The organism is Bacillus sp. ABR (assembly GCF_056172715.1).
This window is the reverse complement of the sequence record NZ_JAOYSL010000007.1, coordinates 1-56253: the sequence shown is the minus strand read 5'-3', so window position 1 is coordinate 56253 and position 56253 is coordinate 1. Positions and strand designations below refer to the sequence as shown.

Sequence of the window (56253 nt, the reverse complement as noted above, 5' to 3'; positions counted from 1 at the left end):
ACAAATATTTCAAATAAAGGCGCAAAAAAGGCAGAGGCTCTTGAATCCTCCGCTTCTTGATATCCTTATTCATGGGGCAAATGCAGCTTCATTCCTTCATGAGTGGCTTCAAACCCTAATTTCTCATAAAAATGGCGTGCTTCTGGCCTCTGTTTATCTGTTGTCAGCTGAATCATATGACAGCCGCGGTCGCTTGCGCGTTGAATGGCCCACTTGATAAGCAGCGAACCGACTCCTTTTCCTCTATGACTCGAAGCCGTACGAACTCCTTCAATGGATGCTCTCCATCCCCCTTGATGTGTAAGAAATGGCGTCATGGTTAACTGAAGAACACCAACTGCTTCTTCCTGGTCACACGCAACAATGAGTTCAATATTTGGATCAGCATCGATTGAATGAAAGGCTTTGATATAGCTTTCTAATAATGGGCGAGTGTAACGCTCTCTCTTTTGACCTAACTTATCATCTGAAAGCATGAAGACGATTTTGTCGAGGTCTTCTTGCACGGCTTCTCTCAATGTCAATTGATTTAAATTCAATGAAAGCACCTCCTATGATGGATGGAAGACTGTTTTCACTTACCAAAATACCATTCTCATATAAGATTTGTTCAGCTGCTTTTTCATCAAAATACTTCATATCATGAAAACTGATCAAGCCCTCTTCACGAACCATTCCTCTTGTAAGATGGCATAGTAAAACTCATCCCACCACTCATTTCCTTGTGGTATACATTTTTTAAAATCCCCCTCTCTCCTCATCCCCATTTTCTCCATCACTCTCCAAGATGGCACATTTTCAGGCTAACAAGTGGCAATGATTCGATGTAAATTCATTGTGTGAAAACCATGATGCAGAACGGCATAAGCCGCTTCTGATGCATAGCCTTTGTTTTGATAGGCAGAATTGAAGACCCACCCAATTTCATATGTGTGCTCACCAAAGGTTGGATGGAACACGATATGCCCGATGCAAATCTGACCTTCCCTTAATAGAACAGCAAAATTTTTGGCTGTTTTAAGACGATTATTTTTGACAAATTCCTTCGCATTTTCTTTAGAAAAAACACCTTCCGGAATATACTTCATCACCGCCGGATCAGATGTATATGCATAGACATCATGCCAATCATCCTCAGCAAATGGTCGAATGATACACCTTTCTGTTGTTAGATTCATATGACACCCTCCATAGACTTCGTTTTTTAAACAGAAACCTTGCTATGCTCCTATTTTATATGTTTCCATACAATATAAAATTGATTAACGAAGTGCGAGACGCGCTAATTTAACGGGCTATTTTTGCATCAGCAAAAAAAAGAATGTCGTACTGTATATTTGGCGTCAAAATGTGATCAAAATTAACCTGTGCCAATTGGTTCAAATTTTGATTTTTTCCACTTCTACGCACTTTAACACTTTCTCTTGAAGTTTTCTTACGTCCTCTTCCAGATCTAAAATATGCATTTTATCATGGCAATTAGGACAAAGAGCAATAGTGTTGTATATTGAATCATCTCCACCACGTGATAGCCATTTAATATGATGGGTATGTAAATGAGGCTCCCCATTCATATTTAAATATGGGGCCGGTTGATCACATAACTGACAAACTCCCTTTGCCCAGCGTTTTGCAAACTCTGTAACATATGGGTCACGTTCATATGTAGTTGAGATAGTCTTACGTTTACTACTTTTTCTTCTGGCGGTTCTAGCTCTGTTTTCTAAAACGCTCTCACCCAGTTTTCTTACCTTCTTTTCCCTCAACACTTGTTTCATTTTTATCAACTCATCTGGAATGATTATCTTTTGATCGTCTGCCAACACAAGAGGGAAGACCCATACTTGTCGCAGTTGGTCATTATCATCTAGCTGCTCTTCTTGATATGGTTCATCAGCTAGTTTCACTACCCCACGATACACATATTTCTTCGCTTCAAACACTTCAAACAAATGCATCCCCACTTTATTACTTAATGATTCAGCCACAGTTTTATTTTGAGATGTCAAGGTCTGATCTCCCGTTCTTCCCATACCAGTATAATGAAAAACATTTCCATCCCATCGGTCTTCATACAATGCTTTTGTATGATCCGATACTAAAACTAAGGTATTCGTTTTAAGCGAGCGCCTCATACCTCCTTGAGGAGCACATTTAAAAATTTCAGTTATCTGACTATTATTAAGTGTACTTATGGGTTCTATTTTCACTAAACTCACTATTGCACCTACCTATAATTTAATAACGTCACGTAATACGTAATAATAAATATTCCTAGACCGTATCTACAGTTCAACATAGTGGTCAATAAAAGTGATTAAAGACCTTTAGGCAAAGTATATAGCAAAAATACTTTATTTTCCCTATTTTCCTCTTACCAAACATCATAAATTGACTAACAAAAATTGGCGAGTTTTGCTACACGAGAACTCATCAAACCATGGAATAAATGCTTTCTCAATAGTGAGGAGTTTGTCTCTGCTGATTACGGAAAATACAACCGCTCTGAGGCAATAGCAGTAATGACCTATTTTCATATTATAAGTTTATTTGAAGCGGGATCAGGCATTAAAGATGTACAGGCTCGATTAGGCATCCAATGACTATGAACATTTATAAACACGTAACAGAAACTCTAAAAGATCAAACCGCTAAAAAGTTTCAAAGGTATAGAGTTATAACCAGCAATAAATTTCTCGTGGTCCTATTATTTTAGAGCCTAAAAAAAGACCCCCAAGCATAAGCTTGAGAGCCTTTGAGAAACGTAATAGAATTAACGTTTTGAGAACTGAGGTGCGCGACGTGCGCCTTTAAGACCGTATTTCTTACGCTCTTTCATACGTGGGTCACGAGTAAGAAGTCCAGCACGTTTAAGTGATGTACGGTACTCAGGATCTACTTCTAGAAGAGCACGAGAGATACCGTGACGAATTGCTCCAGCTTGACCAGAGAATCCACCACCGTGAACATTTACAAGAACATCGTAGCTGTTAGCTGTTTCTGTGATGTTCAAAGGCTGTTTCACGTCTTCGATTAAAGCAGCGAATGGAATGTATTCAGTAATTTCACGATTATTAACGACGATACGGCCTTCACCTGGAACTAAGCGAACGCGCGCTACAGAACTTTTACGACGACCTGTACCGTAATATTGAACCTGTGCCAAATTGTTAACCTCCCTTATAATTAACCGCGAAGTTCGTAAACTTCAGGTTGTTGTGCTTGATGTGGATGCTCAGAACCACGGTACACATTTAATTTTTTGAACATTTGACGACCTAGTGGACCCTTTGGAAGCATACCTTTGATAGCAAGCTCCAACATTTTTTCAGGGTAGTTTGTACGCATCTCAAGAGCAGTTCTTTGTTTCAAACCACCTGGGTGCATCGTGTGACGGTAGTAAATTTTGTCCGTCAATTTCTTACCAGTTAATTCGATTTTCTCAGCATTGATGATGATGACATGATCACCTGTATCAACGTGTGGTGTATAAGTTGGTTTGTGCTTACCGCGCAAAAGTGATGCTACTTCAGTAGAAAGACGACCTAGAGTCTTGCCTGCCGCATCAACAACTAGCCATTTGCGCTCAATTGTGCTTGCGTTCGCCATTGGTGTTGTACGCATGAGTTTCCCTCCTAAATAAATCAATGAATTTTCCTTGAATCAAATGCTACGTTCTATTTCAAAACACAGATAAGTCTTCCGGGGCTTATTTGTGGGGTTGAAATACATACCATATGATATCTTATAACTTTCTGCTTCCTGTGTCAAGAACATGTTACACCTGGTTTAGTTGTCATAGAAAACTTCCCATAAATACAGTCCGTGACTAGGCGCAGTCTTGCCTGCCGCTTCGCGATTTCGGGCGGCAAGCATGGCTTTTATCTCCTCAGGGTGAAATTTACCAGAACCGATTTCAAGCAACGTTCCAGCGATAATCCGCACCATGTTGTATAAAAAACCATTCCCTCTCACACGCATTTCAAGCCTGTCTGAGACGTTTTTCCACTCGAGGGCATAAATATCCCTCACCTTGTCCTGAACCTCTGTATTGGCCGCACAAAAGCTTGTAAAGTCATGTGTCCCAATCAGGAGCTCAGCAGCTTCTCTCATTTTATCGATATCCAGCCGGTAAGGATAGTGGCAGGCATACTGTCTCGTGAACACATTTTGGTGCGTTTCCGTTGAGACCTTATAACGGTACTCCTTCGAAACAACACCAAATCTGGCATGAAACGAGTCATCGACTTCCTCAGCCTTTAAAACACGGATATCATCCGGCAGCAGGCTGTTGAGGGCAAAAGGCCATCTCTCCATCGGAATCGAGAGCGGGGTCTCAAAATGGATGACCTGTCCCTTTGCATGAACACCGCTGTCTGTTCGGCCGGAAGCTACAATCGGAATCAGTTCATCCTGTTTATGCATTCTTGCCAGGGCAGACTCTATCTCCGTCTGAACGGTACGCTGCCCTGGCTGCACCTGATAGCCTTTAAAATGTGTCCCATCGTAGGATACGGTACATTTGACCTTCATCTAGGAATCACCTAATTTCTAAGCAGCACAAGGAGTGCTGTTAACAGGATGAATAGAAGCAGCGTGAACGTGTCCTTCATACCCCAGACAAGCTGACGGTATTTCGTCCGTCCTTCTCCCCCGCGGTAGCCCCTCGCTTCCATCGCGGTCGCCAGTTCCTCTGCACGCTTAAACGCACTGACGAAAAGGGGAACAAGCAAAGGAACGATGGCTTTCATGCGATCCTTTAAAGGTCCGCTTGTAAAATCAACGCCTCGAGCCATTTGTGCCTTCATGATTTTGTCCGTCTCTTCTAATAAAGTCGGAATAAACCGAAGAGAGATGGACATCATGAGAGCAAGCTCATGAACAGGCAGTTTGATTTTACGGAATGGGTGCAGCAGTTTCTCCATTCCGTCTGTCACTTCTATAGGCGTTGTGGTTAACGTAAGAAGTGTCGTCATCATAATGAGATAGACAAAACGGAGTGAAATGAAGATCCCCTGCTTTAAACCTTCTTCATAAATATTCAGAAAACCAAAGTGGAATAGCAAGGCGCCATCCTTTGTCATGAAAATATGCAGAATAAAGGTAAACAGGACAATCCATAGGATCGGCTTCATTCCCTTGAGAATAAAGTATAGCGGCACCTGAGAAACCATCACCACAAGAATGGTAAAGACACCTAAAAGCCCGTAAGTGATGTAATTATTAGCAAAAAAGACAATAAAGACAAAAAAGAAAATTGATAACAGCTTTGTCCTTGGATCAAGACGATGGACAAAGGATGAACCTGGCACATATTTGCCGATAATCATACTATCCATCATGATGTCGTGTCCTCCTGATAAAGAGCTGTTAAGGCTTCTGCCATTTCATCCATGGTCAGAAGCGGCCTAGGAAACGTAATACCTAGCTTTTCTTCTACAGTCTGCTGGAATTTAATCGTTTCCGGGAGGTCGAGACCAAACGAAGACATGTCTGTACGATTGGCAAACAACTCTCTCGGTGTGCCTGTCGCCTTCACTGTCCCTTTATGCATCACAATCATTTGATCCGCATAATGAGCGGCGTCCTCCATACTGTGTGTGACTAGGATCGTGGTGAGGTTTGCCTTTTGATGAAGGTCATAGAACATGTCCATAATTTCCTTCCGCCCGCGTGGATCCAGTCCAGCAGTCGGCTCATCAAGCACAAGCACTTCTGGCTCCATCGCTAAAACGCCAGCAATCGCCACACGTCTCATTTGACCACCGCTTAGTTCAAAGGGAGATCGAGATAATAGGGATTCAGGAAGACCCACCAGTTTCAGCATCTCCTTCGCCTTCGCTTCTGCTTTCTCTTGAGGAACACCGAAGTTCATCGGGCCGAAGCAGATATCCTTGAGGATGGTTTCCTCAAAGAGCTGATGCTCAGGAAACTGAAACACGATGCCTACCTTTTTCCGGAGGGGTTTCATATCCTTCTGCTTTTTATTGGCTTGTAAAACTGTCTCTCCAAGCGCAATGCTCCCCTTCGTTGGTTTGAGCAATCCATTTAAATGCTGCAGCAATGTAGACTTGCCAGAGCCCGTATGACCAATGACAGCGACATAGCTGCCCTCTTTGATGGAAGCATTGACATCATACAAAGCGAGACGCTCAAACGGCGTTTTCATTTGATAACGATGCTCTAATTCTTTGATCGTAATGTCCATAGCTCTTTCACCAATCCTTCTTGTGTCAAATGGGCATTTGCAAGCGGCACACCTTGCTGCTTCAATTGCTTGCTCAATCGATAGGAGAATGGCAGATCAAGTCCAATCTGAACCAGCTGTTCATCTAGTTCAAATACTTCCTCTGGCGTTCCCTCGGCAAATTTCTTCCCGCCATTCATCACAATGACGCGGTCTGCCTTGGCAGCCTCGTCTAAATCATGTGTGATGGAAATGACTGTGACTGTTCCTTGTTCCTTCAGTAGTCTAACAGTCTCTAACACTTCTTCACGGCCAATCGGATCAAGCATTGATGTTGCTTCATCCAAGATCATGATGTCAGGGCTTGCGGCAAGCACACCTGCAATAGCGACTCTCTGCTTCTGCCCGCCTGATAGATGGTGCGGCTCTTGATCAAGAAACTCCTGCATATTGACCTGTTTGACAGCCCAATCTACACGTTCTATCATCAATTCCCGCTCAACCCCGTTATTTTCTAAACCAAAAGCCACATCATCACGAACCGTTGAGCCCACAAATTGGTTATCTGGGTTTTGAAAGACCATTCCGACCTTTTTGCGAATATCCCAGACACTTTCTTCTTTGAGCTCAATCTCTCCAACCTTGACCGTACCAGCATCCGGTAAAATGAGCCCATTCAGCACACGGGCAAGTGTGGATTTACCTGAACCGTTATGACCAACAATGGCGAGCCATTCATTTTGATTCACATGCAGTGACACTTGATCTAAAGCGGGCTTGTCCGCATCCTTGTGATAACGAAATACAATGTCCTTTACGTCAATTAATGTCTTCCCCATCTCTACCGGACCTCCTCTCAGCTCAACCTCTTCTTTGCTTATTCCTAAAAAAAGCCGTAGTACCTAAAAAAGGGCATAGATCCAGTTATGAACTGTCCCGCCCTTTCTTAGATACACGATATGTGATTAAACTAATTCAATGACAGCCATTGGTGCGCCATCGCCGCGACGAGGTCCAAGCTTCATGATACGAGTGTATCCACCTTGGCGATCTTCGTAGCGAGTTGCAACGTCAGCGAATAATTTTTGAAGTGCATCTTGGTTTGTTTCAGCGTTAGCTACTTCATTACGAATGTAAGCTGCAGCTTGACGGCGAGCATGAAGATCTCCGCGTTTGCCAAGAGTGATCATTTTTTCAACTACAGAGCGAAGTTCTTTCGCACGTGTTTCAGTTGTTTCGATGCGTTCGTTGATGATCAAATCAGTCGTTAGGTCACGAAGCATTGCTTTACGTTGTGCACTAGTGCGTCCTAGCTTTCTGTATGCCATGTGATGTCCCCTCCTTAATTAGAGATGCTGTATGAATAAAAAACACACGAAAATCCTAGTTCACAATGAAACTAGTCAATCGTCTTTACGAAGACCCAGTCCAAGTTCTTCTAGTTTCGCTTTCACTTCTTCAAGAGATTTACGTCCAAGGTTACGAACTTTCATCATATCCTCTTCTGTCTTGTTAGCAAGCTCTTGAACAGTGTTAATACCCGCACGCTTCAAACAGTTGTAAGAACGAACAGAAAGATCAAGCTCTTCAATTGTCATTTCAAGCACTTTTTCTTTTTGGTCTTCTTCTTTCTCAACCATGATTTCAGCATGCTGAGCTTCGTCAGTTAACCCAACGAAAATATTCAGGTGTTCAGTTAAAATCTTAGAACCTAGAGCGATCGCTTCTTTCGGTCCTGTGCTTCCATCAGTCCATACATCTAGTGTTAATTTATCATAGTTTGTGATTTGCCCAACACGGGTGTTCTCCACTTGATAAGTCACACGAGATACAGGTGTATAGATTGAGTCGATCGGAATCACACCGATTGGCTGATCGTCTCTTTTGTTTGCATCAGCAGGATTATACCCGCGACCTCTTTGTGCAGTTAAGCGAACACGGAAGCTCGCATTCTTGCCAAGAGTTGCGATGTGAAGATCTGGATTTAAGATTTCAATATCGCTGTCGTGTGTAATATCAGCAGCTGTTACAGTACCTTCATCTTGTACATCAATTTCAAGCGTCTTCTCTTCTTCAGAGTAGATTTTGAGTGCAAGCTTTTTAATGTTTAAGATAATCGTTGTAACATCTTCAACCACGCCTTCGATCGTTGAGAATTCGTGTAAGACACCATCTATCTGGATCGATGTTACAGCTGCACCAGGAAGTGAGGATAAAAGGATACGACGAAGGGAGTTCCCTAAAGTGGTACCATATCCACGCTCAAGTGGCTCTACGACAAACTTGCCATACTTGGCATCGTCGCTGATTTCAACCGTTTCGATTTTTGGTTTTTCAATTTCGATCATCTAATAAAACCCTCCTTCAAAACGTCGAAACCTCGAATAGAATCATATGAGATTCCATCCGAAATTCCTCATTGTTTAGTCCCGTATGTGCTCAGGCAACGAGTCGTGTATTCGTCTCATAAATAACTGTATCATAACCCATTATTGACAGGGACACAAAATCTATACAAACAAATTACACGCGGCGACGTTTTGGTGGACGGCATCCGTTATGAGGAACTGGAGTTACGTCTCTAATTGCAGTAACTTCAAGACCAGCAGCTTGAAGCGCACGAATTGCAGCTTCACGACCAGAACCAGGACCTTTAACAGTTACTTCAAGTGTTTTAAGACCATGTTCGATAGAACCTTTAGCAGCAGTTTCAGCAGCCATTTGTGCAGCGAAAGGAGTAGATTTACGAGAACCTCTGAATCCTAATGCACCAGCACTTGACCAAGAAATTGCGTTTCCATGAACATCAGTAATCGTTACAATCGTGTTGTTGAAAGTGGAACGAATATGAGCAATTCCAGCTTCAATATTCTTTTTCACGCGACGTTTACGCGTATTTTGTTTACGAGCAGCAGCCATTCTTTAACTACCTCCTTTACTTATTTTTTCTTGTTAGCTACAGTACGACGCGGACCTTTACGAGTACGCGCGTTGTTTTTTGTGTTTTGTCCACGAACAGGAAGTCCTCTACGATGACGGATTCCGCGGTAGCTTCCGATTTCAATTAGACGCTTAATGTTAAGTGAAACTTCACGACGAAGGTCACCTTCTACTTTAAGTTTGTCAATGATATCACGGATTTTACCAAGTTCGTCTTCAGTTAGATCGCGAACGCGAGTGTCTTCAGAAACACCTGCTTCTTTAAGGACTTGTTGCGCAGTCGTACGACCAATTCCAAAAACATATGTTAAAGAAATGACAACACGCTTATCACGTGGAATATCTACACCAGCAATACGAGCCATGATTTGGGCACCTCCTTGTTATTAGCCTTGTTTTTGTTTATGTTTTGGGTTTTCACAGATCACCATTACTTTTCCTTTTCTGCGAATCACTTTACATTTTTCACAGATAGGTTTAACAGATGGTCTCACTTTCATGTGTTTCCAACCTCCTTCTTCCGGAGTTGCTTTATTTGTAACGGTACGTAATTCTACCACGAGTTAAGTCATATGGAGATAATTCTACCGTAACTTTGTCTCCAGGTAAAATGCGAATGAAGTGCATACGGATTTTTCCTGATACATGAGCCAAAACTGTATGACCATTCTCTAGTTCAACTTTGAACATTGCGTTTGGCAAAGTTTCTGCTACAGTACCTTCCACTTCAATTACATCGTCTTTCGCCATTCAAGTGTTCTCCCTTCTTCAAATCAGTAACTTGCTCTCTGACAAATGTACAAATGAGAATCTCTCAATTGTTCATCTATCACCCGACCTGTTTTGAATATACTGTTCTGAACTTCCGGAGATACGCAATCATAAAAGGTTATATGATTGATATTTTTTCTTAGGAGAATGAAATTTACGCTTTTCTCCGTCTGCGATTAGTACATGGCAGCCAACGAACATGCCGATGACACCTGTATACTGATCTTGTTCTTTCTTTGGACTATACAGACAACCTGCCCGATTTGGGCCTGAAAGGCTTCAGTGAAGACCTAAATCTTAGTCAGTATATCAAAACCTGTATCTGTAATCGCAATCGTATGCTCAAAATGAGCACACTTTTTCCCATCAACCGTTACAACCGTCCAGTTATCAGCCAATGTTTTCACATATCGGCTGCCTGCGTTCACCATCGGTTCGATGGCCAACACCATCCCAGGTTTTAGCCGCGGGCCTTTGTTGGGCGGACCATAATGAGGAATTTGAGGGTCCTCATGAAGATCCTGTCCGACCCCATGTCCAACATATTCTCTAACAACTGAAAAATTCTCATTTTCAACATACGTTTGTATGGCATGGGAAATGTTCGACAGACGTTCGCCTGGCTTTGCTTCCTGTAAGCCTTTATATAGAGATTCCTCTGTGACTTCCAGTAGTTTGCGGTCTTCATCACTGATTACCCCAACTGGATAAGTCCAAGCAGAGTCACCATGATAGCCATTTAACTTTGCGCCAATATCGATACTAATGATGTCACCATCACGTAAAACCCGTTTACCAGGAATACCGTGAACGAGTTCTTCATTCACCGAAACGCAAATGCTCCCGCGAAAACCATTATACCCTTTAAAAGATGGGATTGCACCCTGCTTTGTAATAAAACGTTCGGCAATTTGATCCAATTCTTTTGTCGAAATACCTGGTTTTATGTGTTTCTTCAGCTCTTCATGAGTCAGTGCGACAATACGTCCAGCTTCTCTCATAATCTCAAGCTCGCGAGGAGTTTTACAGATAATCATTTATTTAATCCTCCAAGCAGGTCCTTGATATCTGCATATACATCGTTAATGTGCTTCGCACCATCAATGTTTGCAAGATATCCTTTTTCTGAATAGAAGTTCAGTAAAGGTTCAGTCTGCTTTAAGTTCACTTCAAGTCTAGTCGAAACGGTTTCTGCATTATCATCTGCACGTTGATAAAGCTCGCCTCCACACTTGTCACAAACATTTTCTTTCGCAGGTGGATTAAATACTAAATGATATGTTGCTCCGCAATTTTTGCAAATTCTTCGGCCAGTCAGACGCTCCATCAAAGCATCTTTATCGACTTTAATATTAATGACATAATCAATCGTTCTGCCAAGGTCCTTTAGAATTTCTTCTAAAGCTTCAGCCTGAGCGACTGTTCGCGGAAATCCGTCCAGAAGAAAACCTTGTTCACAATCATTTTTGCCAAGTCTTTCTCTAACAATACCGATTGTGACCTCATCAGGAACAAGCTCTCCTTTATCGATAAAGGATTTTGCTTCGAGCCCAAGTTGTGTCTCCTCTTTCATAGCAGCGCGGAACATATCTCCTGTTGAGATATGAGGGATCCCATAATCATCAACAATTCGTTCTGCCTGAGTGCCTTTACCAGCACCCGGAAGCCCCATTAAGACTAAGTTCATTTCGGATTTCCCCTTCCTTACTTAGAGAGGTTGGGCAGCTGCCCAGCCCTCTGTTTTATTTCATAAATCCACGGTAATTTCGTTTCACTAATTGGCTTTCAAGCTGTTTCATTGTTTCAAGTGCAACACCTACAACAATGAGAAGACTTGTGCCGCCAATTTGTGCAGCGGAAGGTAATCCAGCGAATTGAATGAAAAAGATAGGAAGTATTGAAATCACGGCTAAGAAAATGGCGCCCACAAACGTGAGTCGGTACAAAATGCTCGTAATTCTATCTTGAGTCATTTTCCCTGGACGAACTCCCGGGATATAGCCACCCTGCTTTTGCAGATTTTCAGCCATTTGTTCAGGATTGACTTGGACAAAGGCATAAAAATATGTGAAAGCAACAATCAGTGCTACATAAATCGTCATACCGATTGGCTTAGTATAGTCAAAGTTGTTGGTTATCCAAGTTGTCACATTATTGGTTCCGAAGAACGATGCGATCGTCTGCGGAGTAATAATGAAAGAAACGGCAAAGATGACTGGAATCACCCCTGCTGGATTCACTTTCAATGGAAGGTGCGTAGCTTGACTAGCAGACATTTGTGCACGACCAGTACCTTTTGAATATTGAATTGCAATCTTTCTCACTGCCATTTGAATGTAAATAACACCGATAACAATGACAAGAATGGCAATTACAATAAGGGCAATTTTAAGGATTTGCATGAACAGCTGTCCATCTCCACCTACAAATTGTTGAGCGTACACTTGTTTTAATGTTTGAGGGATACCAGCGATGATACCGGCAAAGATAATAATCGAAATACCGTTACCAACACCGTGAGCAGTAATCTGCTCGCCCAGCCACATTAAAAATGCTGTTCCCGCAGTGAGTACGACCGCAATTAAGAGATACGTTGATACACCAGGGTTTTCAATCAGCATGCCTCCTGCCATATTGTTGAATCCATATGACATTCCTAACGCCTGGATAAATCCTAGAACAATTGTAAAATACCTTGTGAATTGTGCTAATTTTCGGCGGCCAACCTCTCCTTGCTTTGACCACTCAGTAAACTTCGGAACAACATCCATCTGCAAGAGCTGAATGATGATCGAAGCAGTGATATACGGCATAATCCCCATTGCAAGAATGGAGAATTGGAAAAGTGCCCCGCCCCCAAACGTGTTGAGGATTCCGAAAACACTCATTTGATCCTGTGCCTGGAGAACTTCGGCGTTCACATTAGGCACAGGGATGAAAGCACCTATACGAAAGACGACTAACATTAAAAGTGTGAATATAATCTTATTCCGTATATCTTTCACGCGCATAAAATTGGAGATTGTCTTAAACAAGTTAGATCACCTCGGCTGTACCGCCAGCAGCTTCAATCGCTTCTTTCGCAGAAGCAGAGAATTTATTGGCTTTTACAGTTAATTTTTTTTCTAATTTACCGTTGCCAAGAATTTTTACTCCTGCTTTTAACTTGCTTATTGCACCAGTCTCTAGAAGAAGTTCAGGAGTTACTTCCGTTCCTTCGTCAAAACTGTTTAATCTGTCTAAGTTGATTACCGCGTAATCTTTACGGTTGATGTTTGTAAAACCACGTTTTGGAAGGCGTTGGAATAAAGGCATCTGACCACCTTCGAAACCAGGGCGTACACCGCCGCCAGAACGAGCGTTTTGACCTTTATGACCTTTACCAGAAGTTTTACCGTTACCTGATCCAATACCACGACCAACACGGTTGCGTACTTTACGTGAACCTTCTGAAGGCTTCAATTCATGAAGTTTCATTTGGGCACCTCCTTATCGATTAAAAATGTTTTATTGTTCTTTAACAGAAACTAAATGAGACACCTTGTTAATCATGCCGCGGATCGCTGCATTGTCTTCATGTACGACTGTTTGGTTTGTTTTCTTAAGACCAAGAGTACGAACAGTGACACGCTGATCTTCAGGGCGACCGATTACACTGCGTTTGAGGGTAATTTCTAATTTATTTGCCATTATTGTTCCCTCCTTATCCTAACAGGTCTTCTACAGATTTTCCACGAAGCTTCGCTACATCTTCAGCACGTTTAAGCTCACTTAAACCTTGAAGTGTTGCGCGGATCATGTTGATCGGTGTATTAGAACCTAGAGATTTAGAAAGGATATCAGCTAGACCAGCAAGCTCAAGTACCGCACGCACTGGGCCTCCAGCGATAACTCCTGTACCTTCTGAAGCAGGCTTCAATAGAACGTTTCCTGCACCGAATCGACCGATGATTTCATGTGGAATTGTAGTTCCAACCATTGGTACTTCAATTAAATTCTTTTTCGCATCTTCAACAGCTTTGCGGATCGCTTCTGGTACTTCTTGTGCTTTACCAGTACCGAAACCTACATGACCGTTTTTGTCACCGACAACAACTAAAGCTGCAAAACGGAAACGACGTCCACCTTTAACAACTTTCGCTACGCGGTTAACCGTAACTAAGCGTTCTTCTAACTCTAATTTGCTTGGGTCAATACGACTCATTCGGATGTGTCCCTCCTTCTTTTATTAAAATTTAAGTCCAGCCTCACGAGCAGCTTCAGCTAGAGCTTTTACACGTCCATGATATAGGTATCCTCCGCGGTCAAATACCACGTTAGAGATTCCTTTTTCAACAGCACGTTTTGCAACAAGTTCGCCAACTTTCGTAGCAGCTGCAGTGTCAGAACTATTCTCGATCTTTAACTCTTTATCAAGAGTAGAAGCACTTACAAGTGTTACACCGTTAACATCATCAATTACTTGAGCGTAGATATTCTTGTTAGAACGGAAAACGTTAAGGCGAGGTCTTTCAGCAGTACCTGAAAGTTTCGCACGAACACGAGCATGTCTTTTAAGACGAGTAGCGTTTTTGCTAGTTTTCGTAATCATCCGAGTCACTCCTTTCTTCACTTTAAGCGATCTTACTTACCAGTTTTTCCTTCTTTACGGCGAACGAATTCACCTTCGTAACGAATTCCTTTACCTTTGTAAGGCTCTGGAGCACGGACAGCGCGGATGTTAGAAGCTAGAGCTCCTACACGCTCTTTATCGATACCTTTAACGATTACTTTCGTTTGAGATGGAACTTCTACTTCAACTCCAGCCTCAGGAACGATTTCAACTGGGTGAGAGTATCCAACGTTAAGAACAAGTTTGTTTCCAGATTTAGCTGCACGGTAACCGACACCGATAAGTTCTAAACCTCTTTCGAAACCTTTAGATACACCTTCAACCATGTTAGCAATCAAGCTACGTGTTGTACCATGTAATGCACGGTGTTCTTTATTTTCAGACGGACGGCTTACAGTTAAGACGTTGTCCTCAATTTTAATTTCCATATCAGGGTGAAATGCACGAGTTAGTTCACCTTTTGGTCCCTTTACTGTCACTGTGTTATCGTTGTTTGTCACAGTTACTCCTGAAGGGATCTCGATTAGTTTTTTACCTATACGAGACATACCAAGCACCTCCATTCATCTTAAACTTTTTTTACCATACGTAAGCAAGTACTTCTCCACCAGCTTGTTTAGCACGGGCTTCTTTGTCCGATAAAACACCTTGTGATGTTGAAATAATTGCGATTCCAAGTCCGTTAAGTACACGTGGTACTTCATTTGATTTCGCATATACGCGTAAACCAGGTTTACTGATTCTTTTAAGACCAGTGATAACACGTTCGTTGTTTTGGCCGTATTTAAGGAACAAACGGATAATTCCTTGTTTGCTGTCTTCGACGTACTCAACGTCACGGATAAAACCTTCACGCTTTAAGATTTCAGCAATTTCTCTTTTGATTTTTGAAGCCGGTACTTCTAGCTTCTCATGACGTACCATGTTCGCATTGCGAATACGAGTCAGCAAATCTGCAATCGGATCTGTCATAACCATTATTTAATAACCTCCTTCCCATTTATGGGGATTACCAGCTGGCTTTTTTAACGCCAGGAATTTGTCCTTTATATGCAAGTTCGCGGAAACAAATACGGCAAAGTTTAAACTTACGAATAACTGAATGTGGACGTCCACAACGTTCGCAGCGCGTATACTCTTGAACTTTAAACTTTTGTTTGCGTTGTTGTTTCGCAATCATAGACTTTTTAGCCACGATTTCGCCTCCCTTTCATTGATTATTTCTGGAACGGCATACCTACTTGAGTTAATAACTCACGTGCTTCTTCGTCCGTATTGGCAGTAGTAACGATAACGATATCCATACCGCGGACCTTTGTTACTTTATCGTAATCAATTTCTGGGAAGATTAACTGTTCTTTAATACCAAGCGTGTAGTTTCCACGACCGTCGAAAGATTTCTTAGAAATCCCGCGGAAGTCACGTACACGTGGTAAAGACACAGAAATAAGTTTATCAAGGAAATCATACATGCGCTCTCCGCGAAGTGTTACTTTCGCACCGATTGGCATTCCTTCACGTAGACGGAATCCAGCAATAGACTTCTTCGCACGAGTAACGACAGGTTTTTGACCAGCGATAAACGTTAATTCTTCAACAGCAGTATCGATTGCTTTAGCGTTTTGAACGGCGTCACCAACACCCATGTTGATCACGATTTTTTCGATTTTTGGCACTTGCATTACTGAAGTGTATTCAAACTTAGAAACTAATGCAGGTGTAATTTCTTTTACATACTTTTCTTTAAGGCGGTTCATGAGAAAGACCTCCCTTCCTTATTTACTATTTATCTAGAACTTGCCCAGACTTTTTCGCTACACGGACTTTCTTTCCGTCCTCAACTTTATACCCAACACGTGTCACTTCACCCGTTTTAGGATCAAGCGGCATTACGTTTGATACGTGGATCGGCGCTTCTTGTTCAGAAATCCCGCCTTGAGGGTTAGCTTGAGTTGGTTTAGAGTGTTTTTTCACAAGGTTAATACCTTCTACTAAAACACGTTCCTTTTTAGGGAAAGCAGCAAGGATGACACCTTGTTTACCTTTATCTTTACCAGAGATAACCACTACTTTATCGCCCTTTTTAACATGCATTTAATCGCACCTCCTTGAGTCGCGGATTGTATTCATTAAAGTACTTCTGGTGCTAGAGAAACAATTTTCATATAGTTGTTTTCACGAAGTTCACGTGCTACTGGTCCGAAGATACGAGTTCCACGTGGGCTCTTGTCGTCACGGATGATGACACAAGCATTTTCGTCGAAACTGATGTAAGATCCATCGTTTCTGCGAGCTCCGCTCTTAGTACGAACGATAACTGCTTTCACAACTTCACCTTTTTTGACAACGCCTCCAGGTGTTGCTTGTTTAACCGTACAAACAATGACATCACCGATGTTAGCCGTTTTACGTCCAGAGCCACCAAGAACTTTAATCGTTAGTACTTCGCGTGCGCCAGAGTTGTCAGCTACTTTTAAACGAGTCTCCTGTTGAATCATTAATGTTACCTCCTTTCGGAAAAAGAAATCCGAACTTTATTAGATAATAACGGCTTCTTCGACAACTTCAACTAGACGAAAGCGTTTAGTCGCAGATAAAGGACGAGTTTCCATGACCTTTACGATGTCTCCGATTTTTGCTTGGTTGTTTTCATCATGTGCTTTGAACTTTTTAGAGTATCTTACACGTTTGCCATAAAGTGAATGCTTTTTGTATGTTTCAACTACAACAGTGATGGTTTTATCCATTTTGTCAGAAACAACACGACCTTGATACACTTTACGTTGGTTACGTTCGCTCATGTTTGCGGGGCCTCCCCTCTAATTATTATTTATTAGCAGCGATTTCTCTTTGACGAATCACAGTTTTCATGCGTGCGATTGATTTACGCACTTCACGAATGCGAGCAGTATTTTCAAGCTGCCCAGTCGCTAATTGGAAACGAAGATTGAAAAGTTCTTCTTTAAGAGACTTTACTTTTTGTTCAATTTCAGCAGTGGTAAGGTCACGAATTTCATTAGCTTTCATTTGATTCACCACCAATTTCTTCACGTTTTACGAACTTCGTTTTAATTGGCAATTTGTGAGATGCAAGACGAAGAGCTTCACGAGCCACTTCTTCAGACACACCAGAAATTTCAAATAAAACTTTGCCCGGTTTTACTACAGCTACCCATCCTTCTGGAGCACCTTTACCGGAACCCATGCGGACCTCTAGAGGTTTAGCTGTGTATGGCTTAGAAGGGAAAATTTTAATCCAAACTTTACCGCCACGTTTCATGTAACGAGTCATAGCAATACGAGCAGCTTCGATTTGACGGTTTGTGATCCAAGAAGCTTCAAGAGCTTGGATACCGTACTCACCGAAATGTACTTCAGTACCGCCTTTTGCACGACCACGCATTTTTCCACGATGTTCTCTGCGATACTTCACGCGTTTTGGCAATAACATATTATTTTCCTCCTTCCGCAGTATTCTTCTTAGTTGGAAGGACTTCTCCACGATAGATCCATACTTTTACGCCAAGCTTACCATAAGTAGTATCAGCTTCAGCAGTAGCATAGTCGATGTCAGCACGAAGTGTGTGCAATGGAACAGTACCTTCACTGTAATATTCAGAACGAGCAATATCTGCACCGCCAAGACGACCAGAAACCATTGTTTTGATTCCTTGTGCTCCAGCACGCATTGTGCGTTGGATTGTTTGTTTTTGTGCACGACGGAATGAAATACGGTTTTCAAGTTGACGAGCGATGTTTTCAGCAACTAGCTGAGCATCAAGATCTGCTCTCTTGATTTCAAGAATGTTGATGTGTACACGTTTGCCAGTTAGGCTGTTAAGAGCTTTACGAAGTGCTTCAACTTCAGATCCGCCTTTACCAATTACCATACCTGGTTTAGCCGTGTGGATTGTGATATTTACGCGGTTTGCAGCACGTTCGATTTCTACTTTAGAAACAGACGCGTCAGACAAACGCTTGCTGATGAATTCACGGATTTTCAAGTCTTCATGTAAGAAGTCAGCGTAATCTTTTCCTGCGAACCATTTAGATTCCCAATCACGAATGACGCCAATACGAAGACCTACTGGATTTACCTTTTGACCCACGGATTATCCCTCCTTCTTTTCTGATACAACGATTGTAATGTGGCTAGTACGTTTGTTAATTGCGCTCGCACGACCCATAGCACGTGGACGGAATCTCTTAAGTGTTGGACCTTCGTCAACGAATGCTTGAGTAATCACTAGGCTGTTAGCGTCCAACTCGTAGTTGTGCTCAGCGTTTGCGATAGCAGATTTTAATACTTTTTCAATAATTGGTGAAGCAGCCTTAGGTGTAAGGTTTAAGATAGAAACTGCTTCTCCTACTTGCTTACCTCGGATCAGGTCCATTACTAGACGTGCTTTACGAGGAGCAATACGGACTGTTCTTGCGACAGCTTTAGCTTGCATTTAAAAGCCTCCTCTCATTAGCGTCTTGTTTTTTTATCGTCACTAGCATGACCTTTGTAAGTACGGCTTGGTGCGAATTCGCCCAATTTGTGACCTACCATATCTTCAGAAATGAAAACAGGTACATGTTTGCGTCCGTCATAGACAGCGATTGTGTGACCGATGAATTGTGGGAAAATTGTAGAACGACGAGACCAAGTTTTTACGACTTGCTTTTTGTCAGTTTCATTCAATTTCTCGACTTTAGCCATCAAATGATCATCAACAAATGGTCCTTTTTTTAAGCTGCGAGCCATTGTGGAACCTCCCTTCGTGATTGAACTACGGTCCTAAATGAACCGTAGACAACCCCGTTACTTGTTTTTACGACGACGTACAATGAATTTATCAGACTTGTTGGTTTTCTTACGAGTCTTGAATCCAAGAGTCGGTTTACCCCATGGAGACATTGGTGATTTACGTCCGATTGGAGCGCGTCCTTCACCACCACCGTGTGGGTGATCGTTAGGGTTCATTACAGAACCACGAACTGTTGGGCGTACGCCTTTCCAGCGAGAACGTCCAGCTTTACCGATGTTAATTAATTCGTGTTGCTCGTTTCCAACTTGACCGATAGTCGCACGGCAAGCAGAAAGAATCATGCGAACTTCTCCTGAGTTCAAACGTACAAGAACGTATTTACCTTCTTTACCTAGAACTTGAGCAGAAGTACCAGCAGAACGAACTAATTGTCCACCTTTACCTGGTTTTAATTCAATGTTATGCACAACTGTACCAACTGGGATGTTGATAAGTGGAAGAGCATTACCTGGTTTGATGTCAGCTTCTGGTCCAGAAGTAACTTCAGTACCAACTTGGATTCCTTTCGGAGCAAGAATGTAACGTTTCTCACCATCTGCATAGTTTACAAGAGCGATGTTCGCTGAACGGTTTGGATCATACTCGATTGTAGCAACGCGTCCAGGTATACCGTCTTTATCACGCTTAAAGTCGATGATACGGTATTGACGTTTGTGACCGCCACCTTGATGACGAACAGTCAATCTACCTTGGTTGTTACGTCCGCCTTTTTTGTGTAGCGGTGCAAGCAACGATTTTTCTGGTTTGTCAGTCGTGATTTCAGCAAAATCTGAAGTAGTCATGCCACGACGACCATTACTGGTTGGTTTATACTTTTTAATCGCCATTTTGAATTTCCCTCCTTCTTTTTAAGATTTACGCTTCAAAAATTTCGATTTCTTTGCTGTCAGCAGTTAATTTCACGATCGCTTTTCTGCGACGGCTAGTCATACCAGTGTAGCGTCCAACGCGTTTTGATTTTCCTTTGTAGTTTTGAACGTTGACTTTCTCAACTTTCACTCCAAAGATTTCTTCAACAGCGTCTTTCACTTCTGTTTTGTTAGCTCTGACATCAACTTCGAACGTGTACTTCTTCTCTGTCATTAGATCAGCAGAACGTTCAGTAATGATAGGGCGCTTTAGAACATCACGAGGATCTTTCATTATGCAAGTCCCTCCTCTACTTTTTCAACCGCTGCTTTAGTGATCAGAAGTTTGTCGTGGTTGACAACGTCAAGAACGTTGATACCGTTAGCTTCAACAACTGTTACTCCAGGGATGTTACGAGCAGATAAAGCAACTGTTTCGTTTGCATCCGCAGTGACGATCAACGCTTTCTTCTCAACAGATAATCCTTTAAGGATGCCTGCGAATTCTTTCGTTTTCACTGCATCAAGAGTCAGATCTTCAAGAACGATGATGTTGTTGTCGATTACTTTAGAAGACAATACTGACTTGATAGCCAAGCGGCGAACTTTTTTAGGTAATTTATAAGAATAGCTGCGTGGTGTTGGACCGAATACGATACCGCCTCCGCGCCATTGTGGTGAACGGATAGAACCTTGACGAGCACGACCTGTACCCTTCTGTCTCCAAGGCTTACGACCTCCGCCACGTACTTCAGAACGAGTTTTTACTTTGTGAGTTCCTTGACGTAAGGAAGCTCTTTGCATAAGAATAGCATCGAATACTACGCTTTCGTTTGGCTCAATTCCAAACACAGAAGCGTTTAATTCGATTTCACCGTTAGTAGAACCGTTTTGGTTAAATAATGCTACTTTTGGCATGACTTGTTTCCTCCTTTCCTAAGAGAGTTATTTAGATTTAACTGCACTCTTTACAGTTACTAGAGATTTTTTAGCTCCTGGTACGTTTCCTTTGATCAATAGAAGATTGCGTTCTGCATCAACTTTAACGATCTCAAGGTTTTGGACAGTGATTTGCTCTCCGCCCATACGACCTGGAAGAAGTTTACCTTTGAATACACGGTTTGGATCAACAGGTCCCATTGAACCAGGACGACGGTGGTAACGTGAACCGTGAGTCATTGGTCCGCGTGATTGTCCGTGGCGTTTGATAGCCCCTTGGAATCCTTTACCTTTTGATGTTCCTGTTACATCTACGATATCTCCATTTGCGAAAATATCAACTTTGACTTCCTGACCAACTTCATACGCATCTAACTCCGCACCGCGTAATTCTTTTACGAAGCGCTTAGGAGCAGTTTCCGCTTTAGCAACGTGGCCTTTCTCTGGTTTGTTAGAAAGCTTTTCACGTTTGTCATCAAAACCGATTTGGATTGCTTCATAGCCATCCGTGTCAACAGTCTTCTTTTGAAGAACAACGTTAGCAGCAGCCTCAACAACAGTTACAGGGATAAGATCACCGTTTTCTGCGAATACTTGCGTCATACCAATTTTTCTACCTAAGATTCCTTTGGTCATTAGTCACACCTCCTATAATATGTGTTTTCTATTTGAATTAAAGTTTGATTTCGATATCTACACCAGATGGTAAATCTAAACGCATAAGTGCATCAACTGTTTGTGGAGTTGGATTCACGATGTCGATTAGACGTTTGTGAGTACGCATCTCAAATTGCTCACGAGAATCTTTGTACTTATGCACCGCACGAAGGATTGTGTAAACTGATTTTTCAGTTGGAAGCGGGATTGGACCAGATACACTAGCACCAGAACGCTTAGCCGTTTCAACAATCTTCTCAGCAGATTGATCAAGAATTCTATGATCATATGCTTTTAAACGAATACGAATTTTTTGTTTTGCCATTATTTTCCCTCCTTTTCGCCTACTTACGTTAGACAGTTCTCCGTGAGAAAAACCTGATCACCTCGCCATGGCAAAGCGGCCGGGTGTGTCAGCAACCTCTCACTTCATCGCAGTCAAAGACCAACATGCACTATTGTACCAAATTGGCCTGCGTGTTGCAATAATAAATCGGATAAATTTATGATTTGCACACTTTTCATATTATACAGGGATTCAGCCTATAAATCAAGCTTTCCCTGAAGATGATGTATAGCAGTCTTTCTGATGATACGTATAAATTCATCTGGCTCCTCGATGTGCGGGGAATGGGCAGAGTCTTTAAAGGTAAACCATTCTTTGATGGGTGCTTTTAATTGATCAACATATGGTTTTGATACAGCAGCTGGGGTAATCATGTCGTGATCGCCAATGAGAAAGTAGCACGGTATTAATATAGTAGAAACTCGGTATTGAATACTCTCATTCATTAACTGATCCCATAGCTTGTCTTGACTAAATTTCTGCCCTTTCACGAACTTCCATTTATCTTTCAGCCGATATTGCTTACTAAAAAGAAACCCTTTTAGCATTTGAAAAACCGGCTTCCATCTATGTGTGAGACCTACGCTTGCAAACTCTTTATATAGAGAGAACAAGGCATGAGCTGATGTCCGTTTCCAAGGAGGCGGCGTCAGTAATCGCAGACAGCTAGTAAACAGCCGATTGCGATGGTATTTCTTCATAAGAAGCTCATACGAAACGATATCTTCCTTAAACACATCTACTACCTGACTAATCCCGTAATAAGCATGATAAAGATCTGGACGCTTATGTACTGCTTGTATGGCAATTAACGATCCCCACGAGTATCCTGCGATATACAATTTTGAGTGACCTAGATGTGATAGGAGCTTCTCAGTCAGTTCAATCGTGTCTTCTATAAATTGCTGAATGGTCATCGATTCATCAGGAAGATTCTCTTGATAGGAAAGTCCTGCGCCTCGCTGATCCCAATGGACAACTGTAAAGTCCTGATCAAGTTCCTCGTGAAAGGAATCAATATAACTGATTTGAGCTGAGCCGGGCCCGCCGTGTAAAAATAAGAGTACGGGCTTTTTTTCACTCATCTCATCTTCTTTCATCATAATCCATTGGTCAATCCCGCCGATCAACCATTTTTTTAAATATGTCTTTGCCATTCCAGCGATCCTCTCGGTTCCATTTAGATTCTATAGCTTATAGTAGCCGTTCTCATCTGGAAAAGCAAAAAAAGAGACCCTTTTGCAAGGAGTCTCTTTTGTATGTTTAATTACTTAATGATAGTTGAAACGACGCCAGAACCTACAGTACGTCCACCCTCACGGATAGAGAAACGAGTTCCTTCTTCGATAGCGATAGTAGAGATAAGTTCAACTTCCATCTCAGTGTTATCGCCAGGCATTACCATTTCAGTACCTTCTGGAAGATGTACGATACCAGTTACGTCAGTTGTACGGAAGTAGAACTGCGGACGGTAGTTAGCGAAGAATGGAGTATGACGTCCACCCTCTTCTTTAGAAAGTACATAAACTTCAGCTTTGAAACGGCTGTGTGGAGTGATTGTACCTGGTTTAGCAAGTACTTGACCACGTTGGATATCTTCACGAGATACACCACGAAGTAGTGCACCGATGTTGTCACCAGCTTCAGCATAGTCAAGAAGTTTACGGAACATTTCAACACCTGTAACAGTTGTTTTACCGTTTTCTTCTTGAAGACCGATGATTTCAACTTCGTCACCGACTTTAACTTGTCCACGCTCAACACGACCAGTAGCAACTGTTCCACGACCAGTGATTGAGAATACGTCCTCAACTGGCATCATGAATGGCTTCTCAGTGTCACGCTCTGGAGTTGGGATGTACTCATCAACCGCATCCATAAGTTCAAAGATTTTTGCTTCGTAATCAGCATCTCCTTCAAGAGCTTTAAGAGCAGAACCTTTGATAACTGGTACATCGTCACCAGGGAAGTCATAGTCAGAAAGAAGGTCACGAACTTCCATTTCAACAAGTTCAAGTAACTCTTCATCGTCAACCATGTCACATTTGTTAAGGAATACTACGATGTAAGGTACACCTACGTTACGAGAAAGTAGGATGTGCTCACGTGTTTGTGGCATTGGACCGTCAGCAGCAGATACTACTAAGATCGCGCCGTCCATTTGAGCAGCACCAGTGATCATGTTTTTAACATAGTCAGCGTGTCCTGGGCAGTCTACGTGTGCATAGTGACGAGTTTCAGTTTCATACTCAACGTGTGCAGTTGAGATTGTGATTCCACGCTCGCGCTCTTCTGGAGCACCATCGATTTGGTCATAAGCCATAGCTGTACCTTTACCAGATTTCTTATGAAGAACTGTTGAGATAGCAGCAGTTAGAGTTGTTTTACCATGGTCAACGTGTCCAATTGTACCAATGTTAGCATGCGATTTGGAACGGTCGAATTTTTCTTTAGCCATTCTAAAAATCCTCCTTAAAGGTTCATTGTATTTGGTATAGAGTGATAGAAAGTGAAGAGTTACCTCTCACTTTCTGATCTTCAATAGTAGTTATACTTTAGTTTAAAGGCAAAATCAATTATTCACCTTTATTTTTTTTGATGATTTCTTCACTGATGCTCTTAGGCACTTCTTCGTAGTGATCCATGTGCATAGTGAAAGTACCGCGTCCTTGTGTGTTAGACCGGAGTGCAGTTGCATATCCGAACATTTCAGAAAGTGGAACCATAGCGCGAACAACTTGAGCGTTACCGCGAGCTTCCATACCTTCTACACGTCCACGACGAGATGTGATATCACCCATGATGTCTCCCATGTATTCTTCAGGGATAACAACTTCCACTTTCATCATTGGCTCAAGTAGAACTGGGTTACATTTGCTGACAGCATTTTTCAATGCCATAGATGCAGCAATTTTGAACGCCATTTCGTTCGAGTCAACATCGTGGTAAGATCCATCAAATAATTTTGCTTTGATGTCGATTAATGGGAATCCAGCTAATACACCATTTTCAAGTGAGTCTTCAAGACCTGCTTGAATTGCTGGGATGTATTCACGTGGAACAACCCCACCGACGATTGCATTTTCAAATTCAAAGCCTGCGCCTTCTTCGTTTGGTTCGAATTCGATCCAAACGTGTCCGAACTGACCGCGTCCACCAGACTGACGTACGAATTTACCTTCAACTTTTGCACCAGAACGGAATGTTTCACGGTACGCAACTTGAGGAGCACCTACGTTAGCTTCAACCTTGAACTCACGCTTCATACGGTCAACAATGATATCAAGGTGAAGCTCACCCATACCAGAGATGATCGTTTGACCAGTTTCAGGGTTTGTTTGTGTACGGAATGTTGGATCCTCTTCAGCTAGTTTAGCTAAAGCGATACCCATTTTATCTTGGTCAGCCTTTGATTTAGGCTCGATAGCTACATCGATAACTGGCTCTGGGAATTCCATAGACTCAAGGATAACAAGATCTTTCTCGTCACAAAGAGTGTCACCAGTAGATGTATCTTTAAGACCTACAGCTGCTGCGATATCCCCTGCGTATACAGTAGAGATTTCTTCACGGCTGTTTGCGTGCATTTGAAGGATACGTCCAACACGTTCACGCTTGTTCTTAGAAGAGTTCTTCACGTATGAACCAGAATCAAGTGTTCCAGAGTATACGCGGAAGAAAGTTAGTTTCCCAACATAAGGGTCAGTCATAACTTTAAATGCAAGAGCTGCGAATGGTGCGTCATCAGTAGACTCACGAACAACCTCTTCATTTGAATCTGGCAGGATACCTTTGATTGCAGCAACATCAGTTGGTGCAGGAAGGTAATCAAGCACAGCGTCAAGTACAAGCTGAACACCTTTGTTTTTGAAAGCAGATCCAACAAGAACTGGGTAGAATTCAACATTCAATGTTCCTTTACGGATTGCAGCTTTCAATTCAGGAATTGTGATTTCTTCACCCTCAAGGTATTTTTCCATAAGCTCTTCATCAAGCTCAGCGACAGCTTCAATTAGGCTGCTGCGAAGCTCTTCAGCTTTGTCTTTATACTCAGCAGGGATTTCTTGTGCATCAGAGCGAGTTCCAAGGTCATCTTCGTAGAAGTATGCTACGTTTTCTACAAGGTCGATGATTCCTTCGAATTGATCTTCAGCGCCGATCGGCAATTGAATTGCATGAGCGTTCGCTTGAAGACGATCTCTTAATGTGCTTACAGAGTATAGGAAGTCCGCACCGGTTTTATCCATTTTGTTAACGAATACGATACGAGGTACTCCGTAAGTTGTTGCTTGGCGCCAAACTGTTTCAGTTTGTGGCTCTACACCTGATTGTGCATCAAGGACAGCAACCGCACCATCAAGTACACGTAAAGAACGTTCAACTTCAACAGTGAAGTCTACGTGTCCTGGTGTATCGATGATGTTTACACGGTAACCTTTCCATTGTGCTGTAGTAGCAGCAGAAGTGATTGTAATACCACGTTCTTGCTCCTGCTCCATCCAGTCCATTTGTGAAGCTCCTTCGTGAGTTTCACCAATTTTATGGATACGACCAGTGTAGTACAAGATACGCTCAGTCGTTGTCGTTTTACCGGCATCGATGTGAGCCATGATACCAATATTACGAGTTTTGTCTAAGGAGAACTCTCTTGCCATTGGGTAATTTCTCCTTCCTCATTAGGGAATAGTTTTTTTAGTTTGGTATAAATCCTACCAGCGGTAGTGAGCGAATGCTTTGTTCGCTTCTGCCATTTTGTGTGTGTCTTCACGTTTCTTAACAGCAGCACCAGTGTTGTTAGCTGCGTCAAGGATTTCGTTAGCAAGACGCTCTTCCATCGTTTTTTCTCCACGAAGACGAGCGTAGTTTACTAACCAGCGAAGACCTAAAGTAGTACGACGGTCTGGGCGAACTTCTACAGGAACTTGGTAGTTAGCTCCACCTACACGACGTGCTTTAACTTCAAGAACTGGCATGATGTTTTTCAAGGCTTGTTCGAAAACCTCCATCGCTTCATTACCAGTACGTTCTTTGATGATATCAAATGACTTGTAGAGAATAGTTTGTGACTTTCCTCTTTTACCGTCGATCATCATTTTGTTGATCAAACGAGATACAAGTTTAGAATTGTAAATTGGATCTGGCAATACGTCTCTTTTTGCTACAGGACCTTTACGTGGCATCTGAATAGCCTCCCTTCTCTTTTAAAAGGATTTCTATCTGTCTCTCATCTCAATATCATTGTCAGCTTCCTGACTCCACTGATCTGTTATCAACTTCTAAAAACCCTTATGTTTGTTTATATTATTTGCTTTGTTTAGGGCGTTTTGTTCCGTATTTAGAACGTCCTTGCATACGACCGTCAACTCCGGCAGTATCAAGCGCACCACGAACGATGTGGTAACGTACACCCGGTAAGTCTTTTACACGTCCGCCACGGATAAGTACTACACTGTGCTCTTGTAGGTTATGTCCGATACCAGGAATGTAAGCTGTTACCTCAATCAGGTTAGACAAACGTACACGAGCATATTTACGTAGTGCTGAGTTTGGTTTTTTCGGTGTCATTGTACCGACACGAGTACAAACCCCGCGCTTCTGTGGAGATGTTACGTTAGTGTGCTCTTTTTTGAAACTGTTGTATCCTTTGTTAAGTGCAGGAGACTTTGAGTTTTCAACTTTACTCACGCGTCCTTTGCGTATTAGCTGATTAATTGTAGGCATGTTGTTATTCCTCCCTTCATTACTTTTTTTATAACCCACATACCCAGGTGGTTCATCAAAAGGCAAAAAACAATGCTTTTGCATTTTAAGCATGCAAAAACAAAACAAGTACGCTATAACATAATGGCAACAGCTGCTGCCCCAACTTCAATTCCGCAGGCCTTGCCGAGCTTTTTCATGGAATCTACCACTAAAATGTCTACACCCTTCTCTTGCGCTAGTTTCAATACACTAGCAGTTAAAGCAGGATCAGCATCTTTCGCTACGACGACTTCCTTTACTGAATCTCGTTTCAGAGCTTTTACTGTTTGCTTCGTACCAATAATAATGGATTGAGCCTGTGATACTTTATCATAAGACATCGAATATCCTCCAAAGTAACAGGTTTTATTTTGAGCACCTTGGTTATATTATCATCATGGCAGAAGGATGTCAATATGGTATGACAGATTATCTTGACATCCTTCACCATTTTTTGATGATTTTATAGGAATCTCACGAGAAAGATTACTCTACAGGAACCATGTCGTCAGACGGCTGCACTTGCGAAACCGGCTTAACTTTACGGTAGTTTGGCATTCCCGTTCCAGCAGGAACAAGTTTACCAATGATAACATTCTCTTTCAAGCCAAGCAGTTCATCGCGTTTTCCTTTAATCGCCGCATCTGTTAGGACACGAGTCGTTTCTTGGAAGGATGCCGCAGACAAGAATGAGTCTGTTTCAAGCGAAGCTTTTGTAATACCAAGAAGAACTGGACGGCCTGTTGCAGGACGTTTGCCTTCGAATAGTACTTTTTTGTTTGCTTCAGTGAATTGATGTACATCAAGAAGTGTGCCTGGTAATACGTCTGTATCCCCTGCATCAGCGACACGCACTTTGCGAAGCATTTGGCGAACCATTACCTCTACGTGCTTATCTCCGATTTCTACCCCTTGCATACGGTATACTTTTTGTACTTCATGAAGCAGATATTCTTGAACAGCTGTCATGTCAGTCACTTTAAGAAGTTCTTTCGGATCGATTGAACCTTCTGTAAGCACTTGACCACGAGTGACTTTGTCACCTTCAACAACTTTTAGACGTGCATTGTAAGGAGCTGTGTAAGAGCGAGTTTCAACTTCGCCTTGAACCACAATTTCCTGCTGCTTGTCACGAACATCGTTAATTTCAGCAACGACACCATCAATTTCAGAAATTGTCGCTTGCCCTTTCGGATTACGCGCTTCAAACAGCTCTTGGATACGAGGTAGACCTTGAGTGATATCGTCTCCTGCTACCCCACCGGTGTGGAACGTACGCATTGTAAGCTGAGTTCCTGGCTCACCGATTGATTGTGCAGCGATGATTCCAACTGCTTCACCGACTTCAACGTCAGTACCAGTTGCAAGGTTACGGCCGTAGCATCGTTTACATACACCATGAGGCGTGTTACATGTAAATGCAGAACGGATCCATACTTCCTCAATTCCTGCTTCAACTACTTCAAGTGCTTTATCTTCATCAATTAGTTCGTTTTCGGCTACAATGACTTCGCCTGTTTCAGGATGAACAATTGGTTTTCTTGCAAAACGTCCGATTAGACGTTCTTCAAGTTTCTCAATAATTTCATTTCCTTCTTTAATAGACTTCGCCAAGATTCCACGGTCTGTACCGCAATCTGTTTCACGGATGATGACATCCTGTGCAACGTCAACGAGACGACGCGTGAGGTAACCTGAGTCAGCTGTTTTAAGGGCTGTATCGGCAAGACCTTTACGCGCACCGTGAGTGGAAATAAAGTATTCCAATACCGTTAAACCTTCACGGAAACTAGATTTAATCGGAAGTTCAATGATACGTCCAGCCGGGTTGGCCATCAGACCACGCATACCAGCCAGCTGAGTGAAGTTAGATGCGTTACCACGCGCCCCAGAGTCACTCATCATGTAGATTGGGTTGACTTCATCAAGGGACTTCATCAGTTTACCTTGGATGACATCTTTAGAAGAACTCCAGATTGAAATCACTCTCTCATAACGCTCTTCTTCAGTAATCAAACCACGTCTGAATTGCTTCATGACGTTATCTACTTTTGCTTGTGCTTCTTCAAGAATTTGCTGCTTATCATCTAATACGACGATATCAGACACACCAACCGTAATACCGGCTTTAGTAGAGTATCTGAAACCAAGATTTTTCATGCGGTCAAGCATTTTAGATGTCTCAGTGATATGGAATCTCTTAAAGATTTCTGCAATGATTTTACCTAAAATACCTTTTTTGAACGGTGCATTGATTTCTTGTTTCTCGATCGCAGCTTTTACATCCTCACCTTTTTCAAGGAAGAAACGATCAGGCGTTTTTTCTTCAATATTGCTCTTTGTCGGCTCATTCATGTATGGGAATGATTCCGGTAAGATTTCGTTAAAGATCAGTTTTCCAACTGTTGTAATCAACAATTTAGAACGCTGTTCATCAGTGAATGTCACATTCTTCAACGAGCTAGCTGCAACAGCTACACGTGTATGAAGATGCACATAACCATTTTGATAAGCAAGAAGGGCTTCGTCAGTATCTTTGAAGACCATACCTTCTCCGATAGCACCTTTGCGCTCAAGTGTAAGGTAGTAGTTACCAAGCACCATATCCTGAGATGGCGTAACAACTGGTTTTCCATCTTTCGGGTTCAAAATGTTTTGAGCAGCAAGCATTAAGATACGAGCTTCAGCTTGAGCTTCAGCAGATAATGGTACGTGAACCGCCATTTGGTCACCGTCAAAGTCAGCGTTGTAGGCTGTACATACAAGTGGATGCAGACGAATTGCGCGTCCTTCCACAAGTGTAGGTTCAAACGCTTGAATACCAAGTCTGTGAAGAGTCGGTGCGCGGTTTAGTAAGACTGGATGCTCACGAATAACTGATTCTAAAACATCCCATACTTCTGGTTGCACGCGCTCAATTTTACGCTTCGCACTCTTGATGTTGTGAGCTAATCCTTTTTCAACAAGCTCCTTCATCACGAATGGTTTGAATAATTCAAGAGCCATTTCTTTCGGAAGTCCACACTGATACATTTTCAAATGTGGTCCTACGACGATAACGGAACGTCCAGAATAGTCAACACGTTTACCAAGCAAGTTTTGACGGAAACGTCCTTGTTTCCCTTTCAGCATGTGAGAAAGAGATTTCAATGGTCTATTTCCTGGTCCTGTTACTGGTCGGCCTCTACGTCCATTATCAATCAAGGCATCGACAGCTTCTTGAAGCATACGCTTCTCGTTCTGAACGATGATGCTTGGCGCGCCAAGATCTAATAAACGCTTCAGACGATTGTTACGGTTGATGACACGACGATAAAGGTCGTTCAAGTCAGAAGTAGCAAAACGTCCACCATCAAGCTGAACCATTGGACGTAATTCTGGCGGAATCACCGGAAGTACATCAAGAATCATCCAAGATGGTTTGTTTCCTGAGTTACGGAAGGCTTCTAACACTTCAAGGCGTTTGATCGCACGTGTACGACGCTGTCCTTGAGCAGTTTTCAGCTCTTCTTTCAGTGTATCTACTTCTTTTACAAGATCGATATCTTGAAGAAGTTTGTTGATTGCTTCTGCACCCATAGCTGCTTGGAATGTATTACCGTATTTATCTAAATACGCACGGAATTCTTTCTCAGAAAGAAGTTGTTTCTTCTCAAGCGGTGTGTTGCCCGGATCTGTCACGACGTAAGAAGCGAAGTAGATCACTTCTTCTAACGCACGTGGTGACATATCAAGAACAAGACCCATACGGCTTGGGATACCTTTGAAATACCAAATGTGGGAAACTGGGGCAGCCAGTTCGATATGCCCCATTCTCTCACGACGGACTTTTGCCCGTGTTACTTCTACACCACAACGGTCACATACAACACCCTTATACCGAACGCGTTTATACTTCCCACAATGACATTCCCAGTCTTTTTGTGGTCCGAAGATACGTTCACAAAAGAGACCATCTTTTTCAGGTTTCAGTGTACGATAGTTAATCGTTTCAGGCTTTTTCACTTCACCAAAAGACCAAGAACGGATTTTATCAGGTGATGCGAGACCGATGTTCATATACTCAAAATTGTTCACATCTAGCAAGGGGCCTACCTCCCTTTTAATCTTCGGGTTATACCCTAGTCACTTGCTCTAATCGTTTCTGCTATTCTTTTGTGACTGCGTCACGTTCAAGATCGACAGGTGCGAGGTCTGCAGCATCTTCGTCATTAGATAACGCTAATCCGTCTGCTTTCTTCGTTTCCTCATCGTCTTCTAAATCTCTCATTTCTATCTCTTCTTCATCGCCAGATAGGATTTTCACATCCATACCTAAACTTTGAAGTTCTTTGATTAACACTTTGAATGATTCAGGGACACCTGGTTCAGGTACGTTATCCCCTTTGACGATGGCTTCGTATGTTTTCACACGACCCACAACGTCATCCGATTTAACTGTTAAGATCTCTTGAAGTGTATATGCTGCACCGTAAGCTTCAAGTGCCCATACTTCCATCTCTCCGAAACGCTGACCACCAAACTGTGCTTTACCGCCAAGTGGCTGCTGCGTAACAAGTGAGTATGGTCCAGTTGAACGAGCGTGAAGTTTATCGTCAACCATGTGAGCCAGTTTGATCATGTACATGATTCCGACAGATACACGGTTGTCGAATGGTTCACCAGTTCGACCGTCATAAAGGACTGTTTTCGCATCACGAGACATACCTGCTTCTTCAAGCGTTTCCCAAACATCTTCCTCGCGCGCACCATCAAATACTGGTGACGCAATGTGGATGCCAAGGTAACGTGCAGCCATACCCATATGAAGCTCAAGTACCTGACCGATGTTCATACGAGATGGTACCCCTAGAGGGTTCAACATGATATCGATCGGTGTTCCGTCTGGAAGATACGGCATATCTTCTTCTGGAAGGATTTTAGAGATAACCCCTTTGTTACCATGTCGTCCGGCCATTTTGTCACCTTCAGAAATCTTACGCTTCTGAACGATGTACACGCGGACTAACTGGTTTACACCTGGAGGTAATTCATCTCCATCTTCACGGTTAAAGACTTTTACATCGTGGATAATTCCGCCGCCGCCGTGTGGAACACGTAGAGACGTATCACGCACTTCACGAGCCTTTTCACCGAAGATTGCATGTAATAGACGTTCTTCAGCTGTTAGTTCTGTTACACCTTTAGGCGTTACTTTCCCTACAAGAAGATCCCCGTCTTTTACTTCTGCACCAATACGGATGATTCCGCGCTCGTCAAGGTTGCGTAAAGCATCTTCCCCAACGTTTGGAATATCACGAGTGATTTCTTCTGGTCCAAGCTTTGTATCACGAGCTTCTGATTCATATTCTTCAATATGAATAGACGTGTAGACGTCATCTTTTACAAGGCGCTCACTCATGATGATCGCATCCTCGTAGTTGTAACCGTCCCAAGTCATGAAGCCGACCATGACGTTACGTCCTAGAGCCAATTCACCTTTTTCCATAGAAGGTCCGTCTGCAAGGATTTCTCCTTTAACGACTTCATCTCCAACACTTACGATAGGACGCTGGTTGTAGCAAGTCCCTTGGTTAGAGCGGACAAATTTCAGCAAGCTGTATTTGTCTAGGTTTCCTTTGACTTGTTGTCCGTCAACGTCTTCATAACGGCGAACCCAAATATTTTTTGCTTCTACGCGTTCTACAACACCTGGGTAGCGGCAGATGACAGCAGCACCAGAGTCTTTACCTGATACGTACTCCATACCTGTACCAACAATCGGTGATTCTGGCTGCATCAAAGGCACAGCCTGACGCTGCATGTTCGCTCCCATTAGAGCACGGTTAGAGTCATCGTTTTCTAAGAATGGGATACATGCTGTCGCTGCAGAAACAACCTGCTTTGGCGAAACGTCCATGTAGTCAACGCGGTTTCGAGGAACAACGGTGTTTTCCCCTCTGAAACGAGCAATGATATTATCATCAATAAACGAACCATCTTCACCTAATATAGCGTTCGCTTGTGCTACTACGTAGTTATCCTCTTCATCAGCAGTTAAGTAATCGATTCTCGGTGTCACTTTACCAGTTTCAGGATCAACCCGGCGGTAAGGTGTTTCGATAAATCCGAAGCGATTCACTTTTGCGAATGAAGATAGAGAGTTGATCAAACCAATGTTTGGCCCCTCTGGTGTTTCAATCGGACACATACGACCATAGTGAGAGTAGTGAACGTCACGAACTTCCATTCCTGCACGCTCACGTGTCAAACCACCCGGTCCAAGCGCTGACAGACGACGTTTGTGCGTCAATTCAGCAAGCGGGTTTGTTTGATCCATGAACTGAGATAGCTGAGAACTACCAAAGAACTCTTTGATAGAAGCGATCACAGGACGAATGTTGATCAGCTGCTGAGGTGTGATTGTGTTTGTGTCTTGAATTGACATTCTTTCACGAACAACACGCTCCATTCTGCTTAAACCAATACGGAATTGGTTTTGCAGAAGTTCACCTACAGAACGCAGACGACGGTTACCAAGGTGGTCGATATCATCTGTGTCACCTACACCATGAAGAAGGTTGAAGAAGTAACTGATTGATGCAATGATGTCAGAAGGCGTGATGTTTTTCACAGCTTCCTCTACATATGCATTTCCAATCACGTTGATCACTTGCTCGCCTTCTTGATCAGACGGTGCATAAATCTTAATAGATTGAAGTTCTACTTCATCTTCTACTACGCCACCATTAGGATATAGCTTTCTAAATCCGATGCCGTTTTCTAAGTATGGAAGAACTTTATCAAGAACTCTTCTGTCTAAAATTTGACCTTTTTCTGCTAGAATTTCACCTGTTTCAGGGTCAACTAACGTTTCAGCCAATTTTTGATTGAACAGTCTATTTTTAATATGAAGCTTCTTATTAATCTTGTAGCGTCCAACATTTGCTAGGTCATATCTCTTCGGATCGAAGAAGCGAGAGTCTAGCAAGCTTTTCGCATTTTCAACTGTTGGCGGCTCTCCAGGACGGAGGCGCTCGTAGATTTCGAGAAGTGCTTTATCGGCATTCTCTGTATTGTCTTTTTCCAGCGTGTTGCGTAAGTATTCATTCTCGCCAATGAGGTCAAGAATCTCTTGATCAGAGCTGAAGCCGAGAGCACGCAAAAGAACCGTAACCGGCAACTTACGTGTGCGATCGATGCGTACATAGACTACATCCTTCGCATCAGTTTCGTATTCTAACCATGCGCCACGGTTTGGAATGACAGTCGCAGTAAAACCTTTTTTACCGTTTTTGTCTACTTTACCACTGAAATATACACTTGGAGAACGCACTAACTGAGAAACGATTACACGTTCCGCACCATTAATGATAAAAGTACCTGTGTCTGTCATGATTGGGAAATCACCCATGAACACATCTTGGTCTTTTACTTCTCCAGTTTCTTTGTTAATTAAACGAACTTTTACTCTTAGTGGAGCAGAGTAAGTTACATCACGTTCTTTTGATTCTGCTACAGGATACTTAGGATCCCCTAGGCTGTAATCAATGAATTCAAGAGAAAGGTTACCAGTAAAATCCTCAATTGGGGATATATCTTGAAACATCTCTCTAAGACCCTCATCAAGAAACCACTGATAAGAAGAGGTTTGAATTTCAATGAGATTTGGTAATTCTAACACTTCGCTTATGCGTGCGTAGCTTCTGCGCTGGCGGTGTCGTCCATACTGAACTAGTTGACCTGTCAACTGATTCACCCCTCAAATCATGCGTATTATATGTGTAAAAAGTATTTCTGTCTTTCAAATGTCAGTAAAGAAATACTTTTACAAGACAAAAGAAAAAAGGGTTTCTAAAATAAGAAAACCACATCCAAAAACAAATACCGATTTTATTAGTTTTCCCAAGTATGCATAATTTATACAAAATAGTTGTTTTTTAAGCCTATCAAGCAAAATATACACATTGGCATTTTATAATGTTAACACAGCTAGGAAACTGCGTCAAACTTTTTTAGCTTTGATTATATAGTAGCCCTTTTTTTTCAATACAACCTCGACTTCTCCAAAGAGCTGCTCTAATTTTTCAATCGCAGATGGTCCACCTTGCTTTTTCTGAATAACCACCCACAACTCACCTTCCGGCAATAAATGATCAGCACTTTTTTCAAAGATCGCATGTACAACTTTCTTCCCTGCCCGTATTGGGGGATTGGTCAGTATAGAGGCAAAAGCAGCTGAGGAATGAACATTCGAGAACAAATCACTTTGATAGATGCGAACATTATCAATGCGATTATGTTTAGCGTTTTCCTTTGAAAGTTCGACTGCTCTTTCGTTCACATCAATCATATGAATGGTACGGCTAGTCATTTCGTTTGCTAACGATAAGCCGATCGGTCCATAACCGCAACCGACATCTAAGACATCGCCATCCAAGTCAGGTTCTTCGAAAGCTTCAATTAAAAGCCTTGAACCAAAGTCGACTTCTTTCTTAGAAAACACTCCACTGTCACTTGTAAAAGTAAAGGTACGGTTTCTCAAGGTGAAGTCCCATGTCTGTTTATTGCTTTTCACTGATGGCTTTTCCGTATAATAGTGGTCACTCATGGTGAATGGACCTCCTCTGGATTCAATCGTTTCAGGAGATTAGAAAAGAAAAAGCCCGCCAGTAAAAGCGAGCTTTCCCAAAAGATTAGGCGAAGATTACTTAACTTCTACAGAAGCGCCAACTTCTTCAAGCTTAGCTTTAAGTTCTTCAGCTTCTTCTTTAGCAATACCTTCTTTAAGTGGTTTTGGAGTGTTGTCAACAAGTTCTTTAGCTTCTTTCAAGCCAAGACCAGTGATTTCACGAACCACTTTGATAACTTTGATTTTTTGGTCTCCAGCACCAGCAAGTACTAGATCAAAATCAGTTTTTTCTTCAGCAGCAGCACCGCCACCAGCAGCTACAGCTACAGGAGCAGCAGCAGTTACGCCAAATTCTTCTTCGATTGCTTTTACTAAGTCGTTTAACTCAAGTACAGTTGCTTCTTTAACTGAAGCAATGATTTCTTCGATATTTAAAGCCATTTGTAATTCCTCCATTTTAAGTTTTTTTACGTAAACGTAAAGTACGCATTAAGCGCCTTGTTCTTCTTTTTGATCTGCAACTGCTTTAGTAGCAAGAGCAAGATTACGAACTGGAGCTTGAAGAACGCTAAGCAACATAGAAAGTAAGCCTTCGCGAGACGGAAGTTCCGCAAGAGCCTTCACTTCTTCTACAGTCGCTACGTTTCCTTCGATGACACCAGCTTTGATTTCTAAAGCTTCGTGGCTTTTCGCAAATTCGTTGATGATTTTCGCAGGTGCGATAACATCTTCGTTACTGAATGCGATAGCGTTTGGACCTGTTAAGAAATCGTTTAAACCCGTTAGTTCAACTTGTTCAACTGCACGGCGAGTCAAAGTGTTTTTGTAAACTTTGAATTCTACGCCAGCTTCACGAAGCTGTTTACGAAGTTCAGTCACTTCAGAAACTGAAAGACCGCGGTAATCTACAATGACAGTAGACATACTATCTTTAAATTTAGAAGTAATTTCATCAACGACAACTTTTTTAGTATCGATTGCATTGCTCATGGTTACACCTCCTGTACATTCTTTGTGTAACACTTATACCGATCAGGCCATCACGTTCCTAACGAACGGTTCTCCATATAAAAAGCCTCCATTAAGACATGGAGGCTGTATATACAAGCATACGTTAACGTAAGACTGTGACATATACACCTCGGCGGGTTAATTAAGCCATAAGGCCCCTGCTGTCTACGGTATAAATGGACATTATTCTATTTTACAACATTTTGATATTATCAAAATGTTTGTCATAAGTCAAGAATTATTTTGCAGAGAAAGAAGATGGATCCACTTTCACGCCAGGGCCCATAGTAGATGTAACAGAAACGTTTTTCACGTATACACCTTTAGCCGCTGCAGGTTTTGCCTTAAGGATTGTGTCATAGATTGTTGCAAAGTTCTCAACAAGCTTTTCGTCCTCGAAAGAAACCTTTCCGATTGGCGCGTGGATGTTACCAGCTTTATCAACGCGGTATTCTACTTTACCAGCTTTGATTTCATTGATTGCTTTTTCAACTTCGAACGTTACAGTTCCTGTTTTAGGGTTTGGCATAAGACCTTTTGGTCCAAGTACACGACCGATCTTACCAACTTCACCCATCATGTCAGGTGTCGCAACGATTACATCGAATTCGAACCAACCTTGTTGGATTTTAGTGATGTAATCAGAATCTCCAACGTAGTCTGCTCCAGCAGCTTCTGCTTCTTTTGCTTTTTCGCCTTTAGCGAACACAAGAACGCGTTGAGTTTTACCAGTTCCGTTAGGAAGTACAACTGCACCGCGGATTTGTTGATCGTTTTTACGAGGGTCTACGCCCAAACGAAAAGCAACTTCTACAGTCGCATCAAATTTCGCTGTATTTGCTTTTTTTGTAAGAGAAACAGCTTCAGCTACATCATACGCTTTAGTACGTTCGATCAGCTTAGCAGCTTCTACATACTTTTTACCTTTTTTAGCCATTATAAAAATCCTCCTTATGTGGTTTTAGCGGAATAACCTCCCACGAATAAGGGTTGCGAACTTGTCAAAACCAAACTCGCAACCCAACAAGACAAAAAATTAATCTTCGATGACAATACCCATACTGCGTGCAGTACCTTCAACCATGCGCATAGCTGATTCAACGCTAGCAGCGTTTAAGTCAGGCATTTTTGTTTCCGCGATTTCGCGTACTTTATCACGCTTAACAGTTGCCACTTTATTACGGTTAGGTTCACCAGAACCAGACTCAATACCAGCTGCTTTTTTAAGTAAAACTGCAGCAGGTGGAGTTTTAGTAATAAATGTAAATGAACGGTCTTCAAAAACCGAAATTTCAACAGGAATGATAAGACCAGCTTGGTCAGCTGTACGAGCGTTAAACTCCTTACAGAATCCCATGATATTAACACCGGCTTGACCTAGTGCAGGTCCAACTGGTGGAGCTGGGTTAGCTTTTCCAGCAGGAATTTGCAATTTAACAACTTTAACTACTTTTTTAGCCACGAGACACACCTCCTTAAAGTCCGTGATGTGGTAATAGGGGAATCCCCCTCCCACTCAACAACTTCATTCTTTATATGAATGACGAAATAACTAGCTAGCGATCTTGAGTGAACTCAAGACGTACCTTTGCTATATTACCACTTCTATACACTCATTTCAAGCTCTTTTGAATTACAATTTATCGATCTGCGTGAACTCAAGTTCAACAGGTGTTTCTCTACCAAACATATTAACGAATACTTTGACTTTGCTTTTATCGTAATCAATTTCTTCAATAGAGCCAGTGAAGTTAGCAAACGGTCCATCGATAACCTTAACTGTTTCTTTGAGCTCAAAGTCGATTTCTGTTTTGCGTTCTTCAAGACCCATTCTCTTCAGAATGGTTTCAGCTTCGCCTGGGAGCAGCGCAGTTGGCTTTGAGCCTGATCCTGCTGATCCAACGAATCCAGTGACACCCGGTGTATTACGAACAACATACCAAGAATCGTCAGTCATCACGATTTCCACTAGGACATAGCCAGGGAATACTTTCTTTTTGACGACTTTTTTCTTACCATTTTTAATATCCGTTTCTTCTTCTTCTGGTACGACGACGCGGAAGATTTTATCCTGCATGCCCATTGATTCAACACGCTTTTCCAAGTTCGCTTTTACTTTATTTTCATAGCCAGAGTACGTATGCACAACATACCAATTCTTTTCCATTTTCGTTCAGGACTATTTAGTCCTTCCCTCCCCACATTTCATAATGTCTATTTGACGAATCTCGAGTACCGGTAAATATTTTCAAGCAATTGAAAAAACCCGTAAAACGGGTTTTTTGGCAAGTCATATTATGATCTATTATAGCACGTTCAGCAGACCATTATTCAAGTATTAATGAATTAATTCGATTAATTGTGAGATTCCTATATCAAGAAAAGAGAAAAAGATTGCAAAGAATACGACTGTTAAAATAACAGTGATTGTGTAGCGGACCATTTCGTTCTTCTTTGGCCAGCTGACCTTTTTCATTTCTTTTCCGACACTTTTTAAGAAACTGATAATACGCATGTAAAAGACCTCCACAGAATAAAGAACGCAAATCTTACTTCGTTTCTAAATGTGTTTTATGTGAATTACAAGTCTTGCAATATTTCTTAACTTCTAATCTTTCAGCTGCTGAAGCAACACTTTTCATTGTCGTATAATTGCGGCTTCCGCAGTCTTTACAGGCTAGAGTAATCTTTTTCCTCATATTTACACCTATTTTCTCGACATCATTTCATTAGTACCTTATCACAGTGTCGAAAAAGCTGTCAATATAGGTTTGATTAGAGACTAATCTCGCGAAGCTCTAAATATTTCTCTAATTTTCTCTTTACTCTTTGGAGTGCGTTATCAATTGATTTCACATGACGGTTTAAATCTTCAGAAATCTCTTGATAGGATCTGCCATCAAGATAAAGCACAAGTACCTTTCTTTCCAGCTCGCTAAGCAGTTCACCCATCTTCATTTCGATATCATCAAATTCTTCTTTGCTAATGATTAAGTCTTCTGGGTTAAGCGCTTTAGCACCGGAAATGACATCTAATAATGTTCTGTCCGATTCTTCATCGTAGATCGGCTTGTCTAATGATACATAGGAATTTAACGGGATATGTTTTTGGCGAGTAGCTGTTTTAATTGCGGTGATAATTTGGCGGGTAATACATAACTCTGCAAAAGCCTTAAATGAAGTAAGCTTGTCCTCTCTGAAATCGCGGATAGACTTATAAAGTCCGATCATTCCCTCTTGGACAATGTCCTCTCGATCCGCTCCTATCAAGAAATAAGATCTTGCTTTCGCACGTACAAAATTGCGGTATTTCGTTATTAAATAATCTAGCGCATCACTATCTCCGACATGAACCCTTTCAATGACTTGTTCATCTTCCAACTGGCAAAATTGCTCTCTGATGGACTTACCCTTGCTGTTGTTTAGATTCACTTCGATCCCCCCGACCGCACCTAGATAGAAATATTATACATTAATGGTTGAAATATCGTCAAGCTATTCCAGATTCCCGCGCCGCCATTTTTCAAACGTTTTCAATACATCTTCTGACAATTCAATCTTAGATGCTGGTTTATCAGAAGTAATCTTTTTGACTCTCGTTTCAATCTTTCGTTCTATCACTTCAATCTCTCTTAAAAGCTCACGAGCCGACTTCCGAAGAGCTCCTTGTCCAAAAATAGCCCATTGTTCCGTAAAATCTGAGGTTGCCACATGAATTTGCGTCCGAATATTATTCAAATCCTGCGCCAGCTTTTCAATCCGCTCATCCGCCGTTTCATTCTCTCTCGTAAAGATGACATCTACTCGGTGATTGGTTCGCTTCTTTTCAATTCCTTTGACCATATGGGCATCGAATACGACAATGACTCGATACCCTGTGTATGCTTGATATTCTGCTAAATGTTGAATCAGCACGTCTCTGGCTTCTTCAAAGCTGTTTTCCTTTAAGTGCTGCAGCTGAGGCCATGCACCTATCATGTTGTATCCATCGACTAAGAGGATATCCATCTCTATTCTCCTAACGGATAACGTTTTCGATACACTTCATACATCAATAGACCAGCGGCAACTGATGCATTTAAAGAAGTAACCTTCCCGGCCATAGGCAGTTTAATTAGAAAATCACACTTTTCCTTAATCAATCGGCCAATTCCTTTACCTTCACTCCCAATCACAAGAGCCAGCGGCATTGTACCATCAAATTGTCTGTAATCCTGTTTAGCAGACGCATCTGTTCCCGCAACCCAGATTCCTCTTTCTTTCATTTCATCAAGGGCTCTTGAAAGATTGGTCACTTTTGCAACAGGAATATGCTCAATTGCTCCAGTGGATGCCTTAGCAACTGTTGTTGTTAGACCGACCGCTCTCCTTTTTGGAATGACAATCCCGTGTGCCCCTACAGCATCTGCCGTACGCATAATCGATCCTAAATTATGCGGATCTTCAATTTCATCTAAAATCAGAAAGAATGGCTGCTCATTGCGCTTTTCAGCGATTTGATACAGATCGTCCAATTCTGCATATTCATATGCTGCTACTTGTGCAACGATTCCCTGGTGCTGACCTGTCACCATTTGATCAAGCTTTTTCCTCGGAACATACTGAATGGTGATATTTTGCTTTTTAGCGAGTTCAATGACCTGCTGGGCTTGTCCTTTTACAGTGTTTTCTGCCATCCAGAGCTTGTATAACTCCCGATCTGACTTCAGTGTCTCAATCACTGCATTTTTCCCAATGACATAATCATGTTGCTGACTCATTTGTCTTCCTCCCTGACGTTCCGATTTCAATCGCCTGACCAATCAGCTCTTCTAAGCGTTCGTCCTGCTTTTCGATAAATAAATAACCCATGAGCGCTTCAAACGCTGTACTATAACGATACGTTTGAACGTCCGTGTTTTTAGGCACTGTGCCTGATTTTGCGTTTCTTCCTCTTTTCAGCACCGCTTCTTCTGCTTCAGTGAAAAAGCCTTGCTGCTGAAGCGTAAATAAAATAGCAGCCTGTGATTTAGCTGAAACAATTTTGCTTGCTCGTTTGTGCAGCTCATTTGGTTTTGTCGCCCCCGTTTGGAGGAGGTGATGCCTCACATATACTTCAAAAATGGCATCACCCATATAAGCTAGCGCAAGTCCGTTCAGCTGTTTACCGTCTTTCAGCTTTTCAAAATTCAACATTGCCTATTCTCCTCTTTTCCAGCGAGTACCTTGAGGAGTGTCCTCCAACACAATATTCATGTTCTTTAATTGGTCACGAATTTGATCAGATAGGGCAAAGTCACGATTTCTTCTAGCTTCATTACGTTTTTCAATTAACGCTTCTACCTCTTCGTCAAGCGTGTGCTTTTCTTCTAATGAGAAGCCAAGAACAGACGTAATTTCTTGGAACAAGCCGATAAATGCCTTGATCACTTCCTCCGAAGTATGATCATTTTCCATATAATAATTCGCCTGTTTCGCTAATTCGAATAAAACAGAGATCGCATTTGCTGTATTGAAGTCATCATTCATTTCAGAAATAAATGTCGCACGCTGTTCTTCAATTTTTTCCAGCCATTCAGCATTGTCTTCCGTGATATTCGTGCTGCTCTCGAGACGGTGATGTAAATTCGCATACGATGTTTTGAGTCGGTTAAACGCACTCTTTGTACTTTCTAATAAATCCATTGAGTAGTTAATTGGGTGACGATAGTGAACCGACAACATAAAGAAGCGCAGCACATCAGGATCTTGTTCTTTCACAATGTCATGCACCAGCACAAAGTTGCCAAGTGATTTTGACATTTTTTCATTATCAATATTAATATACCCGTTATGCATCCAATACTTCGCAAAAGGCTTCCCTGTCAAAGCCTCAGATTGGGCAATTTCATTCTCATGGTGCGGGAATGTTAGATCCTGTCCGCCAGCATGAATGTCAATCGTATCACCTAAATATTTTTTGACCATTGCCGAGCATTCGATGTGCCAGCCTGGGCGTCCTTCGCCCCATGGGCTATCCCATGAGATTTCCTGATCCTTTGCAGCCTTCCATAGGGCAAAGTCCAGTGCATCTCGTTTCTTTTCACCTACACGAATACGGGCACCTGTCTTCAGTTCATCAATCGATTGATGTGAAAGCTTTCCATAGCCTTCAAATGAGCGTGTGCTGTAATACACGTCGCCATCTGCTTCATAGGCGTAGCCTTTTTCAATCAATGTCGCAATAAACGCAATGATATCATCCATGTTTTCCGTTACTCGCGGGTGAAGGTCTGCTTTTTTGCAGCCTAGTGCACTGACGTCTTCAAAGTAAGCTTGGATAAACCGGTCAGCAATTGTCGGCACATCTTCTCCGAGTTCATTGGCTGCTTTGATGAGTTTATCATCCACATCTGTAAAGTTTGATACAAAGTTCACATCGTAACCGCTGTATTCTAAATACTTACGTACAGTGTCATAAACAATAGCAGGTCTAGCATTCCCGATATGAATGTAGTTATAAACGGTTGGTCCGCACACATACATCTTGACCTTTCCTGGCTCAAGCGGGACAAATTCTTCTTTCTTACGTGTCAATGTATTATAAATATTGATTGTCATGATTGTTCTTCCTTTCTGCTCAATGAAGCCAGCTCACCTTTTAGCTTTTCCATTTCTCGTTCCAATTCTTTAAAACGATCGGAAATTGGATCTGGCAAATCTTGATGATTGAGATCACGATTGATTTTCTTTCCATTTTGAACGACGACTCGCCCAGGTATACCGACAACGGTGGAATGGTCGGGTACGTCCTTTAACACAACCGACCCCGCTCCAATCTTGGCTCCTTTTCCAACTGTAATGGAACCAAGCACCTTGGCACCTGTCGCAATGAGGGCATCGTCTAAAATGGTCGGATGCCGCTTTCCCTTTTCTTTCCCTGTTCCCCCTAATGTCACGCCTTGGAAAACAGTGACGTTGTCTCCAATTTCACATGTTTCCCCGATCACAACGCCCATGCCGTGATCAATGAAGAACCGCCTGCCAATGGTTGCCGCTGGGTGAATTTCCACCCCTGTGAAAAAACGGCTGACCTGAGAAATGATCCGCGCAATAAAATACAGCTTCCGCTTATAAAATGCGTGCGCAATACGGTGAGCCCAAATCGCATGAAGCCCTGAATAGGTTAGCACTACTTCAATATAGCTTCTAGCAGCAGGATCTTGATCAAACACAGTATCAATATCTTCTTTCAGCATTTTGAAAAACACATGCTCCCCCCGTTCTTCCCCATCAATCTCTCTTAGGACTTGCTCTCTTTTTTTGGACAAATAAAAAACGCCTCTGCCAAATGACAGAGACGTTTTGAAAACGCGGTTCCACTCTGTTTAGAAAGCCACTTTTCAGCCTTCTCAACTTAATCCCATAACGGAGGATACCGCCCTTGCATACTAACGTACGTGTTCCTCAAGGGTCTTGAGGGTGCATTTCCAACGTCTGCCCATAAGTCTCTTTCAGCCGGTGGAGACTCTTTCTGTGATGGACGAGTACATTGTACTTCTCCCTCGCAACGATTTCCTTATATTTGTTTAATGCGGTTTAATACCGTTTCTTTACCTAGTAATTCAATACTTTGCGGAAGTTCTGGGCCATGCGTTTGTCCTGTGACAGCCACACGAATCGGCATGAATAGTTTCTTGCCTTTATGCCCTGTTTCTTTTTGTACCGCTTTAATGGCAGCCTTGATTTCATCAGGTGTGAAAGACTCAAGCTGTTCAAGCTGACCTGCAAAAGATGCCATCACTTCTGGTACTTGCTCCTCTGCTAGAACTTCCTTTGCCTCTTGATTATACTCAATTTGCTCCTTAAAGAACAACTCTGTTAACTCAACAATTTCTGCTCCGTAGCTTAATTGTTCGTGATACAGAGAAATAAGCTTGCGTACCCACGTGTTTTCTTCTTCTGTCAGCTGCTCACTTACCTTGCCTGCTTTTTGAAGATGCGGAAGTGTTAGTGCCACAACCTGATCAAGATCAAGTGCTTTCACGTATTGGTTGTTCACCCATTTTAGTTTATGCATATCAAATAGAGCTGGTGACTTAGAAAGTCGATTCACATCGAAAATGTCGATGAATTGCTCTTTTGTAAACAGTTCTTCTTCGCCTACTGGAGACCATCCAAGTAATGCAATGAAGTTAAACAGGGCTTCAGGTAAATAGCCTAAATTCTTATATTGCTCGATGAATTGAATAATTGATTCATCACGTTTACTTAATTTCTTGCGGTTTTCGTTCACAATCAACGTCATATGTCCGAATAGCGGAACACCCCAGCCAAATGCATTAAAAACCATAATTTGTTTAGGCGTATTTGAAATATGATCCTCTCCGCGAAGAACGTGAGTCATTTTCATCAAATGATCATCCACGGCTACGGCAAAGTTATAAGTTGGCGTGCCATCTTTCTTCACAATAACAAAATCACCGATGCCATCTGTTTCAAACGAAATATCGCCTTTAACCATGTCGTCAAATTTGATGATTTCTCCTTTTGGCACTCGGAAGCGGATGCTTGGCTCTCTTCCTTCAGCAATTAGCTTGTCCTCTTCTTCTTTTGATAAATGACTGCATTTACCAGAATATCGAGGCATTTCACTGCGGGCGATTTGTGCTTCACGCTCTGCCTCTAGCTCTTCTGCCTTACAATAGCACTTATACGCCAAATCCTTCTCTAACAGCTCGTCATAATATTTTTTGTAAATATCATTTCGCTCTGATTGTCTGTAAGGACCGTAACCGCCATCTTTATCAATGCTCTCATCCCAATCAATACCGAGCCATTGCAGGTGGCGAAGCTGGCTTTCCTCCCCGCCTTCTACATTACGCTTTTGATCCGTATCCTCGATTCGAATAATAAATTTGCCGCCTTGGCTGCGTGCGAACAAATAGTTGAAAAGAGCCGTTCTAGCATTCCCAATATGTAAATGACCAGTTGGACTCGGTGCATAACGAACACGCACTTCATTTCCCATGAGTTTAACTTCCTTTCATCTGCATCATGTTGTCTGACACCAATTTTTTATAAACGTATTTTATCATCAAAACCCATTCTCATCAAAATGGATTTTACTTTTTCTGAAGAAGCACTGTTGCCTGAGAAGCAATTCCTTCGCCTCTTCCTGTAAATCCGAGTTTCTCTGTCGTTGTTGCTTTGACGTTCACCTGTGTGACATCTGCCTCAAGTGCTTCTGCGATTTTCTCACACATTGGTTGAATGTAAGGTGCCATTTTTGGTTTTTGCGCCATGATGGTGCAGTCAATATTCACAAGTGTGTAGCCTTTTTCTTTCACAAGTGCCCACACATGCTGCAATAATTTAAATGAATCTGCATCCTTAAACTCAGGGTCTGTGTCTGGGAAATGTCTGCCGATATCTCCTTCAGCAATCGCCCCCAGGCAGGCATCTGCCACTGTGTGAAGCAGTACGTCAGCGTCTGAATGCCCTAGCAGTCCCTTTTCATAAGGGATGGTGACCCCGCCGATAATCAGAGGTCTTCCCTCTGTTAATTGATGTACATCAAAGCCTTGTCCTATTCTCAACATGATCTAGTACCCTCTTTCCGCATCCATAATTGCCTTGGCAACCAGTAAATCATCCGGTGTTGTCAGCTTAATATTGGTATAGTCTCCTTGGACAATATACACATTCTCGCCATGTAATTGTTCAACAAGACTGGCGTCATCTGTTCCAAGGAAGCCTGTCCGCTCCGCATGTTCATGCGCCTCTTTTAAAATAGAATGACGAAAAGCTTGTGGGGTCTGGACCGCCCACAAGCTCTGACGTTCAATGGTTTGTTCCACTTTGCCTTCTTGAACGCGTTTGATTGTGTCTTTCACTGGTACCGCTACAACTGCGGAGCCTTTTTCAATCGCTGCTTTAACGAGCAAGTCAATCTGTGTATGCTTAATAAAAGGCCTTGCCCCATCATGAACAAGCACGATGTCCGCATCTTTCACAGCCTTTAATCCTTCGTATACACTTTGCTGACGTTCTTCACCGCCAGTGACAAGTGAAACAGGCGTTTGAAAAGCGTGTACTTTGAGTAGCCTTTCAAAGTCTTGACGCTCCTCCTCATTGATCGCTAGGATCATGCGTTTGCATTGTGAATGAGCGTCAAACACCTTTAATGTATGAATGATGACCGGCATTCTTTTCAGCTCGATAAAAAGCTTATTGCGGCCGGCCTTCATTCGTTTCCCCTGCCCCGCAGCCGGAATAACTACTTCATAATACATGTTCGTTCTCCCTTTAGAGCGCCTTCTCCAGAAGTTTTGGCTTCGCAAAAATCATTCTTCCAGCAGCAGTCTGCAGCACACTTGTGACGAGTACATCGATGTCTTTTCCAATGTAATTGCGTCCTTCTTCGACCACAATCATCGTACCGTCATCTAAGTAAGCAACACCTTGGTTATGCTCTTTCCCATCTTTGATGACCTGTACCTTCATTTCTTCCCCAGGCAGTACAACCGGTTTAACCGCATTGGCTAGATCATTGATGTTTAACACTGCTACTTTTTGAAGTTCGCATACTTTATTTAAATTAAAATCATTGGTCACAACAACACCTGAAGTTAATTTCGCGAGCTTCACAAGCTTGCTATCAACCTCTTGAATGTCTTCGAAGTCACCTTCGTAAATTTCAACTTTAATATCCAACTCTTTTTGAATACGATTTAAAATATCAAGACCTCTTCGGCCTCTATTTCTCTTTAACACATCTGAGGAGTCTGCAATATGCTGTAATTCCTCGAGTACAAATTGAGGAATGACCATGACACCTTCTAAGAATCCAGTTTGGCAAATATCTGCGATTCTTCCATCAATGATAACACTTGTGTCTAAAATTTTCAGCTTTTTATCTTCTATTTCAGGTTCATCATCAGCTGCTCCTTTTTTCTTGCTGACCTTTGCAGAACGGGAGAACAGCCCCATCATTTCATCCTTCTTCTTAAAGCCTACCTGAAACCCAAGGTATCCTAAAAAGAAAGCCAGGAAAATCGGAATAATGGTACCAAAAATATGATATGGGATATTGTTTAGCGGGATCACGTTTACAATAAGATATGCTAGAATAAGTCCAAATACTAATCCGAAACTTCCAGATATAAGATCAGGAAGAGGCGCCTTCAATAGAGAATCCTCGATCCATTTCACCCAATTTACCACATAACCTGTGCACCATTTGCCGATGATCAAGAATACAGCGGCTCCTATTAGTGCTGAAGAGTAAGCATTTGTTATGAAAGGTATGTCCTTTACATTTAACAGCAGAAATAACTCTGGAATGATAAAAATCCCCACAACTGCACCAAAAATGATAAAAAACGCCTGAACGATTCTTTTTAACATACCTTCACCTCCTTTATTTTTCATCTGTCAATCCACCTTCATCTGACATTGATATATGTTTAAGTTTCCTATCATGAGCAACAGAAAACAAAACCATCATTAATATACCCATATTCATCCATTTTTAACCGTAATAGAGAAAAATTTCTCTTCTTAAAGCTGACGGTCGATATAATGTTTTTCTTGTAACCTTTTTAATCCTTTTTTTATCTTTTTCGCTCTTACTTCTCCAATTCCTTCTACTTCATCCAATTCTTGTACATCCGCTTCCATAATTCGATCTAGCACACCGAATGCTTCAACCACATTTTCAACGATCGGCATTGGCAGTCTAGGGATTTTATGGAGCAACCTGTATCCTCTTGTGTACACATATTCGTCAATATTTGTAGAAGCTGGATATCCAAGTAACTTGTACAGAATGGAATCATCTAAAAGCTCAAAGCTCGACATATCTTGAAGTTGTTTAAGCAGCACATACGGATCTTTGATCTTTTCTTTCACGTAATCTTTAATAAATAAAGCCGCTTCCTGCTCCATATCTGTAATCAGCTCATTGACCTGCAGACGGATCAAGTGTCCCTCTGTTCCAAGCTCTTTGATATACATATTGATTTCATTTTTGATTCTAAGAACCATTTCGTAGCGGTGCAGCACGGATAATACATCACCAAAGGTCACAAGCTCTTCAAATTCTAGGGCGCTTAACGCAGAAATGGCGTGATCTAAAATGGTTTTATATTTCTCAAGTGTTTGAATGGCTTGATTCGCCTTTGTTAAAATAAAACCAATATCTTTCAGCGTATAACGACGATTCCCTTGGTATAAGGTAATGACGTTCCTCCGTTCAGAAATGGCAATGATTAAGCAGCCTGTCTGCTTCGCTACACGTTCAGCCGTCCGGTGCCTCATGCCTGTTTCCGATGAATGGATGGTGGCATCTGGCATCAGCTGTGTATTCGCATACAAGATTTTTTGACCAGAATCGCTAAGAATAATAGCCCCGTCCATCTTCGCCAATTCATATAAATGTGCTGGAGAGAAGGCAGAATTAATGTGAAATCCTCCATCTACCACACTCTTTACTTTGTCATTATAACCAACAACAATGAGCCCGCCAGTATTGGCTCGCAAGACGTTTTCAATCCCTGCCCGCAGAGGTGTTCCTGGTGCCACAAACTGTACAATATCTAAGAGATCGAGTTCTCTCGCTCCTTTTTTCTCTTTTTCCATTTCTATGATCCCCCTAGTGAAATTCGAAGTGCCTCCGCTACATTTTCTACACCAACTAACTCAATCCCTCTCGGCTTTTTCCATCCGTCTATATTCGCCTGAGGAATAAACATTCGCTTAAATCCTAGTTTCGCAGCTTCCTGCACTCGCTGTTCAATTCTTGATACTCTTCTGACTTCTCCCGTCAGACCGACCTCTCCTATAAAGCAATCCGCTTGATGCGGCGCTGCGTCTTTAAAGCTTGATGCAATACTGACGGCAATAGCTAAGTCAATCGCCGGTTCGTCAAGCTTCACACCGCCTGCGACCTTTAAATACGCATCTTGGTTTTGCAAGAGCAGCCCCACGCGTTTTTCTAAAACTGCCATGAGCAGCGATACTCGATTATGATCAAGGCCAGTGGCCATTCTTCGCGGATTCCCAAAGCTTGTCGGGGAAATTAATGCCTGTATCTCGACAAGTACGGGTCTTGTTCCTTCCATTGAGGCAACAACACACGAACCAGATACACCTGCCGACCGCTCTTCTAAAAAGATTTCTGATGGGTTTAATACTTCCGTGAGCCCTTCCTCTCTCATTTCAAAAATCCCCAATTCATTCGTTGAACCAAATCGGTTTTTTACCGCCCGTAAGATACGAAATGTATGATGACGTTCGCCTTCAAAATAAAGAACTGTATCCACCATATGCTCTAAAAGGCGTGGACCTGCGATCGAGCCTTCTTTGGTCACGTGACCAACGATAAAAATAGGAATCCCATTTGTCTTGGCAATTTTCATCAGCTGTGCTGTACATTCTCTTACTTGAGATACAGAGCCGGGAGCTGACGTGATATCGCTTTGATAAACGGTTTGAATCGAATCCACCACAACAAAAGCAGGTTTCATCTCCTGTATAGCAGACGTTATATACTCCATATCGGTTTCAGCCAAAACATGTAAAGAGGCGCTTTCAATACCAAGGCGGTCCGCTCTTAGCTTCGTTTGTTTAATGGACTCCTCACCAGATATGTACAACACATTCTGATTTTTGTCTGAGAGCTGTGCTGATACTTGTAATAATAAAGTGGACTTCCCAATCCCAGGATCTCCGCCAATGAGAACAAGAGAGCCTTTGACAATTCCACTTCCTAATACTCGGTTAAATTCTTCTAAATTCGTTTTAATTCGGGGTTCTTCGGATGTTTCAATTGCAGATATAGGTGAAGGTTTTTGAATGGTTTGAACAGAATGATTAAAAGCACTACGACGGTTTGCCGGCTCTTTGCGAACGACCTCTTCTGTCATACTGTTCCACGTGCCGCAGCCTGGACATTTCCCCATCCATTTGGCTGACTCATAACCGCACGATTGGCATATAAATTTTGATTTTGTCTTAGCCATAGATTGAAGAATACAACTCCTTATACTGGTCAGAAAATAAGTAAAGGGAGGCATACACCTTGCTGGTATGCCTCACACTTTTTTCTTACTATATTAGTTCGTAGCAGCCGTCGCTTTTACGACAATTTCTCCATCTTCCACATCTAATACGATATGTTGACCTTTTTCAATATTGCCCTTCAGAAGCTCCTCAGAAAGTCGATCTTCTACATGCTTTTGAATCGCTCTTCTTAACGGACGCGCACCGTACTCAAGATCTACTCCTTCGTCGGCAATCTTCGCTTTTGCTGCTTCCGTCAATTCAATTGAAAGGTCTTGTTCTTTTAATCGTTTTGTCAATTGATCAGACATGAGAGACACGATCTCTTTGAGATGTTTCTTCTCAAGCGAGTGGAAGACAATGATTTCATCAATACGGTTGATAAACTCAGGTCTAAACGCACGTTTCAACTCGCCCATCACTTTGCCTTTCATATCCTTGTAATTTTGACTTTCATCCTGCACGTTAAAGCCAACGTATTTATTGCGCTTCAGCTCACTAGCTCCAACGTTTGATGTCATAATCAAAATCGTATTTCTAAAGTCAACGGTACGCCCTTTAGAATCCGTCAGACGACCATCTTCTAATACTTGCAGTAAGATATTAAATACATCTGGATGAGCCTTTTCAATCTCGTCTAATAGAACGACAGAATAAGGTTTTCTTCTCACTTTTTCAGTCAGCTGTCCACCTTCATCATAACCGACATATCCTGGAGGTGACCCAACAAGTCTGGATGTAGAGTGTTTCTCCATGTATTCAGACATATCAATACGGATCATTGCTTCTTCATCACCGAAAATAGACTCGGCGAGTGCTCTTGCAAGCTCTGTTTTACCAACCCCTGTTGGTCCTAAGAAGATAAAGGAACCGATTGGACGTTTTGGATCTTTTAGGCCTGCACGCGCACGTCTCACAGCTTTCGCTACAGCAACAACTGCTTCATCCTGCCCGATCACACGAGAGTGGAGTAATTGTTCCATATTCAGAAGCTTATCTGTCTCCGTTTGAGCAATTTTTGAAACAGGCACTCCCGTCCAGCTGGAAACGACCATTGCGATATCATCTACAGATACCTCTGAATTCTCTTGTCCCTGCTTTTCTTTCCATGATTTCTTTGTCACTTCTACTTTTTCACGCAAACGCTGCTCTGTATCGCGAAGAGAAGCTGCTTTTTCAAATTCTTGACTTTGAACTGCCGCATCCTTTTCCTTGCGTACTTCATCCAGCTTTTGCTCTAGTTCTTTTAGGTTAGGCGGTGTTGTGAACGAACGTAAACGGACTTTCGAACCTGCCTCATCAATTAAATCAATTGCCTTATCTGGAAGGAATCTGTCAGAGATATAACGGTCAGACAGCTTCACTGCCGCCTCAATCGCTTCATCTGTAATAGACACACGGTGATGTGCTTCATACCGATCTCTAAGTCCTCTTAAGATTTGAATACTCTCATCAACAGAAGGCTGATCTACTTGAATTGGCTGGAAACGTCGTTCAAGCGCAGCATCCTTTTCAATGTATTTACGGTACTCATCTAACGTTGTCGCCCCAATACATTGAAGCTCACCACGTGCTAAAGATGGTTTTAGAATATTAGACGCATCAATCGCACCCTCTGCTCCACCAGCACCAATGAGTGTATGAAGCTCATCGATAAAGAGAATGATATTTCCTGCCTGACGAATTTCGTCCATGACTTTTTTCAAACGATCCTCGAATTCACCACGATATTTCGTTCCAGCTACAACAGTTCCCATATCCAGTGTCATCACTCGTTTATCACGCAGGATTTCAGGCACTTCGTTATGAATAATTTGCTGTGCAAGACCTTCTGCGATGGCTGTTTTACCAACACCAGGCTCACCAATCAGCACAGGGTTATTTTTTGTTCTTCTACTTAGAACTTCAATGACACGTTGAATTTCTTTGCTTCGGCCAATGACTGGGTCCAAGCTGTCCTCTTTTGCAATAGCAGTCAAATCTCTTGCCAAGCTATCAAGTGTGGGTGTATTTGCATTGCTATTAGAGCCTGCCGCAGATGCACCTGTTTCATTGCTTCCAAGCAGCTGCAGAACTTGCTGACGTGCTTTATTTAAGCTCACTCCGAGGTTATTTAAGACACGGGCAGCGACACCCTCTCCCTCACGAATAAGACCTAATAGAATATGTTCTGTCCCTACATAGGAATGACCTAGCTTTCTTGCTTCATCCATTGAAAGCTCAGTGACCTTCTTCGCTCTAGGCGTATAATGAGGAATAGCTTGAGACACCTCTTGCCCTCTTCCAATCAAGCTTTCGACTTCTTTTTGGATTTTATCTGAAACAAGGCCCAGTGCTTCTAACGCTTTGGCAGCAATGCCCTCCCCTTCACGTACAAGGCCAAGTAAAATGTGCTCAGTACCAATATTCTTATGGCCTAGGCGAATGGCTTCTTCTTGTGCAAGTGCTAATACCTTTTGAGCTCTTTCAGTGAATCTTCCAAACATCATATCGTTTCATCCTCCTGTCCATTCCTATGCATTTCTAAGCGCAGCCTTTCTCTAATAATCGCTGCGCGTTTTATATCTCGTTCATTTGGCTCCAAGGCTCCTCCTGAATATTGTTGAAGGAAACCGGGCTGGGTCAAAATCATGAGTTCATTCAGTATATTACTTGAAAGCCCCTTAATGATACCTAAATCAATTCCAAGCCGCACATCTGACAAACACTTTGCTGTTTCTTTTGATTCAATCATACGACAATTGGCCAAAATCCCTAAGGACCGGTACACTCTGTCCTCAAGTTCAATTTTAGATGTTTGATATAAAGCTTTTCGTGCAGATCGCTCTTGTTCAATGAGCTGAGCGGTCACACTATTCAAGTCATCTACAATGTCTTCTTCTGATTGACCAAGTGTCATTTGATTTGAAATTTGAAAGATGTTCCCTATTGCTTCGCTGCCCTCACCATAAATTCCTCTGACCACAAGTCCTAATTGATTAATGGCGGGAATAATGCGATTCATTTGTCTTGTGAGCGCTAATGCCGGTAAATGCATCATGACCGAAGCCCTAATACCTGTACCTACATTAGTCGGACAGCTTGTTAAGTATCCTCGCTTTTCAGAAAATGCATAATCCACTTGCTCTTCAATCCAGTCATCTACCTGATTAGCCGCTTTTAGTGCATTGGCTAGCTGAAAACCTGGGAATAAGCATTGGATTCGAATATGGTCTTCTTCATTCAACATCACACTGATTTCTTCATTTTCAGAAAGCAAACAGCCGCCAAATCTTGATTCAGCTAAATTGGGGCTGATCAAATGTTTTTCAACAAGTACCCTCTTTGCTAAAGGCTGCGTTTCATTCATTCGAATCAGAACAAAGTTTCCAATGTCTTTCACTTCCTGGCTAGCAAACTTTTGCTCGAATTGCTGGAGAACAGCTTCAGCTTCTTCTTGAGAAAACTGAGTTGGGAAACGAACATGCTCTAGATTGCGCGCTAGCCGGATACGACTGCTTAGAACAATGTCACTTTCTGGTCCTTTTTGTTTCATCCACTGACTTAGAGCGTCTTGAATAAAATGCTGGAGCGACATGTCGTTAATCTCCCTCCCTCTGCTGAGATTGCTCATGCTCTAATGCACGTATTTGATCTCGAACTTCCGCTGCTTTTTCGAACTCTTCCTGTTCAATCAGCTGCTTCAGCTCTTGCTGCATTAACTCAAGTTTCCGGCGGACATGCAGGCTGCCGGCAATTCGTTTTGGGACTTTCCCATTATGGACTGTATTTCCACTATGGACTTTCCGAAAAACAGGGTTCAGATACTGATCAAATGTACGATAGCATTCTGCACAGCCAAATCGGCCCGTTTTTCTGAACTGCTGAAAGGTTAAGCCGCACTTAGGACATTGATCCACTTCTTTTGCTTCTTGAAAAATAGACGAGCCCTTGTTAGCACTTGTGGTGAAGCTAGGATCAATATTCAATAAGCCTGATAATAAGTTGTGAATCGAGAAACCTTGGTTTCCACTCATAGCATATGAATCACTGTTTTCTTTTGCACATTGTTCACATATGTGCATTTCTTGTTTTTCTCCATTTATAACTTTCGTAAAGTGAAAAGTGGCTGGTCTCTCATTACATTCTTGACAAATCAATCTTTTCACCCGCTTTACTTTAATTTCAGAGCATTTAACATCGCTTTCATCATCCGAGCCCGCAGTTCATCTCGTTCAGGTAAATCAATATGCAATACAGAACGGTCCATGACACTAATCATCATCTTAGCTTCTCTTTCAGATAAAATGTTATTTTCAACAAGACGCATGATGATGTGATCAGATGCAGCCTGTGATAAACGATGATATATTTGGGAAATAATGTTGTTCAATAAGTCCACTTCATCATTCATTTTGACTTTAATGATGCGGATATAGCCACCGCCGCCACGCTTACTTTCAACGATATAGCCTCTCTCGCTCGTAAAGCGTGTATTGATAACATAGTTAATTTGTGAAGGTACGCATTGAAATTTATCTGCAATTTCATTGCGTTTAATTTCTAATATTTCTCGACCGTTCTGATCCAAGACTTCCTTCAAATACTGCTCGATGATATCAGAAATATTTTGTGCCACTCCGCCTCCTCCTCCATTGACTTTGACTATATTTGACTTTAATCTTACTATAAATTTTTTCGGTCGATTTTTCAAGATAATCGCTCAACTAACAATATTATTTCCACATTTATATGGTGCCAAACCTCCAAAAAA

At 42.1% G+C, this 56253-nt stretch carries 70 protein-coding genes, 2 pseudogenes and 2 other annotated features; all 72 genes and pseudogenes read right to left on the bottom strand.

What is annotated here, in order from left to right; genetic code table 11:
- Positions 1 to 65: 65 nt before the first annotated feature.
- Positions 66 to 539 (bottom strand): GNAT family N-acetyltransferase, encoded by a 474-nt coding sequence (locus OIT90_RS18765; RefSeq protein WP_081258467.1) that lies wholly within the window; start codon positions 537 to 539, stop codon positions 66 to 68.
- Between the two features lie 114 nt (positions 540 to 653).
- Positions 654 to 1178 (bottom strand): annotated as a pseudogene (locus OIT90_RS18760) (GNAT family N-acetyltransferase).
- A 201-nt stretch (positions 1179 to 1379) separates the two neighbouring features.
- A complete protein-coding gene (locus tag OIT90_RS18755) occupies positions 1380 to 2219 on the bottom strand; it encodes an HNH endonuclease (protein ID WP_474892829.1) in 840 nt (279 codons plus the stop codon).
- 554 nt (positions 2220 to 2773) lie between these two features.
- Positions 2774 to 3166 (bottom strand): 30S ribosomal protein S9, encoded by a 393-nt coding sequence (gene rpsI, locus OIT90_RS18750; RefSeq protein WP_039175996.1) that lies wholly within the window; start codon positions 3164 to 3166, stop codon positions 2774 to 2776.
- Between the two features lie 20 nt (positions 3167 to 3186).
- Entirely contained in the window at positions 3187 to 3624 is a 438-nt protein-coding gene (gene rplM, locus OIT90_RS18745) for a 50S ribosomal protein L13 (protein ID WP_003217042.1), read from the bottom strand.
- A gap of 165 nt (positions 3625 to 3789) precedes the next feature.
- Positions 3790 to 4533: a tRNA pseudouridine(38-40) synthase TruA gene (gene truA / locus OIT90_RS18740; RefSeq protein ID WP_039175993.1), complete on the bottom strand. Its 744-nt coding sequence runs from the start codon at positions 4531 to 4533 to the stop codon at positions 3790 to 3792.
- Positions 4534 to 4544: 11 nt separating this feature from the next.
- Positions 4545 to 5342, bottom strand: coding sequence for an energy-coupling factor transporter transmembrane component T family protein (locus tag OIT90_RS18735; protein ID WP_034283880.1), 798 nt, complete (start codon positions 5340 to 5342; stop codon positions 4545 to 4547).
- Positions 5339 to 6208, bottom strand: a complete 870-nt coding sequence (locus OIT90_RS18730; RefSeq protein WP_039175989.1) for an energy-coupling factor ABC transporter ATP-binding protein — start codon at positions 6206 to 6208, stop codon at positions 5339 to 5341. The genes OIT90_RS18735 and OIT90_RS18730 overlap by 4 nt, the downstream gene beginning before the upstream one ends.
- Complete coding sequence (locus OIT90_RS18725; protein ID WP_008356549.1) at positions 6184 to 7026, bottom strand: energy-coupling factor ABC transporter ATP-binding protein; 843 nt, start codon at positions 7024 to 7026, stop codon at positions 6184 to 6186. The genes OIT90_RS18730 and OIT90_RS18725 overlap by 25 nt, the downstream gene beginning before the upstream one ends.
- Before the next feature lie 126 nt (positions 7027 to 7152).
- Positions 7153 to 7515, bottom strand: a complete 363-nt coding sequence (gene rplQ, locus OIT90_RS18720; RefSeq protein ID WP_003216944.1) for a 50S ribosomal protein L17 — start codon at positions 7513 to 7515, stop codon at positions 7153 to 7155.
- Positions 7516 to 7590: 75 nt separating this feature from the next.
- Complete coding sequence (locus OIT90_RS18715; RefSeq protein WP_003217009.1) at positions 7591 to 8535, bottom strand: DNA-directed RNA polymerase subunit alpha; 945 nt, start codon at positions 8533 to 8535, stop codon at positions 7591 to 7593.
- A 175-nt stretch (positions 8536 to 8710) separates the two neighbouring features.
- Positions 8711 to 9106 carry a 30S ribosomal protein S11 gene (gene rpsK, locus OIT90_RS18710; RefSeq protein ID WP_003217231.1) on the bottom strand — a complete coding sequence of 132 codons (396 nt, stop codon included), beginning with the start codon at positions 9104 to 9106 and terminating at the stop codon, positions 8711 to 8713.
- Between the two features lie 20 nt (positions 9107 to 9126).
- Positions 9127 to 9492, bottom strand: a complete 366-nt coding sequence (rpsM, locus tag OIT90_RS18705) for a 30S ribosomal protein S13 (RefSeq protein ID WP_003217023.1) — start codon at positions 9490 to 9492, stop codon at positions 9127 to 9129.
- A gap of 21 nt (positions 9493 to 9513) precedes the next feature.
- Entirely contained in the window at positions 9514 to 9627 is a 114-nt protein-coding gene (gene rpmJ / locus OIT90_RS18700; protein WP_003156543.1) for a 50S ribosomal protein L36, read from the bottom strand.
- Positions 9628 to 9658: 31 nt separating this feature from the next.
- A complete protein-coding gene (gene infA / locus OIT90_RS18695) occupies positions 9659 to 9877 on the bottom strand; it encodes a translation initiation factor IF-1 (RefSeq protein ID WP_003217190.1) in 219 nt (72 codons plus the stop codon).
- Positions 9855 to 10161 (bottom strand): annotated as a pseudogene (locus tag OIT90_RS18690) (KOW domain-containing RNA-binding protein). Before OIT90_RS18690 ends, infA begins: the two are co-directional and overlap by 23 nt.
- A 27-nt stretch (positions 10162 to 10188) precedes the next feature.
- Positions 10189 to 10935, bottom strand: coding sequence for a type I methionyl aminopeptidase (map, locus tag OIT90_RS18685; RefSeq protein ID WP_003217210.1), 747 nt, complete (start codon positions 10933 to 10935; stop codon positions 10189 to 10191).
- Entirely contained in the window at positions 10932 to 11585 is a 654-nt protein-coding gene (locus OIT90_RS18680) for an adenylate kinase (RefSeq protein WP_024425604.1), read from the bottom strand. Before OIT90_RS18680 ends, map begins: the two co-directional genes overlap by 4 nt.
- 55 nt (positions 11586 to 11640) lie before the next feature.
- A complete protein-coding gene (secY, locus tag OIT90_RS18675) occupies positions 11641 to 12933 on the bottom strand; it encodes a preprotein translocase subunit SecY (RefSeq protein ID WP_007496334.1) in 1293 nt (430 codons plus the stop codon).
- 1 nt (position 12934) lies between these two features.
- Entirely contained in the window at positions 12935 to 13375 is a 441-nt protein-coding gene (rplO, locus tag OIT90_RS18670) for a 50S ribosomal protein L15 (RefSeq protein ID WP_003216888.1), read from the bottom strand.
- 30 nt (positions 13376 to 13405) lie between these two features.
- Positions 13406 to 13588 (bottom strand): 50S ribosomal protein L30, encoded by a 183-nt coding sequence (gene rpmD, locus OIT90_RS18665; protein WP_003217067.1) that lies wholly within the window; start codon positions 13586 to 13588, stop codon positions 13406 to 13408.
- A 13-nt stretch (positions 13589 to 13601) separates the two neighbouring features.
- The gene (gene rpsE, locus OIT90_RS18660) at positions 13602 to 14102 is read right to left on the bottom strand and encodes a 30S ribosomal protein S5 (protein WP_007496332.1); all 501 of its coding nucleotides are present in this window, start codon (positions 14100 to 14102) and stop codon (positions 13602 to 13604) included.
- A gap of 24 nt (positions 14103 to 14126) precedes the next feature.
- Positions 14127 to 14489: a 50S ribosomal protein L18 gene (gene rplR / locus OIT90_RS18655; protein ID WP_008356544.1), complete on the bottom strand. Its 363-nt coding sequence runs from the start codon at positions 14487 to 14489 to the stop codon at positions 14127 to 14129.
- Positions 14490 to 14521: 32 nt separating this feature from the next.
- Entirely contained in the window at positions 14522 to 15058 is a 537-nt protein-coding gene (rplF, locus tag OIT90_RS18650) for a 50S ribosomal protein L6 (RefSeq protein ID WP_008345395.1), read from the bottom strand.
- Positions 15059 to 15089: 31 nt separating this feature from the next.
- Positions 15090 to 15488 (bottom strand): 30S ribosomal protein S8, encoded by a 399-nt coding sequence (gene rpsH, locus OIT90_RS18645; RefSeq protein WP_007496327.1) that lies wholly within the window; start codon positions 15486 to 15488, stop codon positions 15090 to 15092.
- A 31-nt stretch (positions 15489 to 15519) separates the two neighbouring features.
- On the bottom strand, positions 15520 to 15705 hold the full coding sequence (gene rpsN / locus OIT90_RS18640) for a 30S ribosomal protein S14 (RefSeq protein ID WP_008356542.1): 186 nt from the start codon (positions 15703 to 15705) through the stop codon (positions 15520 to 15522).
- Positions 15706 to 15727: 22 nt separating this feature from the next.
- Positions 15728 to 16267: a 50S ribosomal protein L5 gene (gene rplE, locus OIT90_RS18635; protein ID WP_024425600.1), complete on the bottom strand. Its 540-nt coding sequence runs from the start codon at positions 16265 to 16267 to the stop codon at positions 15728 to 15730.
- A gap of 25 nt (positions 16268 to 16292) precedes the next feature.
- Positions 16293 to 16604 carry a 50S ribosomal protein L24 gene (gene rplX, locus OIT90_RS18630; RefSeq protein WP_008356538.1) on the bottom strand — a complete coding sequence of 104 codons (312 nt, stop codon included), beginning with the start codon at positions 16602 to 16604 and terminating at the stop codon, positions 16293 to 16295.
- A 35-nt stretch (positions 16605 to 16639) separates the two neighbouring features.
- Positions 16640 to 17008 carry a 50S ribosomal protein L14 gene (gene rplN, locus OIT90_RS18625; protein WP_003216882.1) on the bottom strand — a complete coding sequence of 123 codons (369 nt, stop codon included), beginning with the start codon at positions 17006 to 17008 and terminating at the stop codon, positions 16640 to 16642.
- Between the two features lie 39 nt (positions 17009 to 17047).
- On the bottom strand, positions 17048 to 17311 hold the full coding sequence (gene rpsQ, locus OIT90_RS18620; RefSeq protein ID WP_003216906.1) for a 30S ribosomal protein S17: 264 nt from the start codon (positions 17309 to 17311) through the stop codon (positions 17048 to 17050).
- A gap of 25 nt (positions 17312 to 17336) precedes the next feature.
- Positions 17337 to 17537: a 50S ribosomal protein L29 gene (gene rpmC, locus OIT90_RS18615; RefSeq protein WP_003217155.1), complete on the bottom strand. Its 201-nt coding sequence runs from the start codon at positions 17535 to 17537 to the stop codon at positions 17337 to 17339.
- Positions 17527 to 17961: a 50S ribosomal protein L16 gene (rplP, locus tag OIT90_RS18610; protein ID WP_003156478.1), complete on the bottom strand. Its 435-nt coding sequence runs from the start codon at positions 17959 to 17961 to the stop codon at positions 17527 to 17529. Before rplP ends, rpmC begins: the two co-directional genes overlap by 11 nt.
- A gap of 1 nt (position 17962) precedes the next feature.
- A complete protein-coding gene (gene rpsC, locus OIT90_RS18605) occupies positions 17963 to 18619 on the bottom strand; it encodes a 30S ribosomal protein S3 (protein ID WP_003217241.1) in 657 nt (218 codons plus the stop codon).
- A gap of 3 nt (positions 18620 to 18622) precedes the next feature.
- Entirely contained in the window at positions 18623 to 18964 is a 342-nt protein-coding gene (gene rplV, locus OIT90_RS18600; RefSeq protein ID WP_007496316.1) for a 50S ribosomal protein L22, read from the bottom strand.
- A gap of 17 nt (positions 18965 to 18981) precedes the next feature.
- The gene (gene rpsS, locus OIT90_RS18595) at positions 18982 to 19260 is read right to left on the bottom strand and encodes a 30S ribosomal protein S19 (RefSeq protein ID WP_003216920.1); all 279 of its coding nucleotides are present in this window, start codon (positions 19258 to 19260) and stop codon (positions 18982 to 18984) included.
- 57 nt (positions 19261 to 19317) lie between these two features.
- The gene (gene rplB, locus OIT90_RS18590; RefSeq protein WP_024425599.1) at positions 19318 to 20151 is read right to left on the bottom strand and encodes a 50S ribosomal protein L2; all 834 of its coding nucleotides are present in this window, start codon (positions 20149 to 20151) and stop codon (positions 19318 to 19320) included.
- Positions 20152 to 20179: 28 nt separating this feature from the next.
- On the bottom strand, positions 20180 to 20467 hold the full coding sequence (gene rplW, locus OIT90_RS18585) for a 50S ribosomal protein L23 (RefSeq protein WP_003217016.1): 288 nt from the start codon (positions 20465 to 20467) through the stop codon (positions 20180 to 20182).
- The gene (gene rplD, locus OIT90_RS18580) at positions 20467 to 21090 is read right to left on the bottom strand and encodes a 50S ribosomal protein L4 (protein WP_007496312.1); all 624 of its coding nucleotides are present in this window, start codon (positions 21088 to 21090) and stop codon (positions 20467 to 20469) included. The genes rplW and rplD overlap by 1 nt, the downstream gene beginning before the upstream one ends.
- 27 nt (positions 21091 to 21117) lie before the next feature.
- The gene (gene rplC, locus OIT90_RS18575) at positions 21118 to 21747 is read right to left on the bottom strand and encodes a 50S ribosomal protein L3 (protein WP_024425597.1); all 630 of its coding nucleotides are present in this window, start codon (positions 21745 to 21747) and stop codon (positions 21118 to 21120) included.
- Between the two features lie 37 nt (positions 21748 to 21784).
- Entirely contained in the window at positions 21785 to 22093 is a 309-nt protein-coding gene (rpsJ, locus tag OIT90_RS18570; RefSeq protein WP_003156464.1) for a 30S ribosomal protein S10, read from the bottom strand.
- Between the two features lie 218 nt (positions 22094 to 22311).
- Entirely contained in the window at positions 22312 to 23271 is a 960-nt protein-coding gene (locus tag OIT90_RS18565) for an alpha/beta fold hydrolase (RefSeq protein WP_126682102.1), read from the bottom strand.
- Between the two features lie 110 nt (positions 23272 to 23381).
- Positions 23382 to 24572 (bottom strand): elongation factor Tu, encoded by a 1191-nt coding sequence (tuf, locus tag OIT90_RS18560; RefSeq protein ID WP_034283892.1) that lies wholly within the window; start codon positions 24570 to 24572, stop codon positions 23382 to 23384.
- A 118-nt stretch (positions 24573 to 24690) separates the two neighbouring features.
- On the bottom strand, positions 24691 to 26769 hold the full coding sequence (gene fusA / locus OIT90_RS18555; RefSeq protein WP_048240166.1) for an elongation factor G: 2079 nt from the start codon (positions 26767 to 26769) through the stop codon (positions 24691 to 24693).
- A gap of 54 nt (positions 26770 to 26823) precedes the next feature.
- The gene (gene rpsG, locus OIT90_RS18550) at positions 26824 to 27294 is read right to left on the bottom strand and encodes a 30S ribosomal protein S7 (protein WP_003216884.1); all 471 of its coding nucleotides are present in this window, start codon (positions 27292 to 27294) and stop codon (positions 26824 to 26826) included.
- 121 nt (positions 27295 to 27415) lie between these two features.
- Entirely contained in the window at positions 27416 to 27835 is a 420-nt protein-coding gene (gene rpsL, locus OIT90_RS18545; RefSeq protein ID WP_003216962.1) for a 30S ribosomal protein S12, read from the bottom strand.
- A 113-nt stretch (positions 27836 to 27948) separates the two neighbouring features.
- The gene (locus OIT90_RS18540) at positions 27949 to 28197 is read right to left on the bottom strand and encodes a 50S ribosomal protein L7ae-like protein (RefSeq protein WP_024425593.1); all 249 of its coding nucleotides are present in this window, start codon (positions 28195 to 28197) and stop codon (positions 27949 to 27951) included.
- 145 nt (positions 28198 to 28342) lie between these two features.
- Complete coding sequence (rpoC, locus tag OIT90_RS18535; RefSeq protein WP_039175975.1) at positions 28343 to 31942, bottom strand: DNA-directed RNA polymerase subunit beta'; 3600 nt, start codon at positions 31940 to 31942, stop codon at positions 28343 to 28345.
- A gap of 61 nt (positions 31943 to 32003) precedes the next feature.
- Entirely contained in the window at positions 32004 to 35585 is a 3582-nt protein-coding gene (gene rpoB / locus OIT90_RS18530) for a DNA-directed RNA polymerase subunit beta (protein WP_003217223.1), read from the bottom strand.
- A gap of 255 nt (positions 35586 to 35840) precedes the next feature.
- A complete protein-coding gene (locus tag OIT90_RS18525) occupies positions 35841 to 36446 on the bottom strand; it encodes a class I SAM-dependent methyltransferase (RefSeq protein ID WP_024425591.1) in 606 nt (201 codons plus the stop codon).
- A gap of 96 nt (positions 36447 to 36542) precedes the next feature.
- Complete coding sequence (rplL, locus tag OIT90_RS18520; RefSeq protein WP_008345418.1) at positions 36543 to 36908, bottom strand: 50S ribosomal protein L7/L12; 366 nt, start codon at positions 36906 to 36908, stop codon at positions 36543 to 36545.
- 48 nt (positions 36909 to 36956) lie between these two features.
- Complete coding sequence (gene rplJ, locus OIT90_RS18515) at positions 36957 to 37457, bottom strand: 50S ribosomal protein L10 (RefSeq protein ID WP_024425590.1); 501 nt, start codon at positions 37455 to 37457, stop codon at positions 36957 to 36959.
- A 69-nt stretch (positions 37458 to 37526) separates the two neighbouring features.
- Positions 37527 to 37667, bottom strand: a sequence feature (ribosomal protein L10 leader region).
- A 49-nt stretch (positions 37668 to 37716) separates the two neighbouring features.
- Positions 37717 to 38415 (bottom strand): 50S ribosomal protein L1, encoded by a 699-nt coding sequence (rplA, locus tag OIT90_RS18510; RefSeq protein WP_007496292.1) that lies wholly within the window; start codon positions 38413 to 38415, stop codon positions 37717 to 37719.
- Between the two features lie 99 nt (positions 38416 to 38514).
- Positions 38515 to 38940 (bottom strand): 50S ribosomal protein L11, encoded by a 426-nt coding sequence (gene rplK / locus OIT90_RS18505; protein WP_003216956.1) that lies wholly within the window; start codon positions 38938 to 38940, stop codon positions 38515 to 38517.
- A 171-nt stretch (positions 38941 to 39111) separates the two neighbouring features.
- Positions 39112 to 39645 carry a transcription termination/antitermination protein NusG gene (gene nusG, locus OIT90_RS18500; RefSeq protein WP_003217197.1) on the bottom strand — a complete coding sequence of 178 codons (534 nt, stop codon included), beginning with the start codon at positions 39643 to 39645 and terminating at the stop codon, positions 39112 to 39114.
- A gap of 171 nt (positions 39646 to 39816) precedes the next feature.
- Complete coding sequence (secE, locus tag OIT90_RS18495; protein ID WP_008345422.1) at positions 39817 to 39993, bottom strand: preprotein translocase subunit SecE; 177 nt, start codon at positions 39991 to 39993, stop codon at positions 39817 to 39819.
- 34 nt (positions 39994 to 40027) lie between these two features.
- Complete coding sequence (rpmG, locus tag OIT90_RS18490) at positions 40028 to 40177, bottom strand: 50S ribosomal protein L33 (RefSeq protein WP_008356502.1); 150 nt, start codon at positions 40175 to 40177, stop codon at positions 40028 to 40030.
- A gap of 76 nt (positions 40178 to 40253) precedes the next feature.
- Entirely contained in the window at positions 40254 to 40910 is a 657-nt protein-coding gene (gene sigH / locus OIT90_RS18485; RefSeq protein WP_008345424.1) for an RNA polymerase sporulation sigma factor SigH, read from the bottom strand.
- Positions 40911 to 40973: 63 nt separating this feature from the next.
- Positions 40974 to 41486: a ribosome-dependent mRNA decay endonuclease Rae1/YacP gene (gene rae1 / locus OIT90_RS18480; protein WP_474892828.1), complete on the bottom strand. Its 513-nt coding sequence runs from the start codon at positions 41484 to 41486 to the stop codon at positions 40974 to 40976.
- Positions 41487 to 41488: 2 nt separating this feature from the next.
- Positions 41489 to 42238, bottom strand: a complete 750-nt coding sequence (gene rlmB / locus OIT90_RS18475; RefSeq protein WP_024425588.1) for a 23S rRNA (guanosine(2251)-2'-O)-methyltransferase RlmB — start codon at positions 42236 to 42238, stop codon at positions 41489 to 41491.
- Positions 42222 to 42653, bottom strand: coding sequence for a Mini-ribonuclease 3 (locus OIT90_RS18470; protein WP_024425587.1), 432 nt, complete (start codon positions 42651 to 42653; stop codon positions 42222 to 42224). Before OIT90_RS18470 ends, rlmB begins: the two co-directional genes overlap by 17 nt.
- A gap of 3 nt (positions 42654 to 42656) precedes the next feature.
- Positions 42657 to 44057, bottom strand: coding sequence for a cysteine--tRNA ligase (gene cysS / locus OIT90_RS18465; RefSeq protein WP_064497447.1), 1401 nt, complete (start codon positions 44055 to 44057; stop codon positions 42657 to 42659).
- Positions 44054 to 44707: a serine O-acetyltransferase gene (cysE, locus tag OIT90_RS18460; RefSeq protein ID WP_034283914.1), complete on the bottom strand. Its 654-nt coding sequence runs from the start codon at positions 44705 to 44707 to the stop codon at positions 44054 to 44056. The genes cysS and cysE overlap by 4 nt, the downstream gene beginning before the upstream one ends.
- 82 nt (positions 44708 to 44789) lie before the next feature.
- Positions 44790 to 45016, bottom strand: a binding site (T-box leader).
- Positions 45016 to 46467, bottom strand: coding sequence for a glutamate--tRNA ligase (gene gltX / locus OIT90_RS18455; protein WP_474892827.1), 1452 nt, complete (start codon positions 46465 to 46467; stop codon positions 45016 to 45018). Its footprint overlaps the feature before it by 1 nt.
- A gap of 94 nt (positions 46468 to 46561) precedes the next feature.
- The gene (gene ispF, locus OIT90_RS18450; protein WP_003216928.1) at positions 46562 to 47038 is read right to left on the bottom strand and encodes a 2-C-methyl-D-erythritol 2,4-cyclodiphosphate synthase; all 477 of its coding nucleotides are present in this window, start codon (positions 47036 to 47038) and stop codon (positions 46562 to 46564) included.
- 3 nt (positions 47039 to 47041) lie between these two features.
- A complete protein-coding gene (ispD, locus tag OIT90_RS18445; RefSeq protein WP_039175965.1) occupies positions 47042 to 47731 on the bottom strand; it encodes a 2-C-methyl-D-erythritol 4-phosphate cytidylyltransferase in 690 nt (229 codons plus the stop codon).
- Positions 47732 to 47744: 13 nt separating this feature from the next.
- A complete protein-coding gene (locus OIT90_RS18440; RefSeq protein ID WP_047203808.1) occupies positions 47745 to 48845 on the bottom strand; it encodes a PIN/TRAM domain-containing protein in 1101 nt (366 codons plus the stop codon).
- Positions 48846 to 48998: 153 nt separating this feature from the next.
- Positions 48999 to 50078, bottom strand: a complete 1080-nt coding sequence (gene disA, locus OIT90_RS18435; protein WP_024425581.1) for a DNA integrity scanning diadenylate cyclase DisA — start codon at positions 50076 to 50078, stop codon at positions 48999 to 49001.
- A gap of 2 nt (positions 50079 to 50080) precedes the next feature.
- Positions 50081 to 51460 (bottom strand): DNA repair protein RadA, encoded by a 1380-nt coding sequence (gene radA, locus OIT90_RS18430; protein WP_025092231.1) that lies wholly within the window; start codon positions 51458 to 51460, stop codon positions 50081 to 50083.
- Between the two features lie 93 nt (positions 51461 to 51553).
- Positions 51554 to 53989 carry an ATP-dependent protease ATP-binding subunit ClpC gene (clpC, locus tag OIT90_RS18425; RefSeq protein ID WP_007496263.1) on the bottom strand — a complete coding sequence of 812 codons (2436 nt, stop codon included), beginning with the start codon at positions 53987 to 53989 and terminating at the stop codon, positions 51554 to 51556.
- On the bottom strand, positions 53986 to 55077 hold the full coding sequence (locus OIT90_RS18420; RefSeq protein WP_058838237.1) for a protein arginine kinase: 1092 nt from the start codon (positions 55075 to 55077) through the stop codon (positions 53986 to 53988). Before OIT90_RS18420 ends, clpC begins: the two co-directional genes overlap by 4 nt.
- A 4-nt stretch (positions 55078 to 55081) precedes the next feature.
- Positions 55082 to 55639 carry a UvrB/UvrC motif-containing protein gene (locus OIT90_RS18415; protein WP_212053012.1) on the bottom strand — a complete coding sequence of 186 codons (558 nt, stop codon included), beginning with the start codon at positions 55637 to 55639 and terminating at the stop codon, positions 55082 to 55084.
- A 14-nt stretch (positions 55640 to 55653) separates the two neighbouring features.
- Complete coding sequence (locus OIT90_RS18410; RefSeq protein ID WP_003217184.1) at positions 55654 to 56118, bottom strand: CtsR family transcriptional regulator; 465 nt, start codon at positions 56116 to 56118, stop codon at positions 55654 to 55656.
- Positions 56119 to 56253 lie beyond the last annotated feature (135 nt).

What these genes read in the sequence shown, in the direction of transcription:
- clpC (WP_007496263.1), bottom strand. Translation starts at nt 53,989, where the DNA reads ATGATGTTTGGAAGATTCACTGAAAGAGCTCAAAAGGTATTAGCACTT.
- OIT90_RS18725 (WP_008356549.1), bottom strand. Translation starts at nt 7,026, where the DNA reads ATGGGGAAGACATTAATTGACGTAAAGGACATTGTATTTCGTTATCAC.
- OIT90_RS18525 (WP_024425591.1), bottom strand. Translation starts at nt 36,446, where the DNA reads ATGAGTGACCACTATTATACGGAAAAGCCATCAGTGAAAAGCAATAAA.
- rpmJ (WP_003156543.1), bottom strand. Translation starts at nt 9,627, where the DNA reads ATGAAAGTGAGACCATCTGTTAAACCTATCTGTGAAAAATGTAAAGTG.
- map (WP_003217210.1), bottom strand. Translation starts at nt 10,935, where the DNA reads ATGATTATCTGTAAAACTCCTCGCGAGCTTGAGATTATGAGAGAAGCT.
- OIT90_RS18420 (WP_058838237.1), bottom strand. Translation starts at nt 55,077, where the DNA reads ATGTCGCTCCAGCATTTTATTCAAGACGCTCTAAGTCAGTGGATGAAA.
- rpmG (WP_008356502.1), bottom strand. Translation starts at nt 40,177, where the DNA reads ATGAGGAAAAAGATTACTCTAGCCTGTAAAGACTGCGGAAGCCGCAAT.
- secE (WP_008345422.1), bottom strand. Translation starts at nt 39,993, where the DNA reads ATGCGTATTATCAGTTTCTTAAAAAGTGTCGGAAAAGAAATGAAAAAG.
- rplD (WP_007496312.1), bottom strand. Translation starts at nt 21,090, where the DNA reads ATGCCAAAAGTAGCATTATTTAACCAAAACGGTTCTACTAACGGTGAA.
- rplC (WP_024425597.1), bottom strand. Translation starts at nt 21,747, where the DNA reads ATGACCAAAGGAATCTTAGGTAGAAAAATTGGTATGACGCAAGTATTC.
- OIT90_RS18680 (WP_024425604.1), bottom strand. Translation starts at nt 11,585, where the DNA reads ATGAACTTAGTCTTAATGGGGCTTCCGGGTGCTGGTAAAGGCACTCAG.
- rplR (WP_008356544.1), bottom strand. Translation starts at nt 14,489, where the DNA reads ATGATTACGAAAACTAGCAAAAACGCTACTCGTCTTAAAAGACATGCT.
- rpsS (WP_003216920.1), bottom strand. Translation starts at nt 19,260, where the DNA reads ATGGCTCGCAGCTTAAAAAAAGGACCATTTGTTGATGATCATTTGATG.
- fusA (WP_048240166.1), bottom strand. Translation starts at nt 26,769, where the DNA reads ATGGCAAGAGAGTTCTCCTTAGACAAAACTCGTAATATTGGTATCATG.
- radA (WP_025092231.1), bottom strand. Translation starts at nt 51,460, where the DNA reads ATGGCTAAGACAAAATCAAAATTTATATGCCAATCGTGCGGTTATGAG.
- rpsJ (WP_003156464.1), bottom strand. Translation starts at nt 22,093, where the DNA reads ATGGCAAAACAAAAAATTCGTATTCGTTTAAAAGCATATGATCATAGA.
- rplX (WP_008356538.1), bottom strand. Translation starts at nt 16,604, where the DNA reads ATGCATGTTAAAAAGGGCGATAAAGTAGTGGTTATCTCTGGTAAAGAT.
- truA (WP_039175993.1), bottom strand. Translation starts at nt 4,533, where the DNA reads ATGAAGGTCAAATGTACCGTATCCTACGATGGGACACATTTTAAAGGC.
- ispD (WP_039175965.1), bottom strand. Translation starts at nt 47,731, where the DNA reads ATGTATTATGAAGTAGTTATTCCGGCTGCGGGGCAGGGGAAACGAATG.
- OIT90_RS18440 (WP_047203808.1), bottom strand. Translation starts at nt 48,845, where the DNA reads ATGTTAAAAAGAATCGTTCAGGCGTTTTTTATCATTTTTGGTGCAGTT.
- infA (WP_003217190.1), bottom strand. Translation starts at nt 9,877, where the DNA reads ATGGCGAAAGACGATGTAATTGAAGTGGAAGGTACTGTAGCAGAAACT.
- rplV (WP_007496316.1), bottom strand. Translation starts at nt 18,964, where the DNA reads ATGCAAGCTAAAGCTGTCGCAAGAACAGTCCGTATTGCTCCTCGTAAA.
- rlmB (WP_024425588.1), bottom strand. Translation starts at nt 42,238, where the DNA reads ATGAGTCAGCAACATGATTATGTCATTGGGAAAAATGCAGTGATTGAG.
- rpmC (WP_003217155.1), bottom strand. Translation starts at nt 17,537, where the DNA reads ATGAAAGCTAATGAAATTCGTGACCTTACCACTGCTGAAATTGAACAA.
- rplE (WP_024425600.1), bottom strand. Translation starts at nt 16,267, where the DNA reads ATGAACCGCCTTAAAGAAAAGTATGTAAAAGAAATTACACCTGCATTA.
- cysS (WP_064497447.1), bottom strand. Translation starts at nt 44,057, where the DNA reads ATGACAATCAATATTTATAATACATTGACACGTAAGAAAGAAGAATTT.
- gltX (WP_474892827.1), bottom strand. Translation starts at nt 46,467, where the DNA reads ATGGGAAATGAAGTGCGTGTTCGTTATGCACCGAGTCCAACTGGTCAT.
- OIT90_RS18730 (WP_039175989.1), bottom strand. Translation starts at nt 6,208, where the DNA reads ATGGACATTACGATCAAAGAATTAGAGCATCGTTATCAAATGAAAACG.
- rplB (WP_024425599.1), bottom strand. Translation starts at nt 20,151, where the DNA reads ATGGCGATTAAAAAGTATAAACCAACCAGTAATGGTCGTCGTGGCATG.
- OIT90_RS18715 (WP_003217009.1), bottom strand. Translation starts at nt 8,535, where the DNA reads ATGATCGAAATTGAAAAACCAAAAATCGAAACGGTTGAAATCAGCGAC.
- nusG (WP_003217197.1), bottom strand. Translation starts at nt 39,645, where the DNA reads ATGGAAAAGAATTGGTATGTTGTGCATACGTACTCTGGCTATGAAAAT.
- rpsH (WP_007496327.1), bottom strand. Translation starts at nt 15,488, where the DNA reads ATGGTTATGACAGATCCGATTGCAGATTTGCTGACTCGTATTCGCAAT.
- rpmD (WP_003217067.1), bottom strand. Translation starts at nt 13,588, where the DNA reads ATGGCAAATAAATTAGAAATTACCCTCAAACGCAGTGTAATCGGTCGC.
- rplM (WP_003217042.1), bottom strand. Translation starts at nt 3,624, where the DNA reads ATGCGTACAACACCAATGGCGAACGCAAGCACAATTGAGCGCAAATGG.
- OIT90_RS18540 (WP_024425593.1), bottom strand. Translation starts at nt 28,197, where the DNA reads ATGTCTTATGATAAAGTATCACAGGCTCAATCCATTATTATTGGTACG.
- OIT90_RS18565 (WP_126682102.1), bottom strand. Translation starts at nt 23,271, where the DNA reads ATGGCAAAGACATATTTAAAAAAATGGTTGATCGGCGGGATTGACCAA.
- ispF (WP_003216928.1), bottom strand. Translation starts at nt 47,038, where the DNA reads ATGTTGAGAATAGGACAAGGCTTTGATGTACATCAATTAACAGAGGGA.
- rpsM (WP_003217023.1), bottom strand. Translation starts at nt 9,492, where the DNA reads ATGGCTCGTATTGCTGGTGTAGATATTCCACGTGATAAGCGTGTTGTC.
- rpsK (WP_003217231.1), bottom strand. Translation starts at nt 9,106, where the DNA reads ATGGCTGCTGCTCGTAAACAAAATACGCGTAAACGTCGCGTGAAAAAG.
- rplJ (WP_024425590.1), bottom strand. Translation starts at nt 37,457, where the DNA reads ATGAGCAATGCAATCGATACTAAAAAAGTTGTCGTTGATGAAATTACT.
- rpsE (WP_007496332.1), bottom strand. Translation starts at nt 14,102, where the DNA reads ATGAGTCGTATTGACCCAAGCAAATTAGAGTTAGAAGAACGCTTAGTT.
- rplL (WP_008345418.1), bottom strand. Translation starts at nt 36,908, where the DNA reads ATGGCTTTAAATATCGAAGAAATCATTGCTTCAGTTAAAGAAGCAACT.
- rplQ (WP_003216944.1), bottom strand. Translation starts at nt 7,515, where the DNA reads ATGGCATACAGAAAGCTAGGACGCACTAGTGCACAACGTAAAGCAATG.
- tuf (WP_034283892.1), bottom strand. Translation starts at nt 24,572, where the DNA reads ATGGCTAAAGAAAAATTCGACCGTTCCAAATCGCATGCTAACATTGGT.
- disA (WP_024425581.1), bottom strand. Translation starts at nt 50,078, where the DNA reads ATGGAAAAAGAGAAAAAAGGAGCGAGAGAACTCGATCTCTTAGATATT.
- rpsQ (WP_003216906.1), bottom strand. Translation starts at nt 17,311, where the DNA reads ATGAGCGAACGTAACCAACGTAAAGTGTATCAAGGTCGTGTTGTTTCT.
- rpsG (WP_003216884.1), bottom strand. Translation starts at nt 27,294, where the DNA reads ATGCCACGTAAAGGTCCTGTAGCAAAAAGAGACGTATTGCCAGATCCA.
- OIT90_RS18735 (WP_034283880.1), bottom strand. Translation starts at nt 5,342, where the DNA reads ATGATGGATAGTATGATTATCGGCAAATATGTGCCAGGTTCATCCTTT.
- rplP (WP_003156478.1), bottom strand. Translation starts at nt 17,961, where the DNA reads ATGTTATTGCCAAAACGCGTGAAGTATCGCAGAGAACATCGTGGAAAA.
- rae1 (WP_474892828.1), bottom strand. Translation starts at nt 41,486, where the DNA reads ATGGATATCCTCTTAGTCGATGGATACAACATGATAGGTGCATGGCCT.
- OIT90_RS18470 (WP_024425587.1), bottom strand. Translation starts at nt 42,653, where the DNA reads ATGTTGAATTTTGAAAAGCTGAAAGACGGTAAACAGCTGAACGGACTT.
- rplN (WP_003216882.1), bottom strand. Translation starts at nt 17,008, where the DNA reads ATGATTCAACAGGAGACTCGTTTAAAAGTAGCTGACAACTCTGGCGCA.
- rplA (WP_007496292.1), bottom strand. Translation starts at nt 38,415, where the DNA reads ATGGCTAAAAAAGGTAAAAAGTATGTAGAAGCTGCTAAGCTGATCGAA.
- rplO (WP_003216888.1), bottom strand. Translation starts at nt 13,375, where the DNA reads ATGAAACTTCATGAATTGAAGCCTTCAGAAGGTTCACGTAAAGTACGC.
- rplF (WP_008345395.1), bottom strand. Translation starts at nt 15,058, where the DNA reads ATGTCTCGTATAGGTAAAAAACTAATCGAGATCCCTTCAGGAGTAACT.
- rpsL (WP_003216962.1), bottom strand. Translation starts at nt 27,835, where the DNA reads ATGCCTACAATTAATCAGCTAATACGCAAAGGACGCGTGAGTAAAGTT.
- rplW (WP_003217016.1), bottom strand. Translation starts at nt 20,467, where the DNA reads ATGAAAGATCCTCGTGATGTTCTAAAGCGCCCTATCATTACTGAACGT.